Below are 57,012 nucleotides of genomic sequence, written 5' to 3'. Positions count from 1 at the left end.
TGCTCGGCCTGGGAATTGATGGAGCGGCTCAGCGCCTCGCTGGCGGTACGCAGATTGTCATGCATCTGCTCGGAAATTTTGACGATGCCCATGGCTCGCCTCCAGTAAGCAAAAAATATATGAAACGTATATTAATAATCGCATGAAGCCCTGACAAGCGCGGATACCGATGGGCTATGGGTCAAAATATTAGAAATACTACTTATTTATATTAAATATATAAATTATATCAATACATGATCAATGATAAGCTTTGACCATCATCAAGGCGCAATCGTCAGCATCATCAGCAAAAATGCAGAAAATTCAGCTTAAATCAAGGAAAAATGTACTTTGAAGCGTACTTGCTGCCTCATGCCCCATTCTGACGCCGCGCCCAGCCAAGGAGTACGAAAATGAAAATCCGCATGCTCGTTGCGTCGCTCAGCCTGGCCTGCGCGGCCGCCGCGGCGGCCGCCAGCCCAACCCAATGTGAAAACAAGCGTTACACGCTACAGCTGTTGGGGTCTGGCGGCCCCATTTCCGACGATGGCAGAGCCTCATCCGCCTCGCTGATCTGGTGGAAGAACAAGCCGGTGGCGCTGATCGATGCCGGCGGCGGAGCCTACCTCCGCTTTGGCCAATCCGGCGCCCGGCTTGAGGATGTCAGCTTCATCGGCCTGACCCATTTCCACACCGACCATGTCACCGACCTGCCTGCCTTGCTGAAGGGCAGCTATTTTTTCCGCGCGCCGCACCAGATTGATATCGCGGGCCCGACCGGCGGCGCGGGCTTCCCCAGTCTGAGCGGCTTCATGCATGCCCAGTTCAATGCCAAAAACGGCGCCTACGCCTACCTGTCGGGAATCTATTCCGGCAGCGGGGACATTCCGCTGAAAGTGAAACTCGCCGATGTGGATTACGACAAGGCAATGCCCACCAAGGTATACGACAAAGACGGCATTACCATCAGCGCGCTTGGCATTCCTCACGGCAAGGTGCCGGCGCTCGCGTATCGCATCGATACGCCCGACGGCCGCATCGTGATCTCCGCCGATCAGAACGGCAACAATCCCAACTTCCTCGAATTCGCCAAAAACGCTGACATCCTGGTGATGCCGCTGGCCATCGACGAACAGGCCGACCCGGCCTCAGCTTTCCTGCACGCCAAACCGTCCGCCATCGGCCGCATCGCCGCAGCGGTAAAACCCAAACAGCTGGTGCTGAACCACTTCATGGGCAAAAGCCTGCGGGTGAAGGATCAATCCATCCGGATCATTCGGAAACTCTACTCCGGCCCGATATACGCCAGCCGCGACCTGTCGTGCTTCCCAGTGCGCTGACTTCCAAAAAACCTGAATTCCGTGAGGCCAATATGAAAAACCAGATCATTCTTTCCATTGCCATGACATCGCTGATCGGCCTGAACGCCGAACCTGTGCTGGCCGAGCCTTCTCAGCCCGCAAAAACGGTGCAAAGCGAAAGCGGCAACGGCGGCAAATGCGCCAGCGGCAAATGCGGCACGGTGAAAATGTACGAGAAGGCCGACATCCAGCACGACCCGCAAGACCAGCTGGTACGCGCCCGCGATGGCAAATGCGGCAAGACCGGACAAGGCATACAACCTGTTCCGCCCCGCTGCAAGATGGTGGAGGGGGTATGCGGTCAATAAGCCCCACAGCCATCGGCGTCGGGCTGCGCGCCGAGCACGCGCAATGGCTGGCCGATCAAGATCCGCAGCCTGGCATCGACTTTCTGGAACTGACGGTGGAAAACTGGCTGGACGTCGGCGGCCGCAAACGCGAGCAGCTTGAGCGGCTATCGGAAAAGTACCCGCTGGTCGCCCATGGCCTCAGCCTGTCGATAGGCGACACGCTGCCGCTGGATACGGACTTCCTGGCGCGGGTGAAGCGCTTTCTCGATCGTTACCGGATAGACATCTACAGCGACCACCTGAGCTACTCCCGCGACCGGCAGGGCTATTTGTACGATCTGCTGCCCATACCGCGCTGCAAGGAAATGGCGGAGCGGATCGCGGCCAAGATCAAACAGGCGCAGGACATTCTGCAGCGGCCGCTGGTGCTGGAAAACATCAGCTACTACCACTGCCATGCCGGCCAAATGGACGAGGCCGTTTTCATCCGCCGCGTCCTCGAGCAAAGCGGCTGCCAGATGCTGCTGGACATCAACAATGTCTACGTCAACGCCGCCAATCATGGCTACGACCCGCAAGGCTTTATCGCCAGCCTGCCGTCGCCGGCCATCCGCTACTTCCATATCGCCGGCCACTGGCGCGGCGACGATGGCGTGCTGATCGATACCCACGGCGCCGCGGTATGCGGCGAGGTGCTTGAACTGGCGCGACAGACTGTAGCCCTGCACGGCCCGCGGCCACTGGTGCTGGAACGGGACAACCACATTCCAGGCTGGCCTGAGCTGCGAGACGAAGCGATCGGGCTGCGCAAATGGATAGGCCAGCCTGCGCCTCAGGCCGCCTGAGCAGAAAGGATATGTCATGAACGCCCATTCAACGCTGGAGGCGGGCCGGCGCTTCAACCGACTGCTGCGCGCGCCCCAAACCGATGCCGGCGAGATCACACCGGCCATCAAGCTGTACCGGGATTTCCTGCGCAGCAATATCGAGGAGGTGGTGAAGCACGTATTTCCGCTGTACGTCAGCCAGGTCGACGCCGCCACCCTGCGCCGGCAGGTAGATGACTTTCTGGCTCACCACTCGGCCAGCGCGCCGGAATTCCACCACATCGCCACCGAGTTTCTGGTTTTCATGCAACCCACTGCGCCCGCCGCGCTGCGGCAATGCCTGGAGTACGAGTGGGTGCTGCTGAAAGCGGAGATCGACCCAGCCGTGGTCGAGCCGCCAAGCGGGGAGCCGCTCGACGATGCCGTCCTGTCGCTCAATCCCACGCTGACCTGCATCGAGCTGGATCTGAAAGCGGCGGGCCTGTCAGGCGCATTCGCCATTTTCCGCGATGCCCGCCACCAGGTGCGCCAAAAACCTTTGAACCGTTTCGACCGCCATGTGTTAGCCGGGCTGGAGACGCCGCGCGGTTACGCGTCGCTGAAAGCCGCCTGCGCGATGGCGGACGCGGCGCCGCTGCGCCAATGGTTGCTTGACGCCATCGCTACCGGACTGGTCCAAACACGCCAGCCGAGCATGGCATCCATGAACGGAGGACCGCGCCGCCCGGCCGCGACACAAGGAGTATGAAAATGATTGCCAAAATAATGAACGGATTCGACCGGGCGGTTGCCGCCTGCAAACAATATGACTTCATCGCCCTGCTGGGCATCCGCCTCTACCTGCTGCCGGTGATCTATGTCGGCGCCCATTCGAAGGTTGTCGGGTTCAGCGCAGCGGTCGCCTGGTTCGGCGCGCCGGCCAGCGAGGGCGGCCTTGGCCTGCCGTTTCCGGTGGCGTTTGCCTTCCTGGCGGCGGCTACCGAGGTATTGGGGCTGCTATGCATCGCGCTAGGCTTGTTCACCCGCGTCATGGCCATCCCGATGATGGTGCTGATGAGCGCCGCCAGCGCCATGGTGCACTTGCCGCGCGGCTGGCTGGCCATCGCCGACAAAAGCATGGAATCCAGCCAGCGCCTGGCCGGATTTCTGTCCTGGCTGGCCGAGAACTTCCCAGGCCGATACAACTACATCACCGAACTGGGCGACCCGGTGATCCTGAATAACGGCATCGAGTTCGCCGCCACCTACTTCATCATGCTGCTGGTGCTGTTCTTCTACGGCGGCGGACGCTACATCAGCGCCGACTACTGGCTGCGCCGGCACTTCGCCAAGTAAGCGCCCTCGACGCCTCCACCATAAATCGCAACACGATGGCCGGAACCGCTCACTGCGGCGGGTCCGGCCATTTTTGCGTCCGCGCGCATGGGACTTCACCTCATGACGCCGACGCCCCGGGAGAACCCATGAACGGATTCGATGCGCTGACACTGGCGCGCCTGCAATTCGGCGCCAATATCAGCTTCCATATTCTCTTTCCCAGCATCAATGTCGCGCTGGGCTGGCTGCTGCTGTTCTTCAAGCTGCGCTATACCCAAACCGGCCGTCAGGGCTGGATGGACGCCTACGCCTTCTGGATCAAGGTATTCGCGCTATCGTTCGCGCTGGGCGTGGTGAGCGGCGCCACCATGAGCTTCCAGTTTGGCACCAACTGGCCTGGTTTCATGCGAGTGGTCGGCAATGTTGCCGGACCCTTGCTGTCCTACGAGATCCTCACCGCCTTCTTCCTGGAAGCCACGTTTCTCGGCGTTATGCTGTTCGGGCGCTCGCGGCTGTCCGAACGAGCCCATACCCTAGCCACCCTGTTGGTGGCGTTCGGCAATACGCTGTCCACGTTCTGGATTCTGACGCTGAACTCCTGGATGCAGACGCCGGCGGGTTTCAAGATGGTCAATGGCCATGCCGTGGTGGCCAGCTGGTTCGATGTGATCTTCAACCCCTCTGCGCCATACCGCTTCGCGCACATGCTCATCGCGTCCGGCCTCACCGAGGCGTTTCTGCTGGCTGGCCTGTCGGCCTATCGCCGACTGAACGGCGACGCCAGCGAAGGCAACCGGCTGGCGCTGAAAACCGGCGTCTACGCCGCCGCCCTGCTGATTCCGCTGCAGTTTGTGGCGGGAGACTTGCACGGCCTGAAAACCCGCGAAGTGCAACCGGCCAAACTGGCGGCGATGGAGGGCGTCTGGCGCACCGAGCGATCCGCCCCGCTGCTGGTATTCGCCCTGCCTGACGAAGACACGCACAGCAACGACCATGCGCTGGGCATTCCCGGCCTGGCCAGCTTGATCCTGACCCACGAGACCACCGGCGAAATCAAGGGGATTAACGAGTTTGCCCAGCATCCGCCGGTGGCAAAAGTGTTCTGGAGCTTTCGCGCCATGGTGGGCGTCGGCACCCTGATGTTTCTCACGTCCTGGCTGGCCGCCTGGCAGTTGAGAAAGCGCGGCACGCTGTCGAGTGCAACGCTTCGCATATTGACCTTGATGACCTTCTCCGGCTGGATCGCCACCCTGGCCGGTTGGTATGTCTCCGAAATCGGCCGCCAACCCTGGCTGGTCAATGGGGTGCTCACCACAGCAGAAGCCGCTGGCGGCGCCACGCCAGCCATGCTCATGTCCAGCCTGACCATGTATCTGGCGCTGTATGCCGCGCTGATCGCCGCCTACGTGGCAGGCTTGTTTCACATGGCCAAGAAGGCGGCCTGTCCGACAGGCTCGCCGCGGCTCCAAGAAAAACAGGAGAAGTTCGCATGCCGCTAGATTACTGGCTTCCCATCATCTTCGCCGGCCTGCTCGTCCTGGTGATGATCATTTACGTCATCCTGGACGGCTACGACCTTGGCATAGGCCTGCTCCTGCCCAGCGTGGAGCGCGCCGACAAAAACCGCATGATCGCCACCATCGGCCCCTTCTGGGATGCCAACGAAACGTGGCTGGTACTGGGCATCGGCCTGCTGCTTTCGGCCTTCCCCGCGGCGAACTCATTGGTGTCTTACGAGCTGTATCAGCCGCTGGCCCTGATGCTGGGCGGGCTGATCATTCGCGGCGTCGCCTTCGACTTCCGGGCCAAGGCGCCCGATGGGCACAAGGCCTGGTGGGATGCCGCCTTCTTCGCCGGCGCCTTGATGGCATCAGCCATGCAGGGCCTGATGCTGGGCCGCTACCTGACCGGCTTCGCCAACGGCTGGGGCGCCTGGACCTTTGCCTGGCTCTGCGCCGCCGGCTTATGCGCCGGATACGCCCTGCTAGGCGCCTGCTGGCTGATACTGAAAACAAGCGGCCCATTGCAGGCGCGCGCCTACGGCTGGGCCGGACGCGCGCTGCTGGCAACCAGCCTGGCGGCCGCGCTGGTATCGATTGCCACCCCGTTAGCCAGCCCGTCCATCGCCGCCAAATGGTTTGTCCTGCCGCATTTCCTGCTGCTGATTCCGCTGCCGCTGACGGCCAGCCTGTTATCCGCCCTGCTGTGGTGGCTGCTGCCGAAACTGGCCAAGCGCCAAGCGCTCGGCGACGACCGCTATTGCTGGACGCCGTTTGCGTTATGCGTGGCCATCGTGCTGCTAGCGTCCTGGGGCTTGGCCTACAGCATCTTCCCCGACATCGTGATTGAACATCTATCGATCTGGCAGGCCGCGAGCGATGCCGAGGCGCTATGGGCGATACTGGTGGTCGCCATCGTCGTGCTGCCGGCGATAGCCGCCTACACCGCCTTCGTCTACCGCATCTTCCATGGCAAGACGACGGACGAACTGAGCTACCATTAGCCCAAACCCAGTCACCCAACATGCGGACTGTGGCCTGAACCCCACAGCCGCATGCCTGATTTCCCAGGCTTTCCCTTCCTGCAAACCAGCATGTCGGACGCAATCCTTGCAATTCCATTTGATATTGTACAAAATCAAATCATGGAAACCGACAAGCCCAAACAGCGCGGCGGCAAACGCTCAGGCGCCGGCCGCAAGTCCGTCTTCGGCGGCGACAAGACCGTCGCCCTGCGCGTGCCGGAGCCGCTAAAGCCCATCCTGCAGCAATGGCTGGACGATTATCGCAGCTGGCGCACCGCCAACAGCGCGCAGGCATTCGACTTCCGCACGCTGGGCGCGCAGCTGAGCGAGTTGTCGCTGCCGCTGTTCGCCGGCAGCGTGCCAGCGGGGTCTCCGGTGGCGGCGGACGACCTGAAAGAAGCCGACATCGACCTCAACACCCATCTGGTCAGCCGCCCCGGCGACACCTTCATGGTCAAGGTCAAGGGCGATTCGATGCAGGGCGCCGGCATACACGACGGCGACCTGCTGCTGGTGGAGCGCGGCCGCGAGCCGCGCAACGGCAAGGTGGTGGTGGCCGTACTGAACGGCGAACTGACGGTCAAGCGGCTGGAGCGCGGCCCGCAAGGCATCCGCCTGCTGCCGGAGAACCCGGCCTACCAGCCGATAGAAGTGCCGGAAGACTCGTCGTTTCATATCTGGGGCGTGGTGACCAATGTCATCCACAAAGTGGACTAGCGCGAAGGAGACTGCAATGGGAAAGCTCAACGACAGCATCAAGATGAAGTTCAACGACTGGAAGCGCCTGCCCCGTCCTTACCGCGCGATGATCGCCGGCCAGCCTCAGGTGCTGATCAGCCGCACCGGACGGGACTTTTTCGTGCCGGTCCAGTTTGTCTGATTTCGGCCTCATCACATCCCTCGCCGAGCCGCGCCATGGCGCGCCGCTCTGCGCAACACCCACTCATTCTCGCGCCTGATCTACGCGGCGCACATCTCTAGGCGCGCAGCGCGAGGCCGCCTGACAAGCCACCGGCAAGCCTCTCGCCGGGCGGCGACAACGGAATCATCTGCCACAGGTCCGAGAAACATCGCGAGCCAGGCCTTTGCTACCTGCGGCGCGCTTCAATGCTTGTTCAATCCAAAAAAGCTGCGGATGCGATCCACCAGCTCGGCCCGCCTCGGCGCATCGCCTTCCGCATCCAGCGCCGAGTCCGGCGCGCGGTTGCGCTGCTCTTCCAGCCGTTGCGCCAGGATGGCGGAAATGGTTTCAGCCAACTCCTTGCGCGACACCAGGATGGATTGGAACGCATCCTTGTCCAGCCTCAGGCATTCGACATTGGAACGCGCGATCACCGTGCTGGAACGCGACTCGCCGGTCATCAATCCCATTTCGCCGAAAAAACTGCCCGACTTCAGCACATCCACCAGTTTGCGGCCGCTGTCCGGCATTTCCACCCACACCTCGACCTCGCCCGACAGCATGATGTAAAGCCAGTGCGCCACCGCCCCCTGGTGCATGATGATGTCGCCGGTGACGAAGGGGGTGAATTTGAGCTGGTCGGCCAGCACCACCATTTCCTCGTCGTTCAAGCTAGACAGCAGCTCCACTTTTCTCAGTGCCAGCACCCGCTCCTCCAGGTGCCGCTTCATCCGCGCCTCGATGTATTTCTCGTTTTCCTTGATGGTCAGCACATTGTAGTAAGGCGAGGCCATGCGCAGATTATGGCGCCGCAACGCGGCGTCGATATGGGTGCGGACAATGGAGTCGGTATAGTCGTCGGCGGCAAGATCGGTCAGCCAGTAACGCACCGCGTAGCGGGTATAGCCATTCTCAAAGCCCATTAGTATGCAATTGGGCGCGGGCGTCGCCGCGACTCCAGGCAATTGCGCCTCGCGCAGCGATTTCTCCACCACGCCGATGATCTGCGTCGGCAGCGTATCCCAATTGATATTGAACCAGACCCAGCGCCGCCACTGCTGCGGATTGCCGCGCCGCTTGCCCAGGATGGAGAAGTGGTTCTTCATCAACACGCTGTTGGGAACCACCACCGTCTCCCAATTGCGCGTTTCCACGGAAGTGGCGCGCCAGTTGATCTCCACCACCCTGCCCACCAGATCTCCGCTCTTGATCCAGTCGCCGATCTCCACAGAATTGTCTATTTGCAGGGACAAGCCCGCCAGAATATTGCCCAGCGTATCCTGCATCGCGAAAGCCAGCACGGCGGTGATGACGGCGGATGTCGTGACGATATGGCTCAAATCCAGGCCCGCGAGCCTCAGCAGCACCAAACCCCAGGCGATATAGCCCAGCACCACCAGGATTTCCTCCAGGATGCGGGGCGGATGGATGCGCAGCACCGGCAGCAACAGGCGGAACAGCAGCATCGCCCATAGCCGGATCATGGCCAGGCCCAGCACGATCACGGCAGTCTGCCTCACCCACTGCCCGGACTCGGTCGGAGGGCTGACATTGACCACCAGCAAGCCGATCAGCGCGATCAGCAATGTGCTCAGCACGCGTTTTCGGCTGTCGGCATGGGTTATGTACAGCAAAATGGAGAGGGCCGCGGCAATCGCGACAAAGACTGTCAAGGAGCCATACCAGACAGCGGGGATCAGCTTTTCCAGCCAACTGACAGCGGGTGGGGTGTCCATGCTTGTTCCGACATGATTTTTTCTAATTATTAGTTCATGATTGCGGATAAAAAAATCCCTCCCGTGAGGGAGGGGTGCAAGGTATCGGGGAAGTGTAAGATCTGCAGCCAGGCAGGCCGGCAGATGTTACAGCGCGCTACTTTACCAAAGCAGCACGCGTTTTGATGTTAGCAACTGTTTCCGCATTGCGGTATGAGTATATTTACTTAACTTGCCTTGCAATCAGAATATTCTCTATCTTTTCAGACTCTTGCTCGCGCCTTACCGCTTCAAACAACTGTTCGGCCTCCGGCCAGGTGCGCTTGAGCAAGCCCAGCCACTGCTTGAGTCTGGCCGCCGGATAACGCTCTTCCCCAGATTTCTGCCGGCACATCCGGAAGAATTCAAGCACCCACGGCATCATCTCGCTCCAGGGCATGGGTTCGGCCGAACCACCGGCAGCGATGCGCCGCGCCAGATCCGGACAGGCCACCAGCCCGCGGCCTATCATCACCGTGTCGCAGCCGCTCTCTTCCCGTATCGCGCGGTAGTCCGCCATCGTCCAGACTTCGCCATTTGCCGTCACCGGGATGTCCACGCTTTCGCGGATGCGCGCGATCCAGTCCCAGTGGGCTGGCGGCTTGTATCCTTCCAACTTGGTGCGGCCGTGAACGGTCAACTCGTCGGCGCCGGCGCCGGCTATCGCCTGCGCGCACTCGAGCGCCAGGCTCTTGTCCTCGAATCCCAGCCGCATCTTGGCCGTCACCGGCACCGCCGACGGCACAGCGCGGCGAACCGCGGCTACAATCTGGTGCAGCAGTTCCGGCTCCTTGAGCAAAACCGCCCCGCCGCGGTGGCGGTTGACCGTGGGAGCAGGGCAGCCGAAATTCAGGTCTACCCCGGGTGCCCCCAGGCTTGCCGCTTTGGCGCCGTTCTCGGCCAGGCAAGAAGCGTCGGAGCCCAGCAACTGCACCCGCACCGGCACGCCGGCCTGGGTATTGCCTTGATTGTCGAGCTCCGGCGCCAGCCTCATGAAGGTGCGCGCGGGTAGCAGCACGGAGGTGACGCGCACGAATTCGGTCACGCATAGATCGATGCCGCCCACGCGGGTCAGCACGTCGCGCATCACATCGTCAACCAGGCCCTCCATCGGGGCAAGCACCAGCTTCATTGTCTAACCTGCTGAAAAAGGGCGTTATTGTACCCCAGCGCCGCCCAGCCATCACGGAGATTGTAGATGGACATACAATTGAGCATCGCCACCCCGGAGTCGGTCTCAGACTGGCTGCCGCTGTTCGCCGCCTACCTGGATTTCTACCGGGTCCATCAATCGCCGGGACAATGCCGGGAATACCTGAGCGAACGGCTGCGCCGCCGCCAGGCCGTGGCCTTTCTGGCCAAGCGCGATGGGGCAGCCGTGGGTTTTGCGCTGATGTATGCCGGATTTTCCTCGCTGTCGCTACGCCCCTGCTGGATGCTGCACGACCTTTACGTCGCCGCCGACGCGCGCCGGCATGGCGTCGGCAAGTTGCTGATCCTGCGCTGCCAGCAATACGCGCGGGACATGGGCGGCGGCGAGATCATGCTCCTGACCGCGCATGACAACCTGAACGCGCAGCGCTTGTATGAGAACCTGGGCTTCGTGCTGGACCGCGACTTTCGAGTTTACAACTGGAGCAGCGGCGATTCTTGACGCTCCGGCCACGCTGCGGCATCCTCGCCCACCCGCCGGTCAATACACAGGAGGAGCCCCGCATGACAGCGCCAGGAATCTATCAGCATTACCGCAACCGCCAGCTTTATCAGGTTCTCGGCACCGCCGAACACTCGGAAACCCGGGAGCCGCTGGTGATGTACCGCGCGCTGTATGGCGACTACGGCCTGTGGGCCCGCCCCGCCGGGATGTTTGAGGAAATGGTGGAGCATGAAGGCCGCCAGATGCCCCGTTTCAGTCTGGTGAAAGCGCTGTAGGCCGGCGCGATGCGCATCTACCGGACCGACCAGTTTGCGCTGCCCCTGCCGGCAGGCCACCGTTTTCCCGCGGAGAAATACCGGCTGCTGGCCGAGCGGGTATCGGCCTTCGCCGCCGACCGGATGGAAACGGCGCCGGCGGCGACCCGCGGCGAGCTGCTGCACGCTCATCATCCGGACTATGTTGACGCGGTGCTGAACGGCACGCTGGACGCCGCCGGCCAACGGGAGATCGGCTTGCCCTGGTCCCCGGAGCTGGCCGAACGCAGCCGCCGCTCGGTCGGCGCCACCGTGGCGGCCAGCCGCGCGGCTCTGCTGGAAGGCTGCGGCGTCAACCTGGCCGGCGGCACTCACCATGCGGGGCCGGATCGCGGCAGCGGCTTTTGCGTATTCAACGACATCGCGGTGGCGTCGATGCTGATGCTGGCGGAAGGCCTCGTCCGCCGCGTCCTGATCCTGGATCTTGACGTCCATCAGGGCGACGGCACCGCCGCCATCGCCGCCGGCGAGCCCCGCATCTTCACCTTTTCCATGCATGGCGCGCGCAACTTTCCCTTCAGCCGCGTAGACAGCGACTGGGACATCGACCTGCCGGACGGAACGGAAGACGGAGATTATCTTGGCGCGCTGGAGCGCGCGGTGCCGGACTTGTTCGCTCGAGCCAGGCCCGACCTGGTGTGCTATCTGGCCGGCGCCGACCCCTACCGCGGCGACCGCCTGGGCCGGCTGGCCTTGAGCCCGCAAGGCCTGGCCGAGCGCGACGGCATGGTGATGGACGCCTGCCGCCGCCGCGACGCGGCGCTGGTCGTGACCATGGCGGGAGGCTATGCGGTGCCGATCACGGACACAGTGACAATACAGGCCGAAACGGTCAGACTCGCGTGTGAGATTTTCGGCGCTGGTCCGACCAATCGCTGAGCGCCGCTGATCATGCCGCCAGCCCGGAGCCGTTTCGGATCGCGCGGCCGGCCGGCGTCAGCCGCGCCGCATTCCCATACCCAGTTGACACAGGAGTTCATCATGGAAAAAGCAATTCTGGGCGGCGGCTGCTTCTGGTGCCTGGACGCGGCCTTCTCCCGGCTGAAAGGCGTGGAGCGGGTGGTTTCCGGCTACTGCGGCGGCCACACCGACAATCCGGACTACCGCCAGGTCTGCTCCGGCGACTCCGGCCACGTGGAAGTGGTGGAAATCGATTACGATCCGTCCCGCATCGACTACGCCACGCTGCTGCAGGTGTTTTTCGCCGTGCACGACCCCACCACGCTGAACCGCCAGGGCCACGACGTAGGCACCCAATACGCGTCGGCGATCTTCTATCAGGGCGACGCTCAACGCGAATGCGCGGAGCGCGTCATCGGCGAGCTGATCCGCGAACAGGTGTTCGATGCCCCCATCGTCACCCGGCTGGAGCCCGCGCCCCGTTTTCACCCGGCCGAGGCCCACCACCAGAACTACTACGAGCAAAACCAGCAGCAGAATTACTGCCAGCTGGTGATTTCTCCCAAACTGGCAAAAATCCGTAGTCGATTCTCTCATTTGTTGCAAAACTAACGGGCGGATCCGGGGCGCGGCCGGTATAATGGCACGCGCCCCGCGGCACGTGTTCCAAACCTTGCATCCACCAAAGTCCGAAGCATGTCCGATGTCGAAGTGCCCCGCCCCTCCCCATTCAACGCGCTCCGCACCCACCTGCATCTGTTGCGCCATGCCTCCGCCCGCAGCAAGGGACTGAGCGCGCTTTGCCTGCTGCTCGCCTTCAGCCTGCTGATGGCTCACGCGCTGCTGCTGGATATCCGCCAGCAACGCCATGAATTTCGCCAGACGGTGGAGCTGCTGCTGCAGAACGTCAACAGTCGCTTGCGCAGCAGCGAGCTGCTGCAGGATGAAGTGGGCGACATCGCCTCCAACGATCCCCCGGGCGGACGGGCGCGGATACGGGAGCTGGTGCAGATCGCCACGCAGACCCAGCCTCAGCTGTACTTCATCGGCTACCAGCCGCTGGTGGAGCAAGCCGAGCGGATCCGCTTCGAGCGCGAGCAGGCCCAACGGCTGGGCCAGCCTTACGCGATTCGCGATTACCTGCACAACCAGCTCAATACCTGGCGCGATCGGGCGGCCTGGCGCACCGCGCCGCAGCGGTCGCGCTATCTGCCGCTCAGCATGGCCGAACCGGGCCTCGACTCGCCCGACTGGCGGGAAATGGGGCTGGATCTGCTGGACGACTCCGTGCTGTCCGCGGCGGTCAACCGCGCGCTGGGGCACCTGCAGGCGTCGTCGCCGACGCTGCTGCTGCGCAACGGCGAGTGGGGGTTGGCCCTGTTTCAGACCGTCTACCGCATCGCCCCGCCCTCGCCCGTTCCCATGGTGCGCATCGAGCAAGCCGCCGGTGTGGTGATGCAGGTGCTGTGCCTGCGGCCGCTGCTGGCCCTGCCGCCCTCCCTCGAGGGCCGCTACACCTTGCAGTTGCTGCGCCGCGACAATGCGAACGACCCCGGCATGATTCAATTGCAGAATCAGAAATCAGACCGGGCGGGCTCCCGGCTGGACTGGCTGCTGCCCCAGCTCAGCTACCGCGCCAGCCTCAACCTGTCGGCCCTGCCTTACGACATGAGGCTCAGCCGCCAGTTGCGCCTGGAGCGCACCACGGCGGCGGAGGTCGCGCTGTGCCTGCTGATCGCGTTGCTGCCATCCTATCTGCTCTGGGTGGTACTGGCGCTGCTGGAGCACAACCGCCAATCGCGGGAACAGATACAGGACGACATTTTCCGCGAGCGAGAATACGCCAGCGTCGCCCTGCGCGGCATCAGCGACGCGGTGATCAGCATAGACAACGAGCAGGTGATCCAGTACTTGAACCCGGCGGCTGAAACGCTGCTGGGCCTGCCCGCCGCCCAGTTGCTGCAGCGGCGGCTGAAACAGGTGGCGCCGCTGCACTACGAATTTTCCCGCCAGCCAGTGCTGGACCCGATAGAACAGGCCGTATCGACGCAGCAAGTGGTTCATCTGGCGCAAAACTGCTACTTGAAGCGGCACAACGGCGAAAAACTGCTGGTGGAGGGGGCGGTGGCGCCGTTGCTCGGGCGCAACGGCCAGCTGATAGGCAGCGTGCTGACCTTCCGCGACACCGCGCCCATCCGCCGCCGCATGCTGGCGGCGCTGGAGGCCAGCGAAAGCCGGCTGCGCCAGCATGAGCTTGAGCTGGCCCGCGTCACCCGCATCAACACCATGGGCGAAATGGCCTCCGGCATCGCCCATGAGATCAATCAGCCGCTATCCGCCATCATGAGCTATTGCCAGGCCGGCCTCAGCCTGCTGGAGGACGACGAGCTGGACATCGCCATGCTGCGCCGCGCGCTGACCTCGTCGGTCAGCCAGGCCGACCGCGCCGGCCGCATCATCCGCCGGTTGCGGGAATTCGTCACCCAGAAGAACCAGCAACTGACGCCGGTACAGTTGAATCAGGCTGTGCATAACGCATTGTCGCTGCTGGATTACGAATTGCACGATCACGACATTCACATCGAGCAAAACTTCGCGCCTGAGTTGCCGTTGGTATACGCTGACACTATCCAGTTGGAACAGGTGGTGCTGAATTTGGCGCGCAACGCAGTTGAAGCCATGGAGCAAACCCGGCCCTGGGGACGCCTGAGCATCACCACCCGCCGCCAGGGCGAGCGCGTGCAGCTCATCATCAGCGACAACGGCTGCGGCATCCCCTCAGACAAGCTGGACCGGATTTTCGACCCGTTCTTCAGCACCAAGCCCAACGGCATGGGGCTGGGGCTGGCCATCTGCCAGACGGCGGTCGAAGCCTTTGGCGGCAAGTTGATAGCCGGCAACAAGCCCGGCTCGGGAGCGGAGTTCATCATTGACCTGCCATGCGCCCCGCGCGACATGGCCGTAACATCCGGAGTGGAAGCCTGATGCAAAACACGACCCCTACCGTATTCATCGTCGACGACGACCCTGCCGTGCTGGACTCTCTGGCCATGCTGATCACCGCCCAGGGCATGAAAACCGTCGCCTTCCCCAATGCGATGGAGTTTCTGGACGGCTATCAGGGCAACCAGATCTGCTGCCTGGTGCTGGATATCCGCATGCCGCAGATCACCGGCCTCGCGTTGCAACAGCAATTGATGGAGCGCGACATCAACATCCCCATCGTGTTCATCACCGGCCATGGCGACATCGAGCAGTGCCGCCGCGCCTTCCAGACCGGTGCCATCGATTTCCTGACCAAACCGATAGACCAGAACCGCCTGATCGCCAGCCTGCGCCGCGGCATACGCATCAGCATCCAGCAGCACCAGCAGGAGGAGGAAACCCAGGAAGTGATGAGCCAGCTGGCCCGCATCAGCGGCCGCGAGCGCGAAGTGCTGGAACTGGTGGCCGACGGCCTGTCCAGCAAGGAAATCGCGCGCGAACTGGACCTGTCGCCGCGCACCATCGAAGTGCACCGCGCCAATCTGTTCAGCAAGCTGGGCGTGGACTCGCTGGCCGACCTGGTCCGCTTCTATTTGAAGGCGCTGGAAGCCACCGGCAAGAAGCAACGGATAGACGAAGAGATTTTGCTCAACGAATTCCCGCCAAACCAGTAGAATCGCCGCATGGAAAGATTGTTCAAACACATCTGCCTGGTGGCGCGCCACAGCAAGCCCGGCATCACTCCCGCGCTGATGCAGCTGGCCGATCACCTGGCCGGCGGCGGCGCCACGGTGCTGATCGACAAGGAAAGCGTCACGCCGGCCGAAGCCAACGGTTATCCGCTGATAGACCGCACCGACATGGGCAAGCTGGCCGATCTCTGCATCGTGCTGGGCGGCGACGGCACCATGCTCTCCATCGCCCGCCTGCTGGCGCCGTACCGCGTGCCGCTGGTCGGCATCAACCAGGGCCGGCTGGGCTTCATGACCGACATCCCCCTGCACGAGATGCTGGATTCGGTGGACGCCATCCTGCACGGCAAATTCGTGCCGGAAGACCGCATTCTGCTTCAAGCCTCCGTCGTCCGCGAAGACGCCGAAGTCGCCGGCGCGCTGGCCTTCAACGACGTGGTGTTCAGCCGCGGCGCGGTGGGTTCGATGATCGAATTCGAAATCTTCATCGACAACCAGTTCGTCTACAGCCAGCGCTCGGACGGCCTGATCGTATCCACCCCCACCGGTTCCACCGCCTACGCGCTGGCCTCTGGCGGCCCCATCCTGCACCCCACGCTGCAGGCCATCGCTCTGGTGCCGATCTGCCCGCAGTCGCTGTCCAACCGGCCGATCGCCGTCAACGATTCCTGCGAGGTGGAATTCATGCTGACCCGCGGGCTGGACGCGCGCGTGCACTTCGACGGCCAACTGCACTGCGACCTGATGGAAATGGACCGGGTGCTGATCCGCCGCTACCGCAACCCGCTGCGCATCCTGCATCCCGAGGGTTACAACTACTACGACATGCTGCGCCACAAGCTGCACTGGGGCGAGCGCCTGATCTAACCGGAAACGACCACACACCATGCTTCTCTCGCTGACCGTCAAAGATTTCGTCATCGTCGACAGCATCGCGCTGGACTTTTCCGACGGTTTCACCGTGCTCACCGGCGAGACCGGCGCCGGCAAATCCATCATGCTGGACGCGCTGGGCCTGCTGCTGGGCGACCGCGCCGACGGCGCCCAGGTGCGCGAAGGCGCCGAGCGCGCCGAGATCACCGCCGAGTTCTCCACCGCCAACCGTCCCGAAGTCGACGCCTGGCTGGCGGACAACGAACTGTCCGGCGACGAGGGCGTGCTGCTGCTGCGCCGGCTGATAGACCGCGGCGGCCGTTCCAAGAGCTTCGTCAACGGCCAAGCCGCCACGCTGGCCCAGTTGAAATCGCTGGGCGAGTTTCTGGTGGACATCCATGGCCAGCACGCGCACCAGTCGCTGATGAAGAGCGAGACCCAGCGCCAGCTGCTGGACGCCTATGCCGGCTCCACCACGCTGGCGCGCGACGCCAACAAGGCCTGGCAGGAATGGCAAGCGGCCCGTCAGGCGCGGCAGGACGCCGAGCGGATGTCTCGCGAATCCGAAGTGGAGCGCGAACGGCTCACCTGGCAGATCGGCGAATTGACCGAACTCAATCTGCTGCCCGACGAATGGACCACGCTGAGCCAGAGCCACACCCGGCTGGCCAACTCCGCCGAACTGGTGCAGAGCGCGCAGCAGGCGGTGGATGTGCTGTCCGAGAACGACGACAGCTGCCTGTCCCAACTCGCCCACGTGCAGACCCGGCTGTCCAAGCTGTCCAACCTGGACCCGCGCCTGTCCGACACCCTGTCGCTGCTGGACTCGGTGGACGCCGAGCTGCGCGAGGTGGTGTACAGCCTGCGCGACTACGCCAGCGACATCGACCAGGACGCGAACCAGCTGGTGGAAATGGAGCGCCGGCTGGACCTCTTGATGAGCACCGCGCGCAAATATCGCGTGCAGCCGGCAGACCTGTCCGACAAGCTGGCCGACTGGCAGCAGCAGCTGTCCGCGCTGGAAGCCAGCGTGGACGTGGAAGCGCTGAGCGTGGCCGAGGCCGCCAGCCTGGCCCGCTACCGCGCGCTGGCGGAAGCCCTATCAGGCAAGCGCCGCCAGGCCGCCAGCGAGCTGTCCGAACGCATCTCCGGCGAAATGGGCCGCCTCGCGATGGGCGGCGCCCGCTTCGCCATCGAGCTGTCCGCGTTGGCCGAACCCGGCGCGCACGGCATGGAGTCGATCGAATACCTGGTGGCCGCCAATGCCGGCACCAGCCTGCGCCCGCTGGCCAAAGTGGCTTCCGGCGGCGAGCTGTCCCGCATCAGCCTGGCGATGCAGGTGGTGATCAGCCAGGTTGCCAGCGTGCCCACGCTGATCTTCGACGAAGTGGACGTGGGCATAGGCGGCCGCGTGGCCGAAGTGATCGGCCACATGCTGCGCGACCTGGGCCAGCGCTACCAAGTGCTGTGCATCACCCACCTACCCCAGGTGGCGTCCTGCGGCAAACACCACTGGCAAGTCAGCAAGCGCGAGCGCAAGGGCCAGGTGCTCAGCAACATCGCCCCGCTTGACGCCGAGCAGCGGGTGCTGGAAATCGCCCGCATGCTGGGCGGCGTCGAGCTCACCCAGACCACGCGCGAGCACGCGGCGGAAATGTTGGCCTCCAACGCCGCCGCCCTCTAGCCAAGCGCGGCGATTCTCGCTAGAATTGCCGCCTCATACCGAATGCGGAAGCGTGGCAGAGCGGTTTAATGCAACGGTCTTGAAAACCGTCGTGGGTGCGAGCCCACCGTGAGTTCGAATCTCACCGCTTCCGCCAATAAAAAGCCATTTTCAAAATGGCTTTTTTTATTGCTCCTCTCAACGCCAGCCCCAGGCAAGCTGGAGCTGTCCCGTCGCTTGTCCATACAGGCTCTTCATCACGAGCCCCTCCGTTACATTCGTTACAGAAAGCCGCGTTTACGCCGCCCCCTGCCTCGCCTAGCATCCGGAGATTCACTCCCAGCAAGGCTAAAGGTATCCGCGGCATGCCCGTCCGTCATCGCCAGCCCTCTTCGACGCGCGTCGGCGCGAAAATGTCGACTTTCCGCGCCCGCATGGTCGCCGGCCTGCTTGGCCTTGGCCTCATCACGCTGTTGCTTCGCGCAGCCTACCTGCAATTCGTTCAACAGGATTTTCTGCAAAAGCAGGGAGAAATCCGTTTCTTGCGCACGCTGACGCTGGAAGCCGGCCGCGGCGCCATCGTCGACCGTCACGGCCGGCTGCTGGCTTCCAGCAGCCCGGTGAAAAATATTTGGGCCAGTCCGGAGATGCTTCCCGCTCTGGCTACCTCGCAGTTGCGCGATCTGGCCGAGTTGCTGGACCTTTCCCCGGAGTCGCTGCGCCGCAAACTCACCGGCGACGGCCGCGACTTTGTCTACCTGAAGCGGCGGCTCGACCCACACACGGCAGGCAAGATCATGGCGTTGCGCATTCCAGGCATTTTTTCCGATTCCGAGTACATGCGCTTTTACCCTGCAGGCGACGCGGCCGCCCATCTGGTGGGCTTGACCGATGCCGACGGCAAAGGGCAAGAGGGAATCGAACTGAGCCTGGAGCGCAAGCTCGCCGGCAAGGATGGGACGCGGCAGGTGCTGAAAGACCTGCGCGGCCAGATCATAGCGGACGCCTCCCGCATCCAGCTCCCGACGGACGGCCAGACTGTCGCTCTGACCATCGACGCCCGCATCCAGTATCAGGCGCACAAGGCGATAGCGTTTGCCGTGGCGGAGCACAAGGCCAGATCCGGCAGCGTAATCGTGTTGGACGCGCAAAACGGCGAGTTGCTGGCCGCCGCCAACTACCCTACGTTCAATCCCAACAATCGCCGATCGGCGCAGCCTGAGGCCATGCGCAACCGGGGCATGGTGGACGCGTTTGAAGCGGGGTCGGTAATGAAACCGTTCGCGATGGCTCTGGCGCTGCAAGACGGCCATGTCACGCCGCAAACGGTGCTGGATACGCAAAGCTACAAGATAGGGCCCGCCCTGGTCCGGGACGTGGCGCCGCGCGCCAGCCTCGACATGCTGGGCATCCTGCAAAAATCCTCCAATGTCGGCACCAGCAAACTGGCCCTGATGTCCAAACCAGAGCGGTTCTGGCATTTCTACAACGACTTGGGATTCGGCAAGGCGCCCGGGACGGGCTTCCCGGGAGAGGCCAGGGGCACGCTGCGCGACTGGAGGAAATGGCGTCCGATAGACCAGGCGACGATGTCGTTCGGCTACGGCATCTCCGGCAGCCTGCTGCATCTGGCCCGCGCCTACACGGTCTTCACTACCGGTGGATTGCTGCTGCCGGTATCGCTTCATTCCCGGGAAACATCCACGCCGGCACAGAGAGTCATCGATGAACGCATCGCTGCGACCATGCGCGAATTGCTGGTCGCCAACAGTCGACAGGGCGGCGGCGCGCTGGCTGCGCGCGTGCCCGGCTACAGCATGGGCGGCAAGCCCGGCACTGCGCGCAAGCTGATCGAGGGCCGCTACGTGGCCGACAAGCACCGCGCTTCCTTCATTGGCTTCGCCCCTGGCCAGCATCCGCGCGTCATCGTCGCGGTGACCGTGGACGAGCCAAGCGCGGGAAAATACTACGGCGGCGCGGTGGCGGCCCCGATTTTCGCGCGCGTCGCCGGCGAGGCGCTGCGCATCCTCAACGTGAAACTGGACGAACCCGGCCAGCCCATCCTGTCGCCGGATCAACTGGAAATCGCGCCTGATGCCTGATATCCAACCCGCTGCGGCCCGATCCCAAGCAATGGCCTCAGGCGAATTCCCGTCGATACGCGCAGGGCGTTATCGCGAAACGCTGCTTGAAGACTCGATGAAAATAATTGACATCGACGTAGCCGCAGCGGGCGGCGACTGCGCTCAGCGGCAGCTGGCCCTGGCGCAACAAGGCCTTGGCCAGGTCCAGCCGGGCATGAGCCAAAAATTCGCAGAAACCGTGTCCCAGATGCTGGCGAAACAGCCGGGACAGGTGGGTGGTGGAGATGCCGAAACGCAGCGACACGTCCTCGCGCGTCAGCGGCGCGTACAGGTGCTCGCTGATGTACAGGCAGATGGCGCGAAACTGGTTGCCGCCCTGCTGCCACTGGCTGTCGCGCGCCTCATCGTATAGCGCCTGCAGCAAGGCCAGCAGCGCCTGGCCTTGAAAACGCAGCGCCTCAGGGGCTGCGCCGTCCCGGCACAGGCCGGCCATCACATCCAGCATGCCGTTCAGGCTGCCGCGCTGAGCCAGCACCATGCTTTCCTTGTGGGTGCTGATCACGCCCTGCGGGCCGGATCGCACCAGGCTGAAACCTATCCGCGCGTAGTCGAACAGGATGTGCAGCACCTCGCCGTTGGCGCACCAGTTAGGCAAGGTCCAGTGCTCGGCCGGGATGAAAAGCGCTTCCTGCGCCGACAGGCAAGCATTCTCGCCCCCTTCGTGACTGTAGTGATAGCGGTTGGACAGCACCAGATCCAGGCGCGGAAAATGCACCTGGTAAGCGCCTGCCGGCATGTGTTTTCCAGCCGGCGCATGGCTCAAGCGCGCCAACGTGGACGGCCAGCTCAGGCGAAAGGACGGGTGCGGCGCCATGTCTTATCCGGTCTCAATCTGAACTATCCGCCACCTTACCACCCGCCGGCCAGCGGGCAAAACGCCCGATAAGCCAACGCCAGTCGTCCGGCGCGCGCTTCGCACGTCAGTCCGGGCTGCAGCAAGGCGCTCTGCCCCTGTTCCAGCGCCAGCTCGCCAGCAGCATGCCGCAGGCTCAGGCTGCCGTCCACCACCAGCAACACTTCCGGACCTGCGCTGCGCCACACTGCGCCCTCACCCTCGCCCAACAGCAACTGGTCCAGCGCGAAATAATCCCCGCCGCAACGCGGATACGCTCTCAACCCGCAGCCATCCGGCGCGGCCATCACCCTGGGGCTGACCGGCGCGTCGTCCATCACCGCCAGCAACGCTTCCACATCCACCGGTTTGTCGGTGAGGCCGGCGCGCAGCACATTGTCGGAATTGGCCATCAGCTCGATATTGCGGCCATGCAGATAGGCGTGCGGCAAGCGCGCCGGCTGAAAGATGGCCTCGCCCGGCCTCAACCCCACCAGATTGAGCAAATAGCAGCCGAATACGCCCCGGTCCTCGGTCCGAATGCCCACCAGCCGCCGCGCCCAATGATCCGGATCATCCGGCCCGGCATCGCCGTCCGCCGTCAGCCTGCGCCACAGCGGGCGCAGCAACGCGGTGATCTCCTCCTGCGGCAATCTAAGCAAATGGCGATGCAGCCCCGCGCCCCCTTCCCGCGCCAACCGCTCACGCAATGGTTGCCACTCCGGCTGGCGCGCCAACAGCGCGTCGATCTGCGCATCCGGCCGCAATCCATGCAACAGCCAGAACGGAGACAGCGCCACCATCATCTCCGGTTTGGGGTAGGAGTCGCGATAATTGCGGCGCGGATCGCCCAGGGCCAGTCCGGCGGCGTTGTCGCGGGCAAAGCCCTCCCTCGCCTGCGCCTCGTCCGGATGCGCCTGGATCGACAAGGGCGCATCCACATCAAGCACCTTCATCAGAAAAGGCAGCCGGGGGCCATGGCGGCGGATCACCGCTTCGCCCAGAAAGGCTAGCGGCTGATGGGCAATGGCATAGTGCAGCGGCTGCGGGCCCTGCGGCGTCGCGATCACCGATGGCGCCTCTTCGTGCGCGCCCAGCCACCACTCGGCGAAATGCTGTTGTCCGGCGTTGTCCAGACCCAGCATGCCGGGAATGAATCGACGCCCGCCCCAGGCATAGTGCTGGGCCAGCCCGTGCATGGGAAACGCGCTCATGCCGCGCCCTCCAGTCTGTCCCGCAGCAGCGCCAGCAAGCGTTCGGGATCGCGCTCTGCGCGCAGCGCCTGGCGGAAATCCTCGTGCATCACCAGCCGGGCCAGCCGCGAGAAGAATTTCAAATGCGCGGCGCCGGCGTCGGCCGCGTTGAAAGCCAGCAGCAGCACCATGTCCACCGGCTGCCCGTCGCTGGCGCCCCAGTCCACCGGTTGCGCCAATCGGGCCAAGCACAGCGTGGGATGCAGCACATGCCCCGACTTGGCATGAGGAATGGCGAAACCATGCCCCAGGCCGGTGGAGTAAGCCTGCTCGCGCAGCCACAGGTCCTCCTCCATGCCGTAGCGGTCATCGCAACGCTCCAGCAGCCACAGCCTGTCCACCAGGCCTTTGATCGCCGCCGCCTTGCTGCCCCAGGCGGCATCGGGCATCAGGCAGTCGGCGGTCAGCATCGGCAACGCCGGCCGGGCCGCAGCTGCGGCCACCAGCGCCCTCACCTCCGCGCCGTCTGCGCATGCCAGCGCCCGCCCCAGCAGCTCGCGGCAGCGGTCGGCGTCCAGTTCGCGCAGACGCCGCCGGCATTCCTGCAGCGAGGGCGCGCTCATGCTCAATTCGTCCAGTCCCATGCCCAGGAACAACGGCAACGCGTGCGGCGCGGCGGCGGCCTCGCCGCACAGCCCTATCCAGCGCCCATGTCGATGGATGGTGGCCGCGGCCTGATTCAGCGCCGCCAGAAAAGCCGGGTGCAGGCTGTCGTACAGATTGCCCACCCGTTCGTTGTCCCGATCGGCGGCGAACAGATACTGCGTCAGGTCGTTGCTGCCCACGCTGAAGAAGTCTACCTCGCGGCAGAAGGCGTCCAGTTGGAACAGCACCGACGGCACCTCCAGCATGATGCCGAGTGGAACCGGCTCCGCCCTTCCCAGCGCGGCGCGCTCCTCCTCCAGCAACCTTCTGGCCCAGCGCGCTTCGCCCAGCGTCGCGACCATGGGGATCATGACCTTGACCGGCCCCAGCGCGCTGGCGCGCAAGATCGCCCGGAGCTGGGCGCGGAACGCCGCCTCCTGGTCCGGGTACATGCGGATGGCGCGGTAGCCGAGAAAGGGGTTGCTCTCCTGCGGCGCGGGGAGGCAACGCGCGGGCTTGTCGCCGCCGATGTCGAAGGTTCGGATGATCACCGGCCGGCCGGCCGCCAGCCTCACCACCTCGGCGTAGCATTGGAATTGTTCATCCTCGCCCGGCGGCTCGTCGGCATCCATGAACAGCATTTCCGTGCGAAACAGCCCCACCCCGTCCGCGCCCTGGGCGAAGCCCTGCTGCGCCTCAGCGGCGGAGGCGATGTTCACCGCCAGCTCCAGCCGATGGCCGTCGGCGCTGGCGGCGATGCCGCCGCTGGCCTTGGCCAATCGTTGCCGCTGCGCAGCCAGCAGCGCCTCTTCTTCTCGATAGTAATCGAGCACGACCGTATCCGGGCTCTGGAACAGGGCCCCCAAGCCTGCATCCAGCACCGCGGTCCGGCCGATGCCGTCGGCGATGGCGGCCCGCTGCACGCCGGTCAAGACCGGCAGTGAAAACGCCCGCGCCAGAATGATGGTGTGCGAGGTCAACCCGCCGCGCGCCAGCAGCAGGCCTTTGACCTTGTCCCTATCCAGCGCCAGCAGCTCGCTGGGCGCCAGATCCTCCGCCCATAGCAGCGCGGCTTCCGGCAATGCCTCCCCCGCCCGCTGGATTTCCGGCGCGAGCGCCTCCAGCAACCGGCGTCCGACATCGCGGATATCCATCTCCCGCTCGCGCAGGTATTCGCTGGCCGACTTGGACAACTGCGCGCGGTAATGGGCGACCACAACCGCCACCGCCCGCGCGGGACCCGCGCCGTCGGCCACGGCGGCATCCAGCCGGGCGCGGAAATCCGGATCGCTCAGAATGGCCAGATGGGCGCGCGACACCCCCGCCGCCTCGCCGCCCTGGTGCTCTGCCTGCTGCCGCAGTTGCTCAGCCAGCGTGCGGCGCGCCACAGCCAGCGCGGCAAGATCGGCATCGCGGTCCGTGGACAAGGGCAGCTCGGCCGGCTCCGGCATGCGGAAGCCGCGATGAACGCACAGCTCTCCAATCGCCACGCCCTGGCCCGCCGGCTGGCCGAAACATGGCGACGGCGAGAGTTCGGCCAGGCTTCGCGGCAACGCCCGGCTGGCCGCGGGAGCCGCCGCCACCGGCTCGTCGCAGCACGGCAGCGTCTGCCTCAAGAAGCGGCCCAATTCGTCCGCGACCCGCGCAGCGCCCTCGCCGTCGATTTCGATATCGACGACGTCGTTGAACAGGATGTCCCCGGCTATCAGGCTGAGCACGCTCTTGGCGTCGGCCCATTGGCCGTTGCGCTGGTTGCGCCAGCGGATGGCGGCGCCGAAACCGGCGCAGAACTCCGCGATCCGGCTGGCGGGGCGGGCATGGATGCCATTGGGCAGCGGACAGATCAAAGTAAGGCTATGTGACATACGACTGCTTTCCTGATGCGCCGGGCCTGGCGGCCCGGCCGGGTTCACAGAAGCGCGAAAACCGCGGTGGCGTCTTTCAACACCTTCTGGATCGGCACCCGCACAACGCGCTTGTCCTCGAAGCGCTCCTCGCCCTCGATGGCGATGTCCACCGCCAGCAACACCACGTCGGCAGCCAGGATGTCCCGGTTGGACAGCTCGTTCTCTATGCCTATCGCGCCCTGGGTTTCCACCTTGACGTCGTGGCCCAGCTGGCGGCCTATGCTCTCCAGTTTTTCCGCGGCCATATAGGTGTGGGCGATGCCGGTCGGGCAAGCGGTGATGGCGACAACTTTCATGATCGATTTCCTTTGGCAGTGATGCGGCGGTTCAGGCGGTCGGCGCGGATGCGCCGCTCCTGGCCTTGAGCAGGTTGATGACGATGGCGACCAGCAGCACGCCGCAGGCGATGGCCAGGCCGAACATCAGCCGGTTGTCCACCACCGGCAGCACGATGGGGCCGCCGTGCGGCGCGTGGTCGCCCACGCCGCCCAGCATCGCGATCATGCCGCCCAGCGCCGAGCCGGCGACAATGGTGGGAATCACCCGCAGCGGATCGGCGGCGGCAAACGGAATGGCGCCCTCGGTGATGCCTATCATGCCCATGCCCAGCGCGGCGGAACCGGCCTCCCGCTCCTGCTCGCTCCACAGCGACTTGCGCAGCTTGGTGGCCAAGCCGAGGCCCAATGGAGGAATGCTGACTGCGGCGGCCACCGCTCCCATCACCTGATACTGGCCTTCCGCGATCATGCTGGCGCCGAAAAAGAAAGCCACCTTGTTGACCGGGCCGCCCATGTCGAAGGCCACCATCGCGCCCAGCAAGGCGCCCAAGACCATCGCGTTGGCGCCGCCCATGGATTTGAGCCAGGCGCCCATCGTCACCATCAGGTCGGCGATCGGCAAGCCCAGCACCTCGAACATCAACGTTCCGATCGCAAACGACGACAGGATGGGAATGATCAGGATGGGCATCAGCGGTTTCAACGCCTTGGCCACTGGCATCTTCTTCAGCAGCTCCACCACCCAGCCGGCCAGCAGACCGGCGATCAGCGCGCCAAGGAAGCCTGCGTTGACGGTATGGGCGATCTGGCCGCCCACCATGCCGGCCACCAGCGCGGGCTTGCCTGAGCGGGCATACGCAATGTAGCCGGCCAGCACCGGCAGCAGCAGCGCGAAAGCGCTGCCGCCTATGTCCAGGATCAGCTTGAGCAAGGGCGCGTGGCTGAAATCCGGCCCCTTGCCGGTCATCGGCGCCAGTGAAATGGCCAGCGCGATCAGGATGCCGCCACTGGCGATGAAGGGGATCACATGCGATACCCCGGTGAGCAAATACTGCTTCCATTGTTCCAGACGGGCCTGCATGTCCTCTCCTCCTCTTGATGTGTGGGGAAAGGCTACAGCAGGCGCGCCTGGCCCATATAGTGGCGAGATCAGCCTCGACTGGATTTTTGTGACATCGCAGACATCAATGGCCGTCTGTCCGAAGACTGCGTTCACGCAGGCATGCAAGCCGGCCTCGGAATCGGGATTCAGGGTTCTAAACTGAATAAGCTCCACACCCAAAGAGAGCCCGCGCCATGCGCAACCTATTCACATCCGGCCGGCCGTTCCGCCTGGTGCCCTACTTCTTCTTGTTGTCGCTGCTGCTGATGGCGGGAGCGACCGTCCTGATGGCTGGCTACCTGCGCCACTACTCCAGCGAGCAGCTGCTCAAGCTGGAGAAAAGCCGCGCCGCGTCGCTGGTGCAGATTTTCGAAAACTCGCTGTGGGCCGACTTTCGCCCGCTGCTGCCCTTGGCCAGCGATCCGGCCAAGCTGAAGCAGGTGGCCGGCCAGCCGCGTTTGCGCGAAGCCGTGATACGGCTGATGAGCGGCACGGACGTGATCCGGGTCAAGATGTACGCGCTCAATGGCGTCACCCTGTTTTCCACCGATCCCAAGCAGATAGGCGAGGATGAAAACGATGATGAAGGCTACCGTTACGCCTCCGCCGGCACCCCCGCCAGCGAGCTGGTGCACAGCCACAGCATCGATGCCTTCGAACGCACGCTGACCGACCGCGACATCATCTCCACCTACGTGCCGATGCACGATCCAGCCGGCAAGATAGAAGGCGTTCTGGAGGTCTACCTGGATGCCACGTCCTTCGTCGTCGACAGCGACCGCCAGCTGCGCTGGGTGACGCTAGCCATCTGCGCGCTGATGGCGGTGCTATTCCTCGCCCAGATGCTGGTGGTGCGCCTGGCTGGCCGCATCATAGACCGCCAGGCGGCGGCCTTGTCCGAAACCAACCGGGAGCTGGACAACCGCGTGGCGGCCCGCACCTGGGAGCTCGCCAACGCCAACGCCAACCTGGAGGGCGAAATCCAGGAACGCCGCCGCGCCGAGGAGAAACTGGACCATCTGGCCCACCACGACCCACTGACCGGCCTGCCGAACCGGCTGCTGTTCCAGAAACGGCTGAGCCGCGCGCTGAGCGTTCCTGATCTTCCCGCATACAAGCTGGCCATGCTGTTCATCGATCTGGACCGTTTCAAGGACGTGAACGACACGCTGGGGCACTACATCGGCGACCAGTTGCTGAACGCGGTGGCCGCCCGTCTGGCCGACGGCATGCGCGCCGAAGACATGCTGGCCCGCCTGGGCGGGGATGAATTCATCTGCGTGCTGGAAAACATCGCGGACCGCGACATGGCCTCTGATGTGGCCGGCAAGCTGCTGGCGCTGTTCCGGCAGCCGTTTTGCATCAACGGCAACGATCTTTATCTGTCGGCGAGCATAGGCATCAGCTTCGCCAGCCACGACGGCGCCGATGTTGACACCCTGCTGCGCCATGCCGATATCGCGATGTACGCTGCGAAGAGCGCTGGTCGCAACCGCTGCCAGCATTACACCCCGCAAATGTCGGCCGAAGCCGAACAGCGAGTGGTGTTGGAGCGGCAGCTGCGCCAGGCGCTGGAAAACGACGAGATCACGGCCCACTACCAGCCCCAGGTGGACGCGGCCACGGGAAAACTGGTCGGCGCCGAAGCGCTGGCGCGCTGGCGGCACCCCACCCTGGGCATGGTGCCGCCGTCGCGCTTCATTCCGATCGCCGAGGAATGCGGCCTCATCGTGTCTCTGGGCGATCAAATCCTGGAGAAATCGCTGCGCCAATTGGCGAGCTGGCGCCGGAACGGCTTCGAACTGCCATCGATTTCCGTCAACTTGTCGACCCGGCAGTTGGAGCGGCAAGACTTTCCGCAGCATGTCGCCAGGCTGCTGCAGCGTTACCAGCTGCAGCCCGGGCATCTGGAGCTGGAAATCACCGAAAGCGTGATCATGGAGACGGACAACGCCGTCAACATCCTGGCCGAGCTGCGCGCGCTGGGCATCCGCCTGTCGATCGACGATTTCGGCACCGGCTACTCCTCCCTCTCCTATCTGCGGCAGCTGCCGGTGCAAGTGCTGAAAATAGACCGCAGCTTCATACTCGGCATCGGCAAGGGGGGAGAAGCCATCGTGCACGCCATCCTGGCTCTGTCCTCCAATCTGGGCCTGGAAACCGTGGCGGAAGGCGTGGAAGAGCCGCATCAGCTCGAGTTCCTGCGCGCAGCCGGCTGCCATGTGATCCAGGGCTTCCTCTATTCCCGGCCCTTGCACGAAGAGGCATTCGCCTCAGACTGGCGCGAGCGGCTCCATACGCCGGCCCACCCGTAGCAGCCAGCCCAAAAAAACAGCCCCGATACGGGGCTGTTTTTCATCCGGCGCGAAAACGGATCAAAGCCCGTCTTGCAAGCGCCGCGCCAGCTCGGCGCGCGTCATCTGCGGGAAGTGGCGCTGCAGCAACTGGTCCAGCTCCTGCTCGAACAGCTCCCACGGCGATAGCGCGGCGGGAGACGATTCCTCGCTGCGGGCGACGATCATGCCGGCGGCCACCGTGCCGTTGCTCAGCCTGTCGATCAGGATCAGGCTGCCGCTGCCGCGGCAATCGCGGTACGGATCGAACGCCGCCGGGCTGTTGAGGGAAATCCGGCACAGGCCGATCTCATTCAACGCCAGCGCGCCGGCCGGGCTGTCCTGCAGCGTGTTGACGTCAGTGCGATGCAGGATGGCTTCGATGCGGCCGGTCACGTACTTGCCGGCCAGCTTGAAACCATACTCCTTGCCCGGCCGCAGCGGCTCTTCCCCCATCGCCACCAGATGGGCGTCGAAGCTGCGCGACACTTGCGGCCGCGCCTCGTCGGCGCGCACCAGCATGTCGCCGCGGGAAATGTCGATCTCGTCCTCCAGCGTCAGCGTCACCGCCTGGCCGGCGCAGGCTCGGGACAGGCAGCCGTCGAAGGTGACGATATCCTTGACCCGGCTTTCCTTGCCTGAAGGCAGCGCCACCACCGCGTCGCCCGGATGCACGGCGCCGCTGGCGATGGTGCCGCAGAAGCCGCGGAAATCCAGGTTGGGCCGGTTCACGTACTGCACCGGCAGACGGAAGGCGGACAGCGGCGCGTCGTGGCCGATCTGTATCGTTTCCAGCAAATGCATCAGCGTCGCGCCCTTGTACCACGGCGCGGCCTCGGTGCGGCTGACCACATTGTCGCCGCGCAGCGCGGAGATCGGCACGAAATGGATGTCCGGGATATCCAGATGCTCGGCGAAGGTCAGGTATTCGTCGCGGATGCGGTTGTACACGTCCTCGCTGTAATCCACCAGATCCATCTTGTTGACCGCGACGATCACGTGGCGGATGCCCAGCAGGCTGACGATGTAGCTGTGGCGGCGGGTCTGCGTCTGCACGCCGCGCCGCGCGTCGATCAGGATGATGGCCAGGTTGCTGGTGGACGCGCCGGTGGCCATGTTGCGGGTGTACTGCTCGTGGCCCGGGCAGTCGGCGATGATGAACTTGCGCTTCTCCGTGCTGAAATAGCGGTAGGCGACATCGATGGTGATGCCCTGCTCGCGCTCGGCCTGCAGGCCATCCACCAGCAACGCCAGGTCGATCTCCTGGTCGGTGGTGTTGTACTTTTTCGAGTCGCGCTCGATCGCCGCCAGCTGGTCTTCGAAGATCAGCTTGGAATCGTGCAGCAGCCGGCCGATCAGCGTGGACTTGCCGTCGTCCACGCTGCCACAGGTGATGAAGCGCAGCATGTCCTTGTTCTCATGCTGGCTCAGGTATTCCAGGATATCCCCGGCGATCAGTTCGGATTGGTGAGACATCAGAAATACCCTTCCATTTTCTTCTTTTCCATCGAGCCGGCGCTGTCATGGTCGATCAGCCGGCCCTGCCGCTCGGAGGTTTTGGTCAGCAGCATTTCCTGAATGATTTCCGGCAGCGTGGCGGCCTCGGACTCAACCGCGCCGGTCAGCGGGTAGCAGCCCAGCGTGCGGAAGCGCACCTTGCGCGTCTGGATGCTGGCCTTTTCCTCCGGCGTCAGGTATTCGAGGATGCGGTCGTCGTCGATCATGATCAGCATGCCGTCGCGCTCCACCACCGAACGCTCGGCGGCGAAATACAGCGGCACGATCTCGATGCCTTCCAGATAGATGTATTGCCAGATGTCCAGCTCGGTCCAGTTGGACAAGGGGAACACGCGGATGCTCTCGCCCTTGTCTATCTTGCCGTTGTAAATGTTCCACAGCTCCGGACGCTGGCTTTTCGGGTCCCAGCGATGGTTCTTGTCGCGGAACGAGTACACGCGCTCCTTGGCGCGGCTTTTTTCCTCGTCGCGGCGCGCGCCGCCGAAGGCCGCGTCGAATTTGTGCTTGTTCAGCGCCTGCTTCAGGCCCTCGGTCTTCATCACATCGGTATGCTTGGCGCTGCCGGCGGTGAAGGGGTTGATGCCGGCGTCCACGCCATCCTGATTGATATGGACGATCAGATCCCAGCCGTTTTCCCTGGCCTGCTTGTCGCGCAGCGCGATCATTTCGCGGAATTTCCAGGTGGTGTCGACATGCATCAGGGGGAACGGCGGCTTGCCGGGATAGAACGCCTTTTTCGCCAGGTGCAGCATCACCGCGGAGTCTTTGCCGATGGAATACAGCATCACCGGGTTCTCGAATTCCGCCGCCACCTCGCGGATGATGTGGATGGACTCCGCCTCCAGTTGCTGGAGGTGGGTCAGCCTTGCTTGATCGATATCCATGCTTGCAGCCTGTTCTATAGTTGCAGCCAATCTACCGGAAATATTCGCAGGCATTCAAAACCGATTGGATATATCAATATAAGCTTAGCAAATCTTAAAAACTTCAAAGCTGGAATATGGATTTGGCGCAAGCCCGTTATCAAACGACAGTGTAAGATCAATGCAGACAGTCGATTAAAGTTTCCCCAGACAATGTCGATAAGAGCAACAAGTGGTGACTACCACACCTTGCCATACCCAAAAGACCGCGGCGCAAGACCGCAACCGTGATGACAGCTTGGCAACCCGCCCTAAATAGCAACATGCCCGCCTGACAGCAGATCAGGCGGCCCGGGAGACGACGTCATGTCATCCATCAGCGCCAGCGCAGGTCCCTTGGACGTGCAATCCATTGTCAGCCAGCTGATCCAGGCCGACTCGCAGCCGCTTACCCAAAGCCAGCAGCGCGTCAGCAACTTCCAGTCCGAACTCAGCACGATAGGCCAGGTCAGCTCGGCGCTGTCCAGCTTGCAGAGCGCGGCCTCGACGCTATCGTCCGGCACCTTTCTGCAGCAATTCTCCGCCGCCTCGTCCGACACCACCGTAGCCGCCGTCACCACCACATCCGGCGGCGCGGCAGGCACTTACGCGCTGAACGTGACGCAGATGGCGCAATCGCGGCAGCTGGTGTTCGACCAGACCTCCGGCGGCGCCTCCATCACAGACCAGAACGCCACCTTGGCCGGCGCGCCGTCTTCTCTGACCTTCAATGTCGGCGGCACCAGCAGCACGGTGCAACTGGGCAGCAACGCCTCCTTGTCGTCGATCGCCAGCAGCATCAATGGCGCCGGCATCGGCATCAATGCCTCCATCGTGCAATACAACAACAACTATTCGCTGGTGCTCAGCTCGGCCCAGGGCGGCACCAGCAACAGCTTTTCCATCACGTCCGGCGGCACCGACAGCAACAACACTTCGGGCAATACGCTTGCCGGCCTGCAGCAGAGCGGCACCGCTGCCAGCGAGTCGACCAATGCCCAGAACGCGCTGATGACGGTGAACGGCGTCAATGTTTCGTCCAGCAGCAACACCGTGACCAACGTGGTCAACGGCGCCAGCATCACGCTGGAAAAACTGGGCCAGACCACCATCAACATGAGCCAGAACACATCGGGCATCGCGTCGACGCTGCAAAGCTTCATTTCCGCCTACAACCAGGTGGTCAGCACCACCAACTCGGCCACCACCAGCTCCACCACCGTGGGCAGCACGCCGGCCAATACCGACATCAGCTCCGACCTCACCGGCCTGCACGAGCGGTTGGCCGGCTTGCTCGGCACGCCGGTGGCGGGCGTGGACCCGGTCAACTCCTACGCCTATCTGGCGCAGGTGGGCATTACCCAGGGCGCCGACGGCACGCTGTCGCTGAACTCCACCGCTTTCAACGCCGCGCTGGCGGCCAATCCCTCCGCGGTAAGCAATCTGTTCGGCAACCCCCAGAACACCGGCATCGGCAACGTGTTCAACAGCACCATCAACTCCTTGCTTGGACCAGGCGGCATGATCACCAGCAACCAGAACAACCTCAACAGCAAGGTGACCTCGGAACAGCAGTTGCAGCAGCAGCTGCAAAGCCAGCTGAGCACCGAGCAGACCAACTTGCTGACCGAATACTCCAACCTCAATAGCGAGCTGGCCGCAATGGAACAGTCCTCCACCAGTATGGCCAACCTGATCGGTTGATCCTGGTCGGCTGACTCTAGCCGGCCATACTGGCCTTGCAGGCGGCATCCCTTCTGGAGGCCGCCTTTTCTTTTGGCGTATACTCGTGCGAACCGGACCGCCTTGGGCGGCATCCGGAACTTGAATCCCGCCAATCCGTCCGATTTCCATGACTCCCGATATCAATCCATCCCGCCGCCAGTTGCTGCAGATGCTCGCCCTCGGCGCCGGCGCCGGCATATTGCAAGGATGCAGCTCCATGTCCTCCCCAGCGCAGCCCTCCCAGGCCAGCCTCCGCCTCTATCTGACCGCCTGCTCCGGCATCGTGCCGGAGAAGCAACGCCAGCTGGCGTTGCCGCGTCTGGCCCACGCCGGCTTCTCGCTGGAAAACGCCGCCGCGCTGAACCGCGTTTACCAGCGCTTCTCCGGCACCGATACCGAACGGCTGTCCGATCTGCAAACGCTGCTGGACCAGCCGCAATGGCCGCAGCTGATCATGGCCGGACGCGGCGGATACGGCGCGATGCGCCTGCTGCCCCGGCTGGACCTGGCGCGGCTGGGCGCGCGGCTCAAGGAGTCCCGCTCGCTGCTGATAGGCTACAGCGACTTCTGCGCGATCCAGCTGGCACTGCTGGCCAAGAGCGGCGCCGGCAGCTTCGCCGGGCCGATGCTGGGCGATTTCGGCAGCGCCGCGCCCAACGCTTACGCGATCAACGAGTTCATCGCCGGCATCTCCACGCCGCAGCGCAGCCTGCGCATCGCCGGCTCGCAGCCGCAAGCCCGCGGCGAGGGCATTTTCTGGGGCGGCAATCTCAGCGTGATCTCCAGCCTGGCCGGCACCCCCTACCTGCCCGACATCAAGGGCGGCCTGCTGTTCCTGGAGGACGTGGGCGAACAGCCGTACCGTGTCGAGCGGATGCTGCAGCAGCTGCATCTGGCCGGCGTGCTTGGCAAGCAGAAAGCCATCTTCCTTGGCGATTTCTCGATGCAGCGGCATGTTGACGTCTACGATCCTCACTACAACTTCGACGCCGTGGTGGCCGAGCTGCGGCGCATCAGCGGCGTGCCGGTGTTCACCGGGCTGCCCTTCGGCCACATCGCCGCCAAAACCACCATGCCACTGGGCTTCCCGGCTCGCTTCCAGGCCGAAGGCGACGGCGTGACGCTGCAGTTCCTCGACTCCCCCACGGTGGACGCCTCCGCTATCCAGATTCCGGCATTGCTGGCCGAGCGCCCCATCTGAAAATGCCATCCGCTTGACCGGACAGCCAGGCTGGTGCAATTTGGCTGTCCGCGTCCCGCCCATCGCACGAATGATCAGGAAATCGCATGATCCGCAGCCAGAATCTCCTGGCCGGCCCTTTGCTGGCCGGCCTGCTTGTCCCGCTCACCGCCCTGGCCGAAGGCTATCAGACCCCGCCGCCCGAGTTGGCCGCGCTGGTCGACGCCCCGCGCACGCCGCTGCAGTCGCTGAATCCCCGCAACGATACCGTGCTGCAGACGCATCGCCCCGGCCTGCCCGGCATCGCCGATGTCGCCCAGCCTGAGCTGAAGCTGGCGGGGCTGAGGCTCAATCCCAAGATGCGCGCGGCCAGCCGCTTCGATTTCGGCAACGCGCTGTCGCTGCTCGACGTGGCCAGCGGCAAAAGCCGCGCCGTGACCGGCCTGCCGGCCAAGCCCCGCATCGCCGATAGCGCCTGGTCGCCGGACGGCAAGCAGGTGGCGCTGAGCCTGTGGGGCGAGCGCGGCGTGGAGCTATGGCTACTGGACGCGGCCAGCGCCCGCGCGCGCCGGCTGGGCGATTTCCATCTGAACGCCGCCAGCGGCCGCGGCTTCGCCTGGATGGGCCAACAGCTGCTGGTCAAACGGCCCCCCGCCGAACAAGGCCCGGCGCCGGAGAAGCCAGCCGCGCCGGCCGGCCCCAATATCCAGCAGAGCGCCGGCGGCGCGCTGTCGCAAACCCGGACTTATCCCGACCTGCTGAAAACGCCTTACGACGCCGACTTGCTGGACTACGAGCTCAGCAGCCAGCTGGCGCTGGTGGACATCAGCGGCAAGGCGAAGCTGATCGGCAAGCCCGACCGCTACCTGTCGGTGCAGGCCTCGCCCGACCGCCAGTACCTGCTGGCGACGCGCTTGCTGCGCCCCTATTCCACGCTGGTGCCGATCAGCCGCTTCCCGCGGCTGGTCGAAGTGATCGACCTGCAGGGCCGCAGCGTGCGCCAGGTGGCCAGGCGGCCGCTGCTGGAACGGATGCCGTCCGGCAACGACGCGGTGGCGACCGGCCCGCGCGAAATCGGCTGGCGCGCCGACGCGCCGGCCACGCTGTTCTGGGCGGAAGCGCAGGACGGCGGCGATCCGTCGGTGGACGCCAAGGTGCGCGATGCCTTGTTCCTGCAACCGGCGCCGTTCAAACAAGCGCCGTTCAAGCTGCAGGAGCTGGCCAGCCGCTTCGCCGACGTCCAGTGGGGACGGAACGATCTGGCCCTGATCAGCGAGTACTGGTGGAAAACACGCGATCTGAAGGTCTGGCGCGTGCGTCCCGCCGAGCCGGGACAACCGCCGGCGCTGCTGAACCAGCGCAGCTCCGAAGACCGCTACGCCGACCCCGGCAGCCCGGCCATGGTCAGCAACGCCGACGGCTTGCCGGTGCTGCAAACCAGCCCGGATGGCGGCAGCCTGTACCTGCTGGGAGACGGCGCAAGCCCCGAGGGCGACCGCCCCTTCATCGACCGTCTGAGTCTCGCCGACAACAAGACCACCCGGCTATGGCGCTCGCAAGCGCCATGGTACGAAGCCCCGCTGGCGGTGTTGAACGGCGGCGAGCGCGCGCTGCTCAGCCGCGAGCAGGCCGATGCGCCGCCCAATCTGTACCTGAAAGCCCTGGACCAGGACGGCGGGCTGAGGCAACTGACCTTCTTCCCGCATCCGACGCCCCAGCTCAAGAATGTGCAGAAGCGGCAGCTGCGCTACAAGCGCGCGGATGGCATTGATCTGACCGCCACGCTGTATTTGCCTCCCGGCCACGACGCCAAGCATGACGGACCGCTGCCGATGCTGATGTGGGCCTATCCCACCGAATTCAAGAGCGCCGACGCCGCCAGCCAGGTCACAGACTCGCCATATCGCTTCAACCGCGTCGGCTACTGGGGACCGGAAGCGCTGCTGGCGCGCGGCTACGCCGTGCTGGACGATCCATCCATGCCCATCGTCGGCGCCGGCAAGCAGGAGCCCAACGACAGCTACCTGCCTCAACTGAAGATGGACGCGCAGGCGGCGGTGGACGAAGTCGTGCGGCTGGGCGTGGCCGACCGCGACCGCATCGCCATCGGCGGGCACTCGTACGGCGCCTTCATGACCGCCAACCTGCTGGCCCACACTCGGCTGTTCCGCGCCGGCATCGCCCGCTCCGGCGCCTACAACCGCACGCTGACGCCATTCGGCTTCCAATCCGAGGAGCGCGACTTCTGGCAGGCCAAAGACATCTATCAGACCATGTCGCCGTTCAATTACGCCGAACAGATCAAGGATGCGCTGCTGCTGATCCACGGCGAGGCGGACAACAATCCCGGCACCTTCCCGATCCAGAGCGAGCGGATGTACCAGGCGCTGCAAGGCCTGGGCGCCACGGTTCGGCTGGCGATGCTGCCCGCGGAAAGCCACGGCTACCGGGCCCGGGAATCCATTCTGCACATGCTGTGGGAAGAAGACCGCTGGCTGGATCAATATGTGAAGCATGCGAAACCGCGCGCCCAGGAAACCGGACCGCAGTAAATTTCAACGAGCGCCGGGCCGGCGAGTTTTAACCGGCCTGGCTTGCGAGAAGGAAAAACTCCTGAAGCCCGGCTCTGCCGGGCTTTATGATTTTCCACAAGAAAACCGGCTATTCACTCAAAGGCTGGCTATCTTTTTTCCTCGCATCCTATTTTCCTCGTCCTGAGAACACTAGAAAATCGGCGGGATGCCATTCACTCCGCACTTCCGCTGCCCTGCGCGCATATTTCAGCTTGCGCTTTGATTCTGTGTGTACAAAATTGATTATGGCGAGCATTGAAATGCTTTAATAACGCTTGCCGGTAAAAGCGGGACATCCCATGCACAAGGACAACGGCCACCGCCTTCACATCGAACAGCCAGGCCGACCCAGGCTGTATCAATTCGATGATCTGAACGGCTACGAAGTGGTAGGAGTGATCACCCTCGCCGGCCGAAGCGGCGCATTGGTGAGAAAATACAGCAACGGCATCTACAGCATGGCCAATTCAGGCATATTGCGGCCATTGGATCAGCGGCGGGTGAAAATGGCGCTGGGCATCGGCACCAATGCCGGCGCACCTCCCAAAATGCAGGGCGGCGCGCGCCATAATGTCTATCTCGACGCCGAAAGCATCGATATCGCGATGGAGCTGGGAGGCGGAAACATCAGCAAAGGCATACGGCTGGCGCTGAGAGTCCGCGCCGACGCCGACTGCGATGAATTGCCCAAGCCGGCGGCAGCCTAAGCCAAATAGCGAAAAACCTGACGATTCGCAATGGGGCCAGCCGACTCCCCTCTTTAAGGCGCAAAAAACGGGAGCCCGGCCAAGCCAGCGCTCCCGTCCTCGGCCGCGCCGGATCAGCCGTATTGCCGCGCGAAATCCTGCATGAAGTTGACCAGCGACTTCACACCCTCGATCGGCATCGCGTTGTAGATCGACGCGCGCATGCCGCCCACCGCGCGGTGGCCCTTCAGCTGCGCCAGGCCATTCTTGCGCGCCTCCAACAGGAAGATCTCGTCCAGCGCCTCGTCCTTCAGCTTGAACACCACGTTCATCTTGGAGCGGAACGGTTGCTCGATATGGGTGGAGTAGAAACCGCCGCTGCTGTCGATCACGTGGTACAGCAAGCCGGCTTTTTCCTCGTTGCGGGTCGCGATTCCCTTGACCCCGCCCTGCTCCTTCAACCACTTGAACACCAGGCCGGCGATGTAGATCGGGTAAGTGCCCGGCGTGTTGTACATCGAGTCGGCATCGGCGTGGACCTGATAGTTGAGCATGGTCGGGATATCGGCGCGCGCCTTGCCCAGCAAGTCCTCGCGGATCACCAGCACGGTCAGGCCTGACGGCCCGATGTTTTTCTGCGCGCCGGCATAGATCATGCCGAAGCGGCTGACGTCGATCTCACGCGACAGGAAATCGGACGACATGTCGCAGACCAGCGGCACGCCATGCTGCTCGGCCGGGATGTACGGAAACTGCAGGCCGCCGATGGTCTCGTTGGAGGTGTAATGCAGGTAGGCGGCGTTCGGGTCGCGCTGCCAGCTTGCCTCTTCCGGGATGTAACAGAAGTTGCGGTCCTCGCTGCTGGCCGCCACATTCACCTTGGCGTAGCGCTTCGCCTCCTTGATGGCCAGCTTGGACCAGTGGCCGGTATTGACGATGTCGATGCTGTCCTTGTCGCCCAGCAGGTTCAACGGCGCCATCGCGAACTGCAGCGACGCGCCGCCCTGCAGGAACAGTACCTTGTAACCGGCCGGAATGCCCATCAACTGGCGCAGATCCTGTTCGGCGTCATGGATGATCTCCATGAACTCCTTGCCGCGATGGCTCATCTCCATCACGCTCATGCCGGAGCCGTGCCAATCCAGCAACTCGCTTTGCGCCTCGGCCAGCACCTGGTGCGGCAATACGGCGGGACCGGCGGAAAAGTTGTACACCTTGGCCATGTCTATCCTCTGTTTCTTTGCGTGTGTCGGGTCAGCCTGCTCCGGGCTGCGTTGCTACGAGTGTATAAAAAAACCGGCGTCTCCCGCCAGGGATGCGCCGGTTTGTCTGCGGACAGTACAAACAAACTGTTCAATTGGTCAGCAGGAAATGGGCCCGCGCCACCGCCACCGGCTTGGAGCGGTCGTCCTGCCAGGCTTCGATCAGCACATGGGCCACCCGCTTGCCCTGCTTGGTGATCTCGCACTGGGCGAACAGCGTCTGCGGCCGGCCGGGACGCAGATAGTCCAACGAAAAGTCCACGATCTTCGGCGCTTCCAGCGACTCGCGGTTCCACATCAGATGTATCATCGCCGCGCTTTCCATGAAGCCGCCGATCAGGCCGCCGTGCAGCGCCGGCAACGTGGTGTTGCCGACGTTGCGCGGGAGGAACGGCAGCTCGAATCGCAGCTCGCCCCGCTCGTCCTCGGCCATCAACGTGCCCATCAATTTGACGTAGGGCAGCGCGTCCACGACCTCCGCGTAGGCCTTGCGGTCGCGCAGCCCGGCGAAGCGTTGCATGAATTCGCTCATTGCCCACCCTCCTGCACCATCGGCGTACGGCTGGACTCGCGCATGAAAGTGGCCACGCCGTGCGCGATCGGGTCGGCCGGATCGTCGTGATAGCACACCGCGCGGGTGAAGGCGATCTGGCTGGCCAGCCGGTAGCACTCGGCGGTGCAGTGGATGGCCTTGCCCGGCGTCGCGGACTTCAGATAGTCGATGCGCAGATCCAGCGTGGCGATGGTTTCCACCTCCGCCAGCTGCGCGGTGACGGCGATGGCGCTGCAGGTGTCCACCAGCGAGGTGATCACCCCTCCGTGCAGGATGCCGGTGGCCGGATTGCCGACCAAGTCCTCGCGCCACGCCAGCTTCAGCGTGGGCTTGCGCCCATCGGTGCCGACGTATTCGAAACCCAGGGTCGCGCAGTGCGGGAAGGAGACGAAGAGCTGGCTCATCATCTCCAACACCCGGGGATTGGCCGGTGTCGGAATCATCACGCCTCGCCCTGCTCCGGCGCGGCGTCGCCGTCAACTTCGCTCTCGCCTTCCACGCACTCGGCTTCGGATTCGGCCACGATCTCCAGACCGATCAGCTTCTCGCCCTCGTCCAGATTGATCAGGCGCACGCCCTGGGCCGAGCGGCCGGTTTCGCGCACTTCCGCCACCTTGGTGCGGATCAGCACGCCGCCGGTGGTGATCAGCATGATGTCGTCGGTTTCCTCCACCAGGCTGGCCGCCACCAGCTTGAAGCCGGTCTTGTCGGTCAGGTCCATGGCGATCACGCCCTGGGTGCCGCGGCTGGTGCGGCGGAAATCGCCGACGCAGGTGCGCTTGCCGTAGCCGCCGTCGCTGGCGGTCAACACCATCTGGTCTTCGGAGTTGGTCACCAGCAGGGAAATCAGCTTCTGGCCTTCGCCCAGCTTCATGCCGCGCACGCCGCGGGAAGTGCGGCCCATCGGACGCACCTGGCTTTCGCTGAAGCGCACCGACTTGCCGGCGTCGGAGAACAGCATCACCTGATCGCCCTCGACAGATTGGGCGTCTTCAATCAGCTCGCCTTCGATGATGGTTTCGTCCTCGGACACCACGTCATCTTCGTCATCGCCCTGGCCCGCCACGCTCTTGCCGCAGGTCAGCGCCACGCCCACCAGGTAGTTGCCCTCATCCAGATTGATGGCGATGATGCCGGCCGCGCGCGGCTTGGAGAAGGCGCGCAGCGGCGTCTTCTTCACCGTGCCGTCGGCAGTGGCCATGAACACGTACTGATCGTCGCGGAATTCCTTGACCGGCAGCAGCGCGTTGATCTTCTCGCCGTCTTCCAGCGGCAACACATTGACCATGGGCTTGCCGCGGCTCTGGCGGCCGCCCTGCGGCAGGTCGTACACCTTGCGCCAGTAGCAGCGGCCGCGGCTGGAGAAGCACAGCACGTAGTCGTGGGTGTTGGCGACGAACAGCGTCTCGATGAAGTCGTCGTCCTTCGTGGCCGCCGCCTGCTTGCCGCGGCCGCCCCGGCGCTGCGAGCTGTAGTCGTCGATCGGCTGCGCCTTGATGTAGCCGGTATGCGAGATGGTCACCACCATGTCCTGCGGGGTGATCAGGTCTTCGATATTGATGTCGCCGCCGTACGGCTCGATTTCCGAGCGGCGCGCGTCGCCGAACTGGGCGCGAATGGCGTTCAGCTCTTCGCTGATGATCTGGCTGATGCGCTCCGGGCGGGCCAGGATGTCCAGCAGGTCCTGGATCACGTCCATGATCTCGCGGTATTCGCCGACGATCTTGTCCTGCTCCAGGCCGGTCAGGCGCTGCAGGCGCATGTCCAGGATGGCCTGGGCCTGGGTGTCTGACAGGTGGTAGCCGTCGTCCTTCATGCCGAAGGACGGGTCGATGTTCTCCGGACGCGCCTTGTCGCCCTCGACGCGGGACAGCATGTCCTCCACCAGCGAGGAGCGCCAGGCGCGCGCCATCAGCGAGGCCTTGGCTTGCGGCGGCGCTTCGGACGCCTTGATCAGCGCGATGATCTCGTCGACGTTGGACAGCGCGACGGCCAGGCCTTCCAGCACGTGGCCGCGTTCGCGCGCCTTCTTCAGTTCGAAGATGGTGCGGCGGGTGACCACCTCGCGGCGGTGGCGCAGGAACTCTTCCAGGATCTGCTTCAGGTTCAGCAGGCGCGGCTGGCCGTCGACCAGCGCCACCATGTTCATGCCGAAGCTGTCCTGCAGCTGGGTCATCTTGTACAGGTGGTTGAGCACCACTTCCGGCATTTCGCCGCGCTTGAGCTCGATCACCACGCGCATGCCGGACTTGTCCGACTCGTCGCGCAGGTCGGAGATGCCCTCGATCTGCTTGTCGCGCACCAGTTCGCTGATGCGCTCCAGCAGACGGGCCTTGTTCACCTGGTACGGAATCTCGTCGACGATGATCGCTTCGCGGTCGCCCTTGCCGATCGGCTCGGTATGGGTGCGCGCGCGCATGATCACGCGGCCGCGTCCGGTGCGGTAGCCTTCTTTGACGCCGGCGGTGCCGTAAATGATGCCGGCGGTCGGGAAGTCCGGCGCCGGGATGATGTCGATCAGCTCGTCGATGGTCAGATCGCTGTTGGCCAGCAGCGCCAGGCAGGCGTCCACCACCTCGTTCAGGTTGTGCGGCGGGATGTTGGTGGCCATGCCCACGGCGATGCCGGACGAGCCGTTGACCAGCAGATTGGGGACTTTGGCCGGCAGGATCAGCGGCTCATGTTCGGAGCCGTCGTAGTTGGGGCCGAAATCCACGGTTTCTTTTTCGATGTCGGCCAGGAGCTCGTGCGCGATGCGCGCCATGCGGATTTCGGTGTAACGCATCGCGGCGGCGTTGTCGCCGTCCACCGAGCCGAAGTTGCCCTGGCCGTCCACCAACGGGTAGCGCAGGGAGAAGTCCTGCGCCAGGCGCACGATGGTGTCGTACACGGCGGTGTCGCCGTGCGGGTGGTATTTACCGATCACATCGCCAACGATACGGGCCGATTTCTTATAGGCGCGGTTCCAGTCATTGGACAGCTCGTGCATCGCGAACAGCACGCGGCGGTGCACCGGCTTCAGGCCATCGCGCACGTCCGGCAGCGCCCGGCCCACGATCACGCTCATCGCGTAATCCAGGTAAGAACGGCGCATCTCCTCTTCGAGGCTGATGGGAAGCGTTTCCTTGGCGAACAGGTTATCGGTCATAAGTATCTTGATTCGTAAGGATGATCCGGCCAGCGCCGCGGCGGCGCGCTTCGCATGTGCGATTTCGCGCCCGCACCGGCGCTGGCCGACGGATGTGACAATCTTTCCATTCTACCACGAAAGGCATGACCCATGCCTGCGGCGCAAGCGCGGCGGGCCGCAAGCGGCGCGGCGTCGGGCATATATGAGGCATCGGGATGCGCGCCTTCGCGACGGGCATAAAAAAGGAGGGCCGAAGCCCTCCGCAAGTCTTGTAGCCAGGAGTGTTACAAGAAAAACTCAGTTCCAGTTCTGCGGCAGCTTGTAGCCGGCGAACTTCTGTTTGGTGTAGGACTTGAACGCCGGCGAATTGTAGGCGGCGACCACGTCCTTGGCCCAGGGCTTGCCGGCGTCCGCCGCGCGCACCACGCCCCAGTTCACGTAGGCGTAGCTCTTCTCCTGGAAGACGGCGTCGGTCAGCTTGATGCCGGAACTGGTGGCGTAGTTGCCGTTGATCACGGCGAAGTCCACGTCGCTGCGGGAGCGCGGCAGCTGGGCGGCTTCCAGCGGCACGATCTTCACTTTCTTCACGTTGTCGGCGATGTCGCGCTCGGAAGCGGTCAGCGGATTGATGCCCGGCTTCAGCTTCACCCAGCCCAGATCGCTCAGCATCACCAGCGCGCGGGCGAAGTTGGACGGATCGTTAGGCGCGGCGATGGTCACGCCCGGCTTCACATCCTTCAGCGACTTCAGCTTGCCCGGGTAGATGCCCAGCGGCGCGGTCGGCACCTGGAACGCCTCTTTCAGCGACAGCTTGTGCTCTTTGGCGAAGTTGTCGAGATAGGGCTTGTGCTGGAACACGTTCACGTCCAGCGAGCCTTCCTGCAGCGCCAGGTTCGGGCGGACATAGTCGGTGAACTCCACCAGCTTCACGGTGTAGCCCTGCTTTTCCAGCTGGGGCTTGATCGACTGTTTGACCATGTCGCCGAAGTCGCCGACGGTGGTGCCGATGACGATCTGCTTCTTGGCCGGGTCGGCAGCCAGAACCTGGCCGGACAGCGCCAGGCCCACGATGGATGCGGCAACTGCCTTGATCACGAATCTACGCATTATTCTCTCCTTTAAATTTTGAAATCAGCGCTTGTCGAGTTTTGCCGCCAGGCGGTTGCCCAGCAGCTGGATGATTTGCACCAGCACCACCAGCAGCAGCACCATGGCCACCATCACGTCGGTCTGGAAGCGGTAGTAGCCGTAGCGGATAGCGAGGTCGCCGATGCCGCCGCCGCCCACCACCCCCGCCACCGCGGTGTAGCTGAGGAAGCTGATGGTCAGGATGGTGAGGCTGGAGATCAGGCCGGAGCGGGCCTCGTTCACCAGCACCTTGAAAATGATCTGGGCCGGGCTGGCGCCCATCGCCTCGGCGGCCTCCACCACGCCGCGCGGAATCTCGCGCAGCGTCTGCTCCACCAGGCGGGCGAAGTACGGAATGGCGGCGAAGGACAGCGGCACCGACGCGGCCACCGGGCCGATGGTGCTGCCCACCAGCGCGCGGGTCAGCGGAATCAGCACCACCATCAGAATGATGAAGGGGAAGGAGCGCACCAGGTTCACCAGCCAGCTCAGCACGCCGTTGACGGTGCGGTTGGCGAACATCTGGCCGGGCTGGGACAGATACAGGATCACGCCCAACGGGCCGCCAAGCAGAATGGCGGCGGCCAGGCCCACACCCAGCATCACGCCGGTCTCCAGAATGGCCTGCCAGATTTCCGGCCCCATGGACTGCAGGTTCTGCAGCGCTTCGTTCAGAGTTGCGGCATCCATTTACGCGGCCTCCAGCAGCGAACGGGCCAGATCGGAATCGGCCTCCACTTCGCGATTGTTCACATCGACCACCTCCACCACGCGCCCTTGGTCCAGCACGGCGGCGCGATGGCAGATGCTGCGCACCACGTTCATTTCATGGGTGACGATCACTACGGTGACGCCGAAGCGCGTGTTGATGTCCTGCAGGCAGTCCAGAATGGATTGAGTGGTTTTCGGGTCCAGCGCCGAGGTGGGCTCGTCGGCCAGGATCACATGCGGACGCGGAGCCAGGGCGCGGGCGATGCCGACGCGCTGCTTCTGGCCGCCGGACAGCTGGGCCGGATAATGATTGGCGCGATCTTCCAGGCCGACCACGGCCAGACACTCGGCGACGCGCTTCTCGACATCCGCCTTGCTCCAGCCGGCGATCTCCAGCGGGAAGGCGACATTGCCGGCCACGGTGCGGTTGGCCAGCAGATTGAATTGCTGGAACACCATGCCGATGTTTTGGCGAGCCGCGCGCAGCTCCTTGGGAGACAGGCTGGTCAAATCCTGGCCGTCGACGATCACCGCGCCGGCGTCAGGGCGCTCCAGCAGATTGATCAGGCGCAGCAAAGTGGATTTGCCGGCTCCGGAGAAACCGATCAGGCCGAAGACTTCGCCGGCCTTGATGGTCAATGAGGTTTCCGCGACGGCATCGAACCAGCCGCCCTCGGGGCGACGGAACCGTTTACGGACATTTTGCAGATGAATCATTCCAAACACTCCCAAAGCATAAAGCCCACCGATTGCTGCGGCGGGCTTTGCTGTGGAAATCTTCGGAATATTCCGGGAGACTTATGTAGACAGGTTTAGGTGTTGCTGGGTCTGTCTACCCACGCTTTAGCTGTTTTACGCCCGCAAGCTGTGTTCAAATCGGCGATAAATTTGATTGAGATTGAACATCTTTTTTCGCTTAGCGTCAACACCCTTTTGAAAAAATATAAGCAATCGTCTCGTTATTGCGAAAAATTCTTTGCAATATAATTGCAAGGAATTTCCATATTTCTCTTGGTTATAGTTGTTGCTACAACGGCCGGATCTCCGCGCACAGCGGCAAATGGTCAGACAAGCCGGACCACGGCCGGCCGCCCAACACCCTGGCCGACTCCACCTTCAAACCGCGCACATAGATGCGGTCCAGCGCCAGCATCGGCATCCGCGCCGGAAAACTTTGCGCATGGCGGCCATGCAGCGTCAAAAACGCCTCCTCCAGGCCCAGCTCCTGCCGCAGCAGCGCGCTGGCCTCGCCGCGCCAGTCATTGAAGTCCCCAGCCAGGATCAGCGGCAGATGATCCGCTATCCCCTGCCGCACGTAATCGGCCAGCCCGCGATATTGCCTGCGCCGGTCGAAGGCCAGCAGATTGAAATGGCCGCACAACGCCACCACCGGCTGCGGCCAGCCATCCGGCTGCAACAGGCACTGCAGCACGCCGCGGCTCTCGAAACGATTGACCGAGATATCGCGGTTGCACCACTCGCGGACATGAAAACGAGTCAGCAAGGCATTGCCATGATGGCCGTGCCGATAGCTGGCGTTCAGCCCGTACACCGCGCGATGCGCCAGTCTGCCTGCCAAATAGTGGTGCTGCGGCTGGACAGGCCAGATCTGGTGGCGCAAAGCCCGCTCCAGGTTCTTGCCCTGCACCTCCTGCAGAAACAGCATGTCCGGCGACAAATCCGCCAAAGCCTCGGCCATGCCGCCCACCTTCACATGCCGGTTCAGCGGGGACATGCCCTTGTGGATGTTGTAAGTGCATATCGTTATGCTTTTCATATGATTATCAATGACTTGAAACAATCATCCAGAGTTAAGCCTCAGCAAAGCAGCGCTCCATCGATTCATTAAAAATCAAATGCTTGCGCAGCGCTCCCAGCCTAAGCATGTGAACCAGCTTTCTACATTTTACGACACGTCCCGGCATCCGATACGAGCCGCCGCCGCGCGCCCGTCATTCGGGATAGACCACCTCGCCATGCAAGCTCAAACCGCGAGCGCATAAAGTCGCCGCTCATCGAATTCCGCTTGGCAAACGGGCGGCGCCTATAGTAATTTGAATTTGTACAATTTCAAAAAAGCGCCATGGACATTTCCAGCATGCCGACCATCCATCGCCAGCCAGCCGCCATCCCCATGGCCGGGCACCCGGTGCGCGCCGGGTTTCCGTCTCCGGCCAGCGACCACATGGATAACGCCATCAACCTGCACGACTACCTGGTGGCCGACCCGCTGGCCACCTTCATGGTACGGGTTCGGGGCGACTCGATGCGCGACGCCGGCATCCTGGACAACGACATACTGGTGGTCGACAAAGGCCTGCCGCCCCGGCATGGCGATATCGTGATCGCCGTGATGGATGGCGAGTTCACCGTCAAGCGGCTGCACCGCAAGGAAAGCCGGTGCCTGCTGCTCGCCGCCAACCCCGCCTACCCTGCCATTGAGCCCGCGGATGGCCAGGAGTTGCAGATCTGGGGCGTGGTGACCGCCTGCGTGAGGAAGCTGAAGTGAGCGTTTTCGCCCTGGTGGACGGCAATAATTTCTACGCCAGCTGCGAGAGGGTGTTCCGGCCCGACCTGGCGGACAAGCCCATCGTGGTGTTGAGCAATAACGACGGCTGCGTGGTGGCCGCCAGCGCCGAAGCCAAGGCATTGGGCTTCCAGATGTTCGGCCCTTACTTCGAAATCGCCGGCCTGTGCCGGAAATACGGCGTCACGGTGTTTTCCAGCAATTACGCGCTGTACGGCGACATGAGCCGGCGCATGATGGCGATACTGGCCCAGCATGCCCCCAGCCAGGAGGTCTATTCGATTGACGAGTGTTTTCTGGATCTGGCCGGCATGTCCGACACCGATGCGCTGGCCCGGCGGATGCGGGAAGACGTATGGCGCCGCATCGGCATTCCGGTCAGCGTCGGCATCGGCCCCAGCAAAACGCTGGCCAAGCTGGCCAACCACGTTTCCAAGCGCGTAGAGGGCTGGGACAATGGCGTATTCGACTGGAGCTGGCTCTCCCCGGCCGAAACCGACGCGCTGATGGCGCGGCTGCCGGTCGGCAAGGTCTGGGGCGTCGGCCGCAGGTTGGCGGCCAAGCTGATCGACAAACATATAGATACTGCCCTGAAGCTGAAACGCGCCGACCCGCGCTGGCTGCAGCGGAATTTCAGCGTGACGCTGGAACGCACGGCGGCGGAGCTGAACGGCGCCAGCTGCCTCAGCCTGGAAGACGCGGCGCAGCCGCGCCAGCAGATCATATCCAGCCGCTCTTTCGGCGAAAAAACCGCCGACCTCGCCGTGCTCACTGCCGCTGTCAGCCATCACATCGCCCGCGCCGGCGAAAAGCTGCGCGAACAAGGCAGCGCGGCGCGGCTGGTCGGCGTCAGCGTGCGCACCAGTCCTTTCGGCGACGATCCCTACCACGGCTACACCATCGTGCCGCTGATCCACCCCAGCGACGACACCATGGCGCTGGCCGCCGCCGCGCTGGCAGGCCTGCGCGCCGTCTACCGCCGCGGCCTGCGCTATCAGAAAGCCGGCGTGGTGCTGATGGAGCTGTCCCCGCGCGAGCGGCGGCAGGCCGACTTGTTCGCCGCCGCGCCAGATCCGCGCCGGCAGCGGCTGATGCGGACGCTGGACTCGATCAACCAAACCTACGGCCACGGTTGCGTCAAACTGGCGTCGGAGGCGCTGACGCCCAATTGGGAAATGCGCCAGGACGTGCGGTCGCCCCGATACACCACCCAACTGAGCGAGCTATTGCTCATCAGCTCGCATCATTCAACCAATCAGTATTAAATAAGCCTCTCAATAAAAATAAAATTGAGATATTTAATTCAACATACCAAATCACAACCTTGGGCGTAAGTAAAACGCACAAACAAGAAGCCAATTACACCCGAATTAAGCATTTAAACTTAAGCAATTACTCATATAGATAAAGCATGAACATTAACTATCCTTGCTATGGGCACATGCTCATTACTCGAGGAGTCCATCATGGAACAACGCTACGTTCTCCGTTCCACCCAAGACAACCGCTACTGCATCGGCGTCGTCGATGACACCAATGGCGGCAAAGTCGTGCTGGCCAAGTATGAAAGAGGCGGCACCACCCGCACCCGCTGGACCCTGGACCCCTTCACCGGCTTGATTCGCCTCGCCTCGTCGGAACAACTGGTTCTGGACGCCACACCCCAGACGCAAGGCGCGCAGCTTACCGTCACCAATTATCAGTTCGGCAAGAAAAGCCAGACTTGGGATTGGGTGAAAAAGCCGCAAACCATCATCAATAGCGGAAACGGCATGGTGGTGGATAACCAGGGCGCCGTGGTGGAACTGGGCAATCCCATCATTCTGTATACCGATCACAACGGCAACAACCAGCACTGGGAATTCCAGGTGGTGGAAGTCGCGCTGTTCAAGACTGTCGCCGAAGAGGAAGCCGCAGGCGCGAAATAATATCGCGCGGCCTTTGCCGGCAAGGTGTTCAAGCAATACCAAGGGAGTGATGATTTCCGAACAGGAAACGCCTCGGCGTGTTGCTGCGCCGCCATAACCGCATTACCCGCGGAAAACGCCGCCCGTTGCTTGACTGGCAATAACCAGCCTCAAGCATATTTCAATGGCCGGCGAAGTTATTTCAATCCCTTGCGCAAACTCAGCCATTCCTTATCAGGATGTTTGGCAATCCAGAGCGGCGGCTACCCCGCCGCTCATTGCCACGTTAAATGGATCCATTCCAGGCCCGCGCCATCAACGCAGGCCCGCGAGCGGGGTCACGCGCAACCGTACCGCCGGCATCAAGAACGATGCTCCCCTCTTCCATGCCGCTGACCAGACACCTCCCAAGGCGCCGGCGCGCCGCCGGGAGCCTGCCATTCGCCAGCTCATCAGGCCATCCAGCAACTTGGACAACAGCTCCTCCGCGCAGCGCCGGAAGAAAGCCAGCCTCCCACCACAAGCCCGGCATGCCGTCTCGCGCCGGCATCGCCGCGCCCGCAACTTTCACGCCATGGTCGTAGCGGCCACGCAACAGTGCATGTCTACAACATCTTGTGGCCGTCCAATCATGGGCAACAGCTGCTAGCGTATCCAGCGTTTCCTGCAATTTTCTGACAGCCGCATCCGCGCGCCATTTTATCCGCCAAAAATTTTCCCGCCCCGCAAAGCCAATAACGGCGCGGCTTTCCTCCCCGCGGCCAGATTCCCGGCCAAAGTCAAGACTTGAACTACATCCCCCCCACCACTAGAATTTGGGCAGATTTGACGGTGCTGACGGTACATCTTGTGTTTACCCACAGCCCGCACACAGCTTTTCAACAGAATTGTCCACAAGCTGACCTGTCCTCAAGAACGCAGCGCAGCCGGACGTAAACTTCTCTTTATCGAGGGATACATGCAACTGACCACCTTTGAAGGGCAAACCGCCGCGGAACTCGGCCGCGCAGCAGCGCCGCAAGCCGACTTCAGCCTGTACAAAACCATCCGACGCAATGGCGCGGTGGTGCCGTTCGAGCCCGTCAAGATCTCCATCGCCATGACCAAGGCCTTCCTGGCGGTGATGGGACATCAAGGCGCCACCTCCGCCAGCATCCGCGACAAGGTGGCCCAGCTGACCGAACAGGTGGTCAACGCGCTGATGCGCCGCAAGCCCGAAGGCGGCGCCATCCACATCGAAGACATCCAGGACCAGGTTGAACTGTCGCTGATGCGCTTTGGCGAGCACGACGTGGCCCGCGCCTACGTGCTGTACCGCGAACAACGCTCGCAAGAGCGCGCCGCCCGCGGCGAAGCGCTGACCAGCGTGCAAATCAACGTGCTGCGCAAGGACGGCCGCAAGCTGCCGCTGGACGTGGCCCGCCTGCGCGCCAACATCGAAGCCGCCAGCAAGAACCTGGCCGGCATCGACGTGGACGCCATCCTGGCCGAAACCCTGAAGAACATCTACGACGGCGTGCCGGAAGAAGAAGTGGGCAAGTCCGCCATCCTGGCCGCCCGCTCGATGATCGAGCTGGATCCGGCCTACGATTACGTGACCGCGCGCCTGCTGATGGGCAACATCCGCCTGGAAATCCTGGGCGAAGCCGTGAGCCAGGACGAAATGGGCAAGCAATACGCGCCCTACTTCGCCGACTACATCAAGAAGGGCATCGCCGCCGAGCTGCTGGACGAAAAGCTGGCCGAATACGACCTGAAAAAGCTGGGCGCGGCGCTGGACGCCGAACGCGACCTGCAATTCGGCTACCTGGGCCTGCAAACCCTGTACGACCGCTACTTCCTGCACGTGGACGGCACCCGCATCGAAATGCCGCAGGCTTTCTACATGCGCGTCGCCATGGGCCTGGCGCTGAACGAAGTGCACCGCGAAGACCGCGCCATCGAGTTCTACAACGTGCTGTCCAGCTTCGACTTCATGTCGTCCACCCCGACGCTGTTCAACTCCGGCACCCGCCGCAGCCAGTTGTCCAGCTGCTACCTGACCACCATCGCGGATGATCTGGATGGCATCTACGAAGGCATCAAGGAAAACGCGCTGCTGTCGAAGTTCGCCGGCGGCCTGGGCAACGACTGGACCCCGGTGCGCGCCATGGGCTCGCACATCAAGGGCACCAACGGCAAATCGCAAGGCGTGGTGCCGTTCCTGAAAGTGGTGAACGACACCGCCGTCGCCGTGAACCAGGGCGGCAAGCGCAAGGGCGCCGTCTGCGCCTACCTGGAAACCTGGCACGCCGACATCGAGGAATTCCTCGAGCTGCGCAAGAACACCGGCGACGACCGCCGCCGCACCCACGACATGAACACCGCCAACTGGATTCCGGACCTGTTCATGAAGCGCGTGATGGAAGGCGGCGAGTGGAGCCTGTTCTCCCCGTCCGAAACTCCGGACCTGCACGACCTGTACGGCCAGGCATTCGAAAAGGCCTACACCGCCTACGAAGCCAAGGGCGCGCGCGGCGAGCTGAAGGTGCACAAGCGCATTCCGGCCCTGAGCCTGTGGCGCAAGATGCTGACCATGCTGTTCGAAACCGGCCACCCGTGGGTCACCTTCAAGGACCCGTGCAACATCCGCAGCCCGCAGCAGCACATGGGCGTGGTTCACAGCTCCAACCTGTGCACCGAGATCACGCTGAACACCAATGACGACGAAATCGCCGTCTGCAACCTGGGTTCCGTGAATCTGTCCGCGCACCTGAAGGAAGACGGCAGCCTGGACGCCGACAAGCTGCAGCGCACCATCCGCACCGCGCTGCGCATGCTGGACAACGTGATCGACATCAACTTCTACCCGGTGAAGAAGGCGCGCAACTCCAACCTGAAGCACCGTCCGGTGGGCATGGGCATCATGGGCTTCCAGGACTGCCTGCACATCAAGCGTGTGCCGTACGGCTCCAACGCCGCTGTGGAATTCGCCGACGAATCCATGGAAATGGTCGCTTACTTCGCCTACCTGGCCTCCACCGAGCTGGCCGAAGAGCGCGGCCGCTACCCGTCGTACAGCGGCAGCCTGTGGGACCGCGGCGTGCTGCCGCACGACAGCATCAACCTGCTGGCGGCCGAGCGCGGCGGCTACCTGGAAGTGGACCGCACCGAGCGCATGGACTGGAACAAGCTGCGCGACCGCATCAAGCAGCACGGCATGCGCAACAGCAACTGCCTGGCCATCGCCCCGACCGCGACCATCGCCAACATCATCGGCGTGTCCGCGAGCATCGAGCCGACCTACCAGAACCTGTTCGTGAAATCCAACCTGTCCGGCGAATTCACCGTCACCAACGAATACCTGGTGCGCGATCTGAAAGCCGCCGGCCTGTGGGATGAAGTGATGGTGGCCGACCTGAAATACTTCGACGGCAGCCTGGGCCAGATCGACCGCGTGCCGGCCGAACTGAAAGCCATCTACGCCACCGCCTTCGAAGTGGACCCGAAATGGCTGGTGGAAGCGGCCTCCCGCCGCCAGAAGTGGATCGACCAGGCGCAGTCGCTGAACCTGTACATGGCCGGCGCTTCCGGCAAGAAACTGGACGAGCTGTACAAGCACGCCTGGCTGCGCGGCCTGAAGACCACCTACTACCTGCGCACCCTGGCCGCCACCAGCGCCGAGAAGTCCACCGGCCGCGGCGGCGAGCTGAACGCCGTGTCCAGCCAGGCGCAATCCGCGCCGGCAGCCGCGGTGGACAACACCCCGGCCACCGACGCCAAGTTCTGCAGCATCGACAACCCCGATTGCGAATCCTGCCAGTAAGGCGGATTTCGTAGGGTGGAACACCCCGCAAGGGGCGTTCCACCGAATGGGCGAAACCTCTCGCGAGGTTAAGCCAAACCGGGAGGCGCAAGCCTCCCCATCCTCAAGCCGCTTGGCCTCCAGGCGGTTTCGGGATGCAAGCCCCGGCCCCGCGCGGATAGCGGCGGACTGGAAAAATGCAATGCCCCGACGCAATGACGAGACGAAAGCCCCGCAATGAGCCTGGAAGCATTTTTCGCGCAGTACCGAGAAGGCTATTCGCAGCTGGATGTGGATGCCGTGATATCGCACTTCGCCGTGCCCTTCACCACCATCCACCATGGCGACCTGGCCTGCTGGCAGGACATGTACTCGTTGCGCGCCACCACCTCGGCCCTGCTGGAGTGGTACCGCGCCCAGGGCTTCGCCGGCGCGGCGCACCAAGTGGAAGGCGTGCTGCCGATGGGCAACGACGCCGCCTGCGCCACCCTGATCTGGACCGTGGAGCGCAACGGCCAGCCGCCCTGGCGCTACCGCACCGGCTACCACCTGAAACGGACGGCCGGCCAATGGAAGATTTACGGCGTGGTGCAATACGACACCGCGCCGGAACAGCAGACGATGGCCCAGCCATCGTCACAGCCGCCAGTCGAAGCCGGCTGACGCGAAACGTGCCGGCCGGGTCCGGCGGGCACGGCAACAGGCAGCGCCATGGGAGGGTCAGATGCAGACATTTGAAAACATCGGCATTACCGGATTTTGCGAAGAAAAATCGCACAACCCGGACAAGCAGTTCCTGCTGTTCAACATGTACCTGCACCTGAGCGCCGCGCCGCCCAACGAGTGGAAAGACTTTTTCAGCGAATCCCGCCGCCTGCCCCGCGCCCAGCTGTGGCGCAAGGCCTGGATAGAAGGCGACACCCTGGTGGTGTACTGCCAGCCGGAAGAGCTGCAGCAGGAAATCGAAGAATTGAAGGAAGACCTGGCCGTGGCCAATCAGCAATACCGCCAGCTGCAGACGCTGCGCATCCAGCGTCGGCGGCTGCAGGAGCAAGTGGAGCAAGAAGAGGCCTGTGAACGCAGGCTGATCCGCCAACTGGCCCAGCAACTGCGCTTTTAGCCGCGGGAGACGCCATGAGCACCACCGCCTATTACCTGCTGCGCAAGAGCGTGAGCGGCCGCAGGCCCCTGGTGGCCGACGCCGGCGCCCACACCCTCAGCGTGCAGGCCGCCCCGCCGGACGATGCGCCGTCCGCGCCCGGCAGCATTGAAATCACCCGGCAAAGCCAGCTGCAGCCGGCCCAAGCCATGCAGGCCCAGGCCCCGCAACCGGAAAAAGCCGTAAAATCCGCATAAGCAACCGCCGCGTCCGCGCGGCAAAACCAAGAATCAGGAGCACCCATGCTGAATTTCGAAGACGCCGTCCCCGCCCCGTCCGCCGCCCCCTCCGCCATGGACGCCCATGGCAGCGGCCGCGTAAACGTGGTGGACAAGAAGGTGATCAACGGCACAACCGACGTCAACCAGCTGGTACCGTTCAAGCACAAATGGGCTTGGGAAAAGTACCTGGCGCAGTGCGCCAACCACTGGATGCCGCAGGAAGTGAACATGCAGCGCGACATCGAACAATGGAAAACCGGCCAACTGACCGAAGACGAAATGCGCGTCGTCAAGCGCAACCTGGGCTTCTTCGTCACCGCAGACTCCCTGGCCGCCAACAACATCGTGCTGGGCACCTACCGCCAGATCACCAGCCCGGAATGCCGCCAGTTCCTGCTGCGCCAGGCCTTTGACGAAGCCATCCACACCCACGCCTACCAGTACATCGTGGAAAGCCTGGGCCTGGACGAAGGCGAAGTGTTCAACGCCTATCACGAAGTGAAGTCCATCCGCGACAAGGACGAATTCCTGATCCCGTTCATCGACGTGCTGTGCAACCCGGAATTCAAGACCGGCACCATCGAAAACGACCAGAAACTGCTCAAGTCCCTGATCGTGTTCGCCTGCATCATGGAAGGCCTGTTCTTCTACGTCGGCTTCGTGCAGATCCTGGCCCTGGGCCGCCAGAACAAGATGACCGGCGCCGCCGAACAGTACCAGTACATCCTGCGCGACGAGTCCATGCACTGCAATTTCGGCATCGACCTGATCAACACCATCAAGCTGGAAAACCCGCTGCTGTGGACCGACAGCTTCAAGGCCGAGATCGTTGAGCTGTTCAAGCAAGCCGTGGAGCTGGAATACGCCTACGCCGAGGACACCATGCCGCGCGGCGTGCTGGGCCTGAACGCCAGCATGTTCAAGGAATACCTGCGCTTCATCGCCAACCGCCGCATGCAGCAGATTGGCCTGGACCCGCTGTTCCCGGGCGTGAACAACCCCTTCCCGTGGATGAGCGAGATGATCGACTTGAAGAAGGAGAAGAACTTCTTCGAGACTCGCGTCACCGAGTATCAGACTGGCGGGGCGTTGAGCTGGGATTGATGTCAGGTGTCAGAAATCGGAAAGGTTGAAATTTTGTAGCCAAAGTTTGCAACTTCCGATAGTCAAAGCACGGAATCTTGCTTTGCTCGAAGAAAGGGCCCTGTCACTACAGGGCCCTTTCCATATTGCGATCGGCAGTATCAGTAATCGGAAGTAACCTCTTACTTGAACATTGGAGTGCGCTCGCCTCTCGGCCCATGCGGTCCTCCACGGCATCTGCCCTGAGTGGCCATTCCGGGAGGGAATAATATACTCAAGAAATTCTTGCCTAACACCTAGTGATAATTTCCAGAAGGCTTTCCCTGCGCTTGAGCCAAAATGGATTTGTCACCAATATCATTACGATAATTCCTATATCTAAGTAGCATTGATTGCCAGAAGGAGCGGCACATTGCTCTCAGCAAAGAGGGCTTCCAGCAGACATCCAAGTCTTGATGATGCTTCGGTCGAAACAATTCTGCGGCATGCTTCGAGGAAATTATTTCCAGCATTGCCGAAATGTTTTTCGTACATCTGGTTCTGCTTGAGGATGTCTAGACTTTTCAAGGTGACGGTGTTGAACTCATGAACTCTCAGCGCCCGCATAGCCGTTATGTATGGTTGCCCATATCATCCAGCGGTATGATCTGCCCCCTTAAACGGCCCCACTAGCGTCTAATTTTTTCCGAAGTGCAGCAGCTCTCTTCTGTACCCCAACCTTGCTGTTTAGAGCCAAAGCTTTTTCATAGGCATTAAGGGCCTCAGGGAAGTGACTAAGCAAGTCGTAGGCCTCGCCACGAACACGGTGTGCAATGGCCCCCCAGTCGGATCGTTCCCCAGCTCCCTCTGCGAGAGCCGCATCAGCGGCGTTCAAAGCCTTCTTAGCATTGGCCGGTGTCGGATCTTTCTTGAGTAGTTCGCGTGCCGCTGAAATCTTTGTGCTGAAATTTCCTTTTTGAAGTTGAGCATCCAGAAACTGCTCAACATCGAGAAACATTCCGTCACGAGCATACCTGAATGTACCAAGCTGTTCATGCTCGACAAAGAAAGCCTCCAACTCCCCATCTGCGTCCACTTCAAATATATATTTATCAGCCCAACCGGTTACCGGCTGTACGAAAAAAATAGAACATCGCCTATTTAAATCCAGAACTTCAAGATGGTTACCATCCTCGCCTGGAGCATTACATGTTTGAACAGCAGCATAACGACCACAATTCGATAGACCAATATTGTGAATATTGGAAGTGTAATGCCTGCGATAGATTTCACATCCATCACGCCCCACTGCAATTAAATCACCCTGAAGTTCCGACCCAAAACCAGAATCATGAACGATGTATGCCCCATTATCTGCAACCGCCGAGTCTACTGGACGAGCAATATGGGACAATTCGTGAATAATCTTGTCGGCAAGACAATCGAACAAGATAACCCGGCCATAACCCTTTTCTCGAAAACCGCCAGTACCGGCACCATCGTAATCACTACAAGCAACGCACAATTTCTGGTTGGGGGACAGGTATGTTTTGCCGAAAAAATCCGGGTCTATCAGGGTGAGCCAGCCATTTGAAAGCTCGAAATGGCTTTTCTTGTGACTTAGCCCGGCACTTTCCTTGACAGAAGTTTTAGGTGAAAATTGCTTGCCACCAATAAGAAATCGAAATATTCTGGTTAGTAGATTCATTCGTGACATTCCTGGATCTTAACTCATTCTCATTTACAGCCTAGCTCGTAATCGTCGAGCAGTATAATTTCTTCGGCAGAACGTAGTAGCCATTAAGGGTGGCGAGCCGCAACGCGGCGAAGCATCCCAATGAGCGATAGTGAACGATTTGAACACATTGTTATACACTGTAGTTTGCGAACATCTCTGCATGCTCGTCTTTACCCCATAAATACGTAGTCAGTTCAATAAAGACAACCATTGCCATCTGCCTAGGGCTTAACTTTTCATCCGGAAGAGCATTTCTCACTCTACGAACTCGCTCCGGGAAGGGTCTCACAATATTGTTTAATGTTTCATCAGACACATATGCGAACGGGTTATGTGAAAGCTCATTTCGTATCGCGGTCAACGCTTTCAAGGACTCGCACAAAAATGGGCTAATTAACACGTTTTTTTCAACCACCTTAAGCTTTCTTGAATAAGAAACAAAACCATTTCTCGGCATATCAGAGCTAGCCGATTGACTGCGAGAGATTAGGGCGTCCAGATATAGTTCGGTCAGCGAATGAAAGCGTACAAGTTGATTCATCGGATCATCAGTGTCACCCAAGCACCTAATCAAAGCAGCAAGCTCTATTGATTTATCCATGCCCTTGTTTTTCTTGCATAATTGTGTACATTCGGACGTCAGTACCCGTATAGCAATTGATATTGCTGATAACTATTATCATACCCGAACGACATGTCTTTCAAACACTTAGCCATGATCGTGCCCGCATAACAACATGCACTCTACCGGACACCATGGCCACACCTTAAC

General features: G+C 62.7%; 52 protein-coding genes and 1 tRNA gene (1 of these 53 only partly in view). 32 read left to right on the top strand and 21 right to left on the bottom strand.

From position 1 onward, the window contains the following. A protein-coding gene (locus VL52_RS07595; RefSeq protein ID WP_046156476.1) for a ParD-like family protein crosses the window boundary here: on the bottom strand, positions 1–92 show its start. Its footprint begins 133 nt before the window's first position; 92 of the gene's 225 nt are visible here — the first part of the coding sequence; it begins with the start codon at positions 90–92; the stop codon falls past the left edge of the window. Positions 93–395: 303 nt separating this feature from the next. Here VL52_RS07595 and VL52_RS07590 point away from each other — a divergent pair, with 303 nt between their 5' ends. The 9 genes from VL52_RS07590 (at position 396) to VL52_RS25185 (ending at position 7,181) form a co-directional block, all read left to right on the top strand. Continuing rightward, positions 396–1,322: an MBL fold metallo-hydrolase gene (locus VL52_RS07590; RefSeq protein ID WP_046156475.1), complete on the top strand. Its 927-nt coding sequence runs from the start codon at positions 396–398 to the stop codon at positions 1,320–1,322. A 32-nt stretch (positions 1,323–1,354) separates the two neighbouring features. After that, complete coding sequence (locus VL52_RS07585) at positions 1,355–1,651, top strand: hypothetical protein (RefSeq protein ID WP_046156474.1); 297 nt, start codon at positions 1,355–1,357, stop codon at positions 1,649–1,651. After that, positions 1,639–2,478, top strand: a complete 840-nt coding sequence (locus VL52_RS07580; RefSeq protein WP_046156473.1) for an MbnB/TglH/ChrH family RiPP precursor modification enzyme — start codon at positions 1,639–1,641, stop codon at positions 2,476–2,478. The genes VL52_RS07585 and VL52_RS07580 overlap by 13 nt, the downstream gene beginning before the upstream one ends. A 16-nt stretch (positions 2,479–2,494) precedes the next feature. Next, positions 2,495–3,208: an HvfC/BufC family peptide modification chaperone gene (locus VL52_RS23205; protein ID WP_052729211.1), complete on the top strand. Its 714-nt coding sequence runs from the start codon at positions 2,495–2,497 to the stop codon at positions 3,206–3,208. 2 nt (positions 3,209–3,210) lie between these two features. Beyond that, the gene (locus VL52_RS07570) at positions 3,211–3,795 is read left to right on the top strand and encodes an HvfX family Cu-binding RiPP maturation protein (RefSeq protein WP_046156472.1); all 585 of its coding nucleotides are present in this window, start codon (positions 3,211–3,213) and stop codon (positions 3,793–3,795) included. A 128-nt stretch (positions 3,796–3,923) separates the two neighbouring features. After that, on the top strand, positions 3,924–5,276 hold the full coding sequence (locus VL52_RS07565; RefSeq protein WP_046156471.1) for a cytochrome ubiquinol oxidase subunit I: 1,353 nt from the start codon (positions 3,924–3,926) through the stop codon (positions 5,274–5,276). Next, a complete protein-coding gene (locus VL52_RS07560; protein WP_046156470.1) occupies positions 5,267–6,280 on the top strand; it encodes a cytochrome d ubiquinol oxidase subunit II in 1,014 nt (337 codons plus the stop codon). The genes VL52_RS07565 and VL52_RS07560 overlap by 10 nt, the downstream gene beginning before the upstream one ends. Before the next feature lie 141 nt (positions 6,281–6,421). Next, positions 6,422–7,018, top strand: a complete 597-nt coding sequence (locus tag VL52_RS07555) for a LexA family protein (protein ID WP_046156469.1) — start codon at positions 6,422–6,424, stop codon at positions 7,016–7,018. 16 nt (positions 7,019–7,034) lie between these two features. Beyond that, a complete protein-coding gene (locus VL52_RS25185) occupies positions 7,035–7,181 on the top strand; it encodes a hypothetical protein (protein ID WP_021476793.1) in 147 nt (48 codons plus the stop codon). A 224-nt stretch (positions 7,182–7,405) separates the two neighbouring features. Here the strand turns inward: VL52_RS25185 and VL52_RS07550 are convergent, their stop codons facing one another. Beyond that, positions 7,406–8,938: a mechanosensitive ion channel family protein gene (locus tag VL52_RS07550; protein WP_070978507.1), complete on the bottom strand. Its 1,533-nt coding sequence runs from the start codon at positions 8,936–8,938 to the stop codon at positions 7,406–7,408. 202 nt (positions 8,939–9,140) lie between these two features. Then, complete coding sequence (locus tag VL52_RS07545; RefSeq protein ID WP_046156468.1) at positions 9,141–10,088, bottom strand: tRNA dihydrouridine synthase; 948 nt, start codon at positions 10,086–10,088, stop codon at positions 9,141–9,143. Positions 10,089–10,154: 66 nt separating this feature from the next. On the opposite strand from VL52_RS07545, the gene VL52_RS07540 reads away from it, so the two are divergent. The 10 genes from VL52_RS07540 (at position 10,155) to VL52_RS07495 (ending at position 20,142) form a co-directional block, all read left to right on the top strand. Continuing rightward, positions 10,155–10,610 carry a GNAT family N-acetyltransferase gene (locus tag VL52_RS07540; protein WP_052729209.1) on the top strand — a complete coding sequence of 152 codons (456 nt, stop codon included), beginning with the start codon at positions 10,155–10,157 and terminating at the stop codon, positions 10,608–10,610. A 62-nt stretch (positions 10,611–10,672) separates the two neighbouring features. After that, positions 10,673–10,888, top strand: coding sequence for a DUF1653 domain-containing protein (locus VL52_RS07535; RefSeq protein WP_021476789.1), 216 nt, complete (start codon positions 10,673–10,675; stop codon positions 10,886–10,888). A gap of 9 nt (positions 10,889–10,897) precedes the next feature. Further along, positions 10,898–11,806 (top strand): histone deacetylase family protein, encoded by a 909-nt coding sequence (locus VL52_RS07530; RefSeq protein ID WP_046156467.1) that lies wholly within the window; start codon positions 10,898–10,900, stop codon positions 11,804–11,806. A gap of 102 nt (positions 11,807–11,908) precedes the next feature. After that, positions 11,909–12,439: a peptide-methionine (S)-S-oxide reductase MsrA gene (msrA, locus tag VL52_RS07525; RefSeq protein ID WP_046156466.1), complete on the top strand. Its 531-nt coding sequence runs from the start codon at positions 11,909–11,911 to the stop codon at positions 12,437–12,439. Positions 12,440–12,523: 84 nt separating this feature from the next. Further along, positions 12,524–14,812 carry an ATP-binding protein gene (locus VL52_RS07520; RefSeq protein ID WP_046156465.1) on the top strand — a complete coding sequence of 763 codons (2,289 nt, stop codon included), beginning with the start codon at positions 12,524–12,526 and terminating at the stop codon, positions 14,810–14,812. Next, a complete protein-coding gene (locus VL52_RS07515; RefSeq protein WP_046156464.1) occupies positions 14,812–15,486 on the top strand; it encodes a response regulator transcription factor in 675 nt (224 codons plus the stop codon). Before VL52_RS07520 ends, VL52_RS07515 begins: the two co-directional genes overlap by 1 nt. A gap of 9 nt (positions 15,487–15,495) precedes the next feature. Further along, a complete protein-coding gene (locus VL52_RS07510) occupies positions 15,496–16,371 on the top strand; it encodes an NAD kinase (protein WP_021476784.1) in 876 nt (291 codons plus the stop codon). A gap of 19 nt (positions 16,372–16,390) precedes the next feature. Continuing rightward, positions 16,391–18,061: a DNA repair protein RecN gene (gene recN, locus VL52_RS07505; protein ID WP_046156463.1), complete on the top strand. Its 1,671-nt coding sequence runs from the start codon at positions 16,391–16,393 to the stop codon at positions 18,059–18,061. Positions 18,062–18,107: 46 nt separating this feature from the next. Continuing rightward, a tRNA-Ser gene (locus VL52_RS07500) sits at positions 18,108–18,197 on the top strand. 256 nt (positions 18,198–18,453) lie between these two features. Continuing rightward, a complete protein-coding gene (locus VL52_RS07495) occupies positions 18,454–20,142 on the top strand; it encodes a peptidoglycan D,D-transpeptidase FtsI family protein (RefSeq protein WP_235429232.1) in 1,689 nt (562 codons plus the stop codon). Between the two features lie 37 nt (positions 20,143–20,179). On the opposite strand, the gene VL52_RS07490 is transcribed toward VL52_RS07495, so the two are convergent. The 5 genes from VL52_RS07490 to VL52_RS07470 are packed head-to-tail and all read right to left on the bottom strand — an operon-like array spanning position 20,180 to position 26,120. Beyond that, the gene (locus VL52_RS07490) at positions 20,180–20,998 is read right to left on the bottom strand and encodes a helix-turn-helix transcriptional regulator (protein ID WP_082113673.1); all 819 of its coding nucleotides are present in this window, start codon (positions 20,996–20,998) and stop codon (positions 20,180–20,182) included. 35 nt (positions 20,999–21,033) lie between these two features. Next, a complete protein-coding gene (gene manA, locus VL52_RS07485) occupies positions 21,034–22,230 on the bottom strand; it encodes a mannose-6-phosphate isomerase, class I (RefSeq protein WP_046156460.1) in 1,197 nt (398 codons plus the stop codon). Then, the gene (gene ptsP / locus VL52_RS07480) at positions 22,227–24,719 is read right to left on the bottom strand and encodes a phosphoenolpyruvate--protein phosphotransferase (RefSeq protein ID WP_046156459.1); all 2,493 of its coding nucleotides are present in this window, start codon (positions 24,717–24,719) and stop codon (positions 22,227–22,229) included. Before ptsP ends, manA begins: the two co-directional genes overlap by 4 nt. A gap of 44 nt (positions 24,720–24,763) precedes the next feature. Next, positions 24,764–25,057: a PTS fructose transporter subunit IIB gene (locus VL52_RS07475; protein WP_046156458.1), complete on the bottom strand. Its 294-nt coding sequence runs from the start codon at positions 25,055–25,057 to the stop codon at positions 24,764–24,766. 31 nt (positions 25,058–25,088) lie between these two features. Beyond that, on the bottom strand, positions 25,089–26,120 hold the full coding sequence (locus tag VL52_RS07470) for a PTS fructose transporter subunit IIC (RefSeq protein WP_046156457.1): 1,032 nt from the start codon (positions 26,118–26,120) through the stop codon (positions 25,089–25,091). A gap of 215 nt (positions 26,121–26,335) precedes the next feature. Here VL52_RS07470 and VL52_RS23200 point away from each other — a divergent pair, with 215 nt between their 5' ends. Further along, positions 26,336–28,456 carry a putative bifunctional diguanylate cyclase/phosphodiesterase gene (locus VL52_RS23200; RefSeq protein ID WP_052729207.1) on the top strand — a complete coding sequence of 707 codons (2,121 nt, stop codon included), beginning with the start codon at positions 26,336–26,338 and terminating at the stop codon, positions 28,454–28,456. A gap of 60 nt (positions 28,457–28,516) precedes the next feature. Here the strand turns inward: VL52_RS23200 and cysN are convergent, their stop codons facing one another. Together cysN and cysD are read right to left on the bottom strand one after the other, a co-directional pair. Beyond that, entirely contained in the window at positions 28,517–29,950 is a 1,434-nt protein-coding gene (cysN, locus tag VL52_RS07460) for a sulfate adenylyltransferase subunit CysN (protein ID WP_046156456.1), read from the bottom strand. After that, entirely contained in the window at positions 29,950–30,876 is a 927-nt protein-coding gene (gene cysD / locus VL52_RS07455; RefSeq protein WP_046156455.1) for a sulfate adenylyltransferase subunit CysD, read from the bottom strand. Before cysD ends, cysN begins: the two co-directional genes overlap by 1 nt. Positions 30,877–31,221: 345 nt before the next feature. Here cysD and fliD point away from each other — a divergent pair, with 345 nt between their 5' ends. From fliD to VL52_RS07435, 4 genes are all read left to right on the top strand, one after another. After that, positions 31,222–32,598, top strand: coding sequence for a flagellar filament capping protein FliD (gene fliD / locus VL52_RS07450; protein ID WP_046156454.1), 1,377 nt, complete (start codon positions 31,222–31,224; stop codon positions 32,596–32,598). A gap of 238 nt (positions 32,599–32,836) precedes the next feature. Beyond that, positions 32,837–33,820, top strand: a complete 984-nt coding sequence (locus tag VL52_RS07445) for an LD-carboxypeptidase (RefSeq protein ID WP_235429230.1) — start codon at positions 32,837–32,839, stop codon at positions 33,818–33,820. A gap of 86 nt (positions 33,821–33,906) precedes the next feature. Continuing rightward, on the top strand, positions 33,907–36,351 hold the full coding sequence (locus VL52_RS07440; RefSeq protein ID WP_046156452.1) for a S9 family peptidase: 2,445 nt from the start codon (positions 33,907–33,909) through the stop codon (positions 36,349–36,351). A 320-nt stretch (positions 36,352–36,671) separates the two neighbouring features. Beyond that, positions 36,672–37,079, top strand: a complete 408-nt coding sequence (locus tag VL52_RS07435) for a hypothetical protein (RefSeq protein ID WP_046156451.1) — start codon at positions 36,672–36,674, stop codon at positions 37,077–37,079. 113 nt (positions 37,080–37,192) lie between these two features. Here the strand turns inward: VL52_RS07435 and serC are convergent, their stop codons facing one another. The 8 genes from serC to VL52_RS07395 all read right to left on the bottom strand — a co-directional run bounded on the left by serC (position 37,193) and on the right by VL52_RS07395 (position 45,619). Then, a complete protein-coding gene (serC, locus tag VL52_RS07430) occupies positions 37,193–38,281 on the bottom strand; it encodes a 3-phosphoserine/phosphohydroxythreonine transaminase (RefSeq protein WP_046156450.1) in 1,089 nt (362 codons plus the stop codon). Positions 38,282–38,411: 130 nt separating this feature from the next. Next, positions 38,412–38,852: a PaaI family thioesterase gene (locus VL52_RS07425; protein ID WP_046156449.1), complete on the bottom strand. Its 441-nt coding sequence runs from the start codon at positions 38,850–38,852 to the stop codon at positions 38,412–38,414. Further along, on the bottom strand, positions 38,849–39,316 hold the full coding sequence (locus VL52_RS07420; protein WP_021476766.1) for a PaaI family thioesterase: 468 nt from the start codon (positions 39,314–39,316) through the stop codon (positions 38,849–38,851). Before VL52_RS07420 ends, VL52_RS07425 begins: the two co-directional genes overlap by 4 nt. Further along, positions 39,316–42,021: a DNA gyrase subunit A gene (gene gyrA / locus VL52_RS07415; protein ID WP_046156448.1), complete on the bottom strand. Its 2,706-nt coding sequence runs from the start codon at positions 42,019–42,021 to the stop codon at positions 39,316–39,318. Before gyrA ends, VL52_RS07420 begins: the two co-directional genes overlap by 1 nt. A 279-nt stretch (positions 42,022–42,300) precedes the next feature. Next, the gene (locus VL52_RS07410; RefSeq protein ID WP_046156447.1) at positions 42,301–43,110 is read right to left on the bottom strand and encodes a MetQ/NlpA family ABC transporter substrate-binding protein; all 810 of its coding nucleotides are present in this window, start codon (positions 43,108–43,110) and stop codon (positions 42,301–42,303) included. A gap of 24 nt (positions 43,111–43,134) precedes the next feature. Then, on the bottom strand, positions 43,135–43,821 hold the full coding sequence (locus VL52_RS07405) for a methionine ABC transporter permease (protein ID WP_021476763.1): 687 nt from the start codon (positions 43,819–43,821) through the stop codon (positions 43,135–43,137). Then, complete coding sequence (locus VL52_RS07400; RefSeq protein ID WP_046156446.1) at positions 43,822–44,559, bottom strand: methionine ABC transporter ATP-binding protein; 738 nt, start codon at positions 44,557–44,559, stop codon at positions 43,822–43,824. Positions 44,560–44,869: 310 nt separating this feature from the next. Next, positions 44,870–45,619, bottom strand: coding sequence for an endonuclease/exonuclease/phosphatase family protein (locus VL52_RS07395; RefSeq protein ID WP_021476761.1), 750 nt, complete (start codon positions 45,617–45,619; stop codon positions 44,870–44,872). Positions 45,620–45,925: 306 nt separating this feature from the next. On the opposite strand from VL52_RS07395, the gene VL52_RS07390 reads away from it, so the two are divergent. The 8 genes from VL52_RS07390 to VL52_RS07355 all read left to right on the top strand — a co-directional run bounded on the left by VL52_RS07390 (position 45,926) and on the right by VL52_RS07355 (position 54,544). Continuing rightward, positions 45,926–46,351, top strand: coding sequence for a LexA family protein (locus VL52_RS07390; RefSeq protein WP_082107194.1), 426 nt, complete (start codon positions 45,926–45,928; stop codon positions 46,349–46,351). Further along, the gene (locus VL52_RS07385) at positions 46,348–47,634 is read left to right on the top strand and encodes a Y-family DNA polymerase (protein WP_046156445.1); all 1,287 of its coding nucleotides are present in this window, start codon (positions 46,348–46,350) and stop codon (positions 47,632–47,634) included. Before VL52_RS07390 ends, VL52_RS07385 begins: the two co-directional genes overlap by 4 nt. Before the next feature lie 201 nt (positions 47,635–47,835). After that, the gene (locus VL52_RS07380) at positions 47,836–48,297 is read left to right on the top strand and encodes a ricin-type beta-trefoil lectin domain protein (RefSeq protein ID WP_046156444.1); all 462 of its coding nucleotides are present in this window, start codon (positions 47,836–47,838) and stop codon (positions 48,295–48,297) included. Positions 48,298–49,234: 937 nt separating this feature from the next. Further along, entirely contained in the window at positions 49,235–52,081 is a 2,847-nt protein-coding gene (locus VL52_RS07375) for a ribonucleoside-diphosphate reductase subunit alpha (protein WP_046156443.1), read from the top strand. Positions 52,082–52,297: 216 nt separating this feature from the next. Continuing rightward, on the top strand, positions 52,298–52,723 hold the full coding sequence (locus VL52_RS07370; protein ID WP_046156442.1) for a DUF6841 family protein: 426 nt from the start codon (positions 52,298–52,300) through the stop codon (positions 52,721–52,723). Between the two features lie 61 nt (positions 52,724–52,784). Continuing rightward, positions 52,785–53,180, top strand: a complete 396-nt coding sequence (locus VL52_RS07365; protein WP_046156441.1) for a hypothetical protein — start codon at positions 52,785–52,787, stop codon at positions 53,178–53,180. 14 nt (positions 53,181–53,194) lie between these two features. Further along, a complete protein-coding gene (locus VL52_RS25660) occupies positions 53,195–53,416 on the top strand; it encodes a hypothetical protein (RefSeq protein ID WP_046156440.1) in 222 nt (73 codons plus the stop codon). A gap of 45 nt (positions 53,417–53,461) precedes the next feature. Continuing rightward, entirely contained in the window at positions 53,462–54,544 is a 1,083-nt protein-coding gene (locus VL52_RS07355; RefSeq protein ID WP_046156439.1) for a ribonucleotide-diphosphate reductase subunit beta, read from the top strand. A 357-nt stretch (positions 54,545–54,901) separates the two neighbouring features. Here VL52_RS07355 and VL52_RS24985 read toward each other — a convergent pair whose 3' ends face one another. The 3 genes from VL52_RS24985 to VL52_RS24460 form a co-directional block, all read right to left on the bottom strand. Further along, the gene (locus tag VL52_RS24985; protein WP_160298925.1) at positions 54,902–55,057 is read right to left on the bottom strand and encodes a hypothetical protein; all 156 of its coding nucleotides are present in this window, start codon (positions 55,055–55,057) and stop codon (positions 54,902–54,904) included. 121 nt (positions 55,058–55,178) lie between these two features. Continuing rightward, positions 55,179–56,210, bottom strand: coding sequence for a tetratricopeptide repeat protein (locus VL52_RS23825; RefSeq protein WP_082113672.1), 1,032 nt, complete (start codon positions 56,208–56,210; stop codon positions 55,179–55,181). Positions 56,211–56,370: 160 nt separating this feature from the next. Continuing rightward, entirely contained in the window at positions 56,371–56,841 is a 471-nt protein-coding gene (locus VL52_RS24460) for a hypothetical protein (RefSeq protein WP_144410185.1), read from the bottom strand. Positions 56,842–57,012: the final 171 nt, after the last annotated feature.

The organism is Chromobacterium vaccinii (genome assembly GCF_000971335.1).
In the GTDB taxonomy this organism is placed as follows: domain Bacteria; phylum Pseudomonadota; class Gammaproteobacteria; order Burkholderiales; family Chromobacteriaceae; genus Chromobacterium; species Chromobacterium vaccinii.
The sequence above is the reverse complement of the archived record's forward strand: the minus strand, read 5'-3'. Positions and strand labels throughout refer to the sequence as shown.

What these genes read in the sequence shown, in the direction of transcription:
- VL52_RS07470 (WP_046156457.1), bottom strand. Translation starts at nt 26,120, where the DNA reads ATGCAGGCCCGTCTGGAACAATGGAAGCAGTATTTGCTCACCGGGGTA.
- VL52_RS07440 (WP_046156452.1), top strand. Translation starts at nt 33,907, where the DNA reads ATGATCCGCAGCCAGAATCTCCTGGCCGGCCCTTTGCTGGCCGGCCTG.
- VL52_RS07370 (WP_046156442.1), top strand. Translation starts at nt 52,298, where the DNA reads ATGAGCCTGGAAGCATTTTTCGCGCAGTACCGAGAAGGCTATTCGCAG.
- VL52_RS07435 (WP_046156451.1), top strand. Translation starts at nt 36,672, where the DNA reads ATGCACAAGGACAACGGCCACCGCCTTCACATCGAACAGCCAGGCCGA.
- VL52_RS07375 (WP_046156443.1), top strand. Translation starts at nt 49,235, where the DNA reads ATGCAACTGACCACCTTTGAAGGGCAAACCGCCGCGGAACTCGGCCGC.
- gyrA (WP_046156448.1), bottom strand. Translation starts at nt 42,021, where the DNA reads ATGACCGATAACCTGTTCGCCAAGGAAACGCTTCCCATCAGCCTCGAA.
- cysN (WP_046156456.1), bottom strand. Translation starts at nt 29,950, where the DNA reads ATGTCTCACCAATCCGAACTGATCGCCGGGGATATCCTGGAATACCTG.
- VL52_RS07580 (WP_046156473.1), top strand. Translation starts at nt 1,639, where the DNA reads ATGCGGTCAATAAGCCCCACAGCCATCGGCGTCGGGCTGCGCGCCGAG.
- VL52_RS07390 (WP_082107194.1), top strand. Translation starts at nt 45,926, where the DNA reads ATGGACATTTCCAGCATGCCGACCATCCATCGCCAGCCAGCCGCCATC.
- VL52_RS07585 (WP_046156474.1), top strand. Translation starts at nt 1,355, where the DNA reads ATGAAAAACCAGATCATTCTTTCCATTGCCATGACATCGCTGATCGGC.
- manA (WP_046156460.1), bottom strand. Translation starts at nt 22,230, where the DNA reads ATGAGCGCGTTTCCCATGCACGGGCTGGCCCAGCACTATGCCTGGGGC.
- VL52_RS07510 (WP_021476784.1), top strand. Translation starts at nt 15,496, where the DNA reads ATGGAAAGATTGTTCAAACACATCTGCCTGGTGGCGCGCCACAGCAAG.
- VL52_RS25185 (WP_021476793.1), top strand. Translation starts at nt 7,035, where the DNA reads ATGGGAAAGCTCAACGACAGCATCAAGATGAAGTTCAACGACTGGAAG.
- VL52_RS25660 (WP_046156440.1), top strand. Translation starts at nt 53,195, where the DNA reads ATGAGCACCACCGCCTATTACCTGCTGCGCAAGAGCGTGAGCGGCCGC.
- VL52_RS23825 (WP_082113672.1), bottom strand. Translation starts at nt 56,210, where the DNA reads ATGAATCTACTAACCAGAATATTTCGATTTCTTATTGGTGGCAAGCAA.
- VL52_RS07490 (WP_082113673.1), bottom strand. Translation starts at nt 20,998, where the DNA reads ATGGCGCCGCACCCGTCCTTTCGCCTGAGCTGGCCGTCCACGTTGGCG.
- VL52_RS07515 (WP_046156464.1), top strand. Translation starts at nt 14,812, where the DNA reads ATGCAAAACACGACCCCTACCGTATTCATCGTCGACGACGACCCTGCC.
- msrA (WP_046156466.1), top strand. Translation starts at nt 11,909, where the DNA reads ATGGAAAAAGCAATTCTGGGCGGCGGCTGCTTCTGGTGCCTGGACGCG.
- VL52_RS07400 (WP_046156446.1), bottom strand. Translation starts at nt 44,559, where the DNA reads ATGATTCATCTGCAAAATGTCCGTAAACGGTTCCGTCGCCCCGAGGGC.
- VL52_RS23205 (WP_052729211.1), top strand. Translation starts at nt 2,495, where the DNA reads ATGAACGCCCATTCAACGCTGGAGGCGGGCCGGCGCTTCAACCGACTG.
- VL52_RS07560 (WP_046156470.1), top strand. Translation starts at nt 5,267, where the DNA reads ATGCCGCTAGATTACTGGCTTCCCATCATCTTCGCCGGCCTGCTCGTC.
- serC (WP_046156450.1), bottom strand. Translation starts at nt 38,281, where the DNA reads ATGGCCAAGGTGTACAACTTTTCCGCCGGTCCCGCCGTATTGCCGCAC.
- VL52_RS07395 (WP_021476761.1), bottom strand. Translation starts at nt 45,619, where the DNA reads ATGAAAAGCATAACGATATGCACTTACAACATCCACAAGGGCATGTCC.
- VL52_RS07545 (WP_046156468.1), bottom strand. Translation starts at nt 10,088, where the DNA reads ATGAAGCTGGTGCTTGCCCCGATGGAGGGCCTGGTTGACGATGTGATG.
- VL52_RS07410 (WP_046156447.1), bottom strand. Translation starts at nt 43,110, where the DNA reads ATGCGTAGATTCGTGATCAAGGCAGTTGCCGCATCCATCGTGGGCCTG.
- VL52_RS07355 (WP_046156439.1), top strand. Translation starts at nt 53,462, where the DNA reads ATGCTGAATTTCGAAGACGCCGTCCCCGCCCCGTCCGCCGCCCCCTCC.
- VL52_RS07405 (WP_021476763.1), bottom strand. Translation starts at nt 43,821, where the DNA reads ATGGATGCCGCAACTCTGAACGAAGCGCTGCAGAACCTGCAGTCCATG.
- VL52_RS07535 (WP_021476789.1), top strand. Translation starts at nt 10,673, where the DNA reads ATGACAGCGCCAGGAATCTATCAGCATTACCGCAACCGCCAGCTTTAT.
- VL52_RS24460 (WP_144410185.1), bottom strand. Translation starts at nt 56,841, where the DNA reads ATGGATAAATCAATAGAGCTTGCTGCTTTGATTAGGTGCTTGGGTGAC.
- VL52_RS07380 (WP_046156444.1), top strand. Translation starts at nt 47,836, where the DNA reads ATGGAACAACGCTACGTTCTCCGTTCCACCCAAGACAACCGCTACTGC.
- fliD (WP_046156454.1), top strand. Translation starts at nt 31,222, where the DNA reads ATGTCATCCATCAGCGCCAGCGCAGGTCCCTTGGACGTGCAATCCATT.
- VL52_RS07475 (WP_046156458.1), bottom strand. Translation starts at nt 25,057, where the DNA reads ATGAAAGTTGTCGCCATCACCGCTTGCCCGACCGGCATCGCCCACACC.
- recN (WP_046156463.1), top strand. Translation starts at nt 16,391, where the DNA reads ATGCTTCTCTCGCTGACCGTCAAAGATTTCGTCATCGTCGACAGCATC.
- VL52_RS07520 (WP_046156465.1), top strand. Translation starts at nt 12,524, where the DNA reads ATGTCCGATGTCGAAGTGCCCCGCCCCTCCCCATTCAACGCGCTCCGC.
- VL52_RS07540 (WP_052729209.1), top strand. Translation starts at nt 10,155, where the DNA reads ATGGACATACAATTGAGCATCGCCACCCCGGAGTCGGTCTCAGACTGG.
- VL52_RS07550 (WP_070978507.1), bottom strand. Translation starts at nt 8,938, where the DNA reads ATGGACACCCCACCCGCTGTCAGTTGGCTGGAAAAGCTGATCCCCGCT.
- VL52_RS07420 (WP_021476766.1), bottom strand. Translation starts at nt 39,316, where the DNA reads ATGATTCCGACACCGGCCAATCCCCGGGTGTTGGAGATGATGAGCCAG.
- VL52_RS07555 (WP_046156469.1), top strand. Translation starts at nt 6,422, where the DNA reads ATGGAAACCGACAAGCCCAAACAGCGCGGCGGCAAACGCTCAGGCGCC.
- VL52_RS07565 (WP_046156471.1), top strand. Translation starts at nt 3,924, where the DNA reads ATGAACGGATTCGATGCGCTGACACTGGCGCGCCTGCAATTCGGCGCC.
- VL52_RS07425 (WP_046156449.1), bottom strand. Translation starts at nt 38,852, where the DNA reads ATGAGCGAATTCATGCAACGCTTCGCCGGGCTGCGCGACCGCAAGGCC.
- VL52_RS07590 (WP_046156475.1), top strand. Translation starts at nt 396, where the DNA reads ATGAAAATCCGCATGCTCGTTGCGTCGCTCAGCCTGGCCTGCGCGGCC.
- VL52_RS07530 (WP_046156467.1), top strand. Translation starts at nt 10,898, where the DNA reads ATGCGCATCTACCGGACCGACCAGTTTGCGCTGCCCCTGCCGGCAGGC.
- VL52_RS07570 (WP_046156472.1), top strand. Translation starts at nt 3,211, where the DNA reads ATGATTGCCAAAATAATGAACGGATTCGACCGGGCGGTTGCCGCCTGC.
- VL52_RS24985 (WP_160298925.1), bottom strand. Translation starts at nt 55,057, where the DNA reads ATGTACGAAAAACATTTCGGCAATGCTGGAAATAATTTCCTCGAAGCA.
- VL52_RS23200 (WP_052729207.1), top strand. Translation starts at nt 26,336, where the DNA reads ATGCGCAACCTATTCACATCCGGCCGGCCGTTCCGCCTGGTGCCCTAC.
- VL52_RS07495 (WP_235429232.1), top strand. Translation starts at nt 18,454, where the DNA reads ATGTCGACTTTCCGCGCCCGCATGGTCGCCGGCCTGCTTGGCCTTGGC.
- VL52_RS07365 (WP_046156441.1), top strand. Translation starts at nt 52,785, where the DNA reads ATGCAGACATTTGAAAACATCGGCATTACCGGATTTTGCGAAGAAAAA.
- VL52_RS07445 (WP_235429230.1), top strand. Translation starts at nt 32,837, where the DNA reads ATGTCCTCCCCAGCGCAGCCCTCCCAGGCCAGCCTCCGCCTCTATCTG.
- cysD (WP_046156455.1), bottom strand. Translation starts at nt 30,876, where the DNA reads ATGGATATCGATCAAGCAAGGCTGACCCACCTCCAGCAACTGGAGGCG.
- ptsP (WP_046156459.1), bottom strand. Translation starts at nt 24,719, where the DNA reads ATGTCACATAGCCTTACTTTGATCTGTCCGCTGCCCAATGGCATCCAT.